The 57,671-nt window shown below is 39.1% G+C and carries 46 protein-coding genes and 1 riboswitch (1 of these 47 running past the window's edge); of the genes, 25 read left to right on the plus strand and 21 right to left on the minus strand.

Annotation, left to right across the window (positions count from 1 at the left end; genetic code table 11):
• Positions 1 to 245 precede the first annotated feature (245 nt).
• Entirely contained in the window at positions 246 to 1,085 is an 840-nt protein-coding gene (locus ACE1B6_RS20350; protein ID WP_413259092.1) for a GGDEF domain-containing protein, read from the plus strand.
• Positions 1,086 to 1,299: 214 nt separating this feature from the next.
• On the opposite strand, the gene ACE1B6_RS20355 is transcribed toward ACE1B6_RS20350, so the two are convergent.
• The 5 genes from ACE1B6_RS20355 to ACE1B6_RS20375 form a co-directional block, all read right to left on the minus strand.
• Complete coding sequence (locus ACE1B6_RS20355; RefSeq protein ID WP_413259093.1) at positions 1,300 to 2,394, minus strand: sensor histidine kinase; 1,095 nt, start codon at positions 2,392 to 2,394, stop codon at positions 1,300 to 1,302.
• 14 nt (positions 2,395 to 2,408) lie between these two features.
• Positions 2,409 to 3,113 carry a response regulator gene (locus tag ACE1B6_RS20360; protein ID WP_413259094.1) on the minus strand — a complete coding sequence of 235 codons (705 nt, stop codon included), beginning with the start codon at positions 3,111 to 3,113 and terminating at the stop codon, positions 2,409 to 2,411.
• Positions 3,114 to 3,199: 86 nt separating this feature from the next.
• Positions 3,200 to 3,757 (minus strand): peroxiredoxin, encoded by a 558-nt coding sequence (locus ACE1B6_RS20365; protein ID WP_413259239.1) that lies wholly within the window; start codon positions 3,755 to 3,757, stop codon positions 3,200 to 3,202.
• 151 nt (positions 3,758 to 3,908) lie between these two features.
• Positions 3,909 to 5,207, minus strand: coding sequence for a recombinase family protein (locus ACE1B6_RS20370; RefSeq protein ID WP_413259095.1), 1,299 nt, complete (start codon positions 5,205 to 5,207; stop codon positions 3,909 to 3,911).
• A gap of 84 nt (positions 5,208 to 5,291) precedes the next feature.
• The gene (locus tag ACE1B6_RS20375) at positions 5,292 to 5,654 is read right to left on the minus strand and encodes a VOC family protein (protein WP_413259096.1); all 363 of its coding nucleotides are present in this window, start codon (positions 5,652 to 5,654) and stop codon (positions 5,292 to 5,294) included.
• Positions 5,655 to 5,763: 109 nt separating this feature from the next.
• On the opposite strand from ACE1B6_RS20375, the gene ACE1B6_RS20380 reads away from it, so the two are divergent.
• The 7 genes from ACE1B6_RS20380 (at position 5,764) to cphA (ending at position 14,982) form a co-directional block, all read left to right on the plus strand.
• On the plus strand, positions 5,764 to 5,886 hold the full coding sequence (locus tag ACE1B6_RS20380; RefSeq protein WP_413259097.1) for a hypothetical protein: 123 nt from the start codon (positions 5,764 to 5,766) through the stop codon (positions 5,884 to 5,886).
• Between the two features lie 146 nt (positions 5,887 to 6,032).
• Positions 6,033 to 6,650, plus strand: a complete 618-nt coding sequence (locus ACE1B6_RS20385; RefSeq protein ID WP_413259098.1) for a hypothetical protein — start codon at positions 6,033 to 6,035, stop codon at positions 6,648 to 6,650.
• Positions 6,651 to 6,743: 93 nt separating this feature from the next.
• Positions 6,744 to 9,374, plus strand: coding sequence for an OmpA family protein (locus tag ACE1B6_RS20390; protein WP_413259099.1), 2,631 nt, complete (start codon positions 6,744 to 6,746; stop codon positions 9,372 to 9,374).
• A 2-nt stretch (positions 9,375 to 9,376) separates the two neighbouring features.
• Complete coding sequence (locus ACE1B6_RS20395; RefSeq protein WP_413259100.1) at positions 9,377 to 9,910, plus strand: Rab family GTPase; 534 nt, start codon at positions 9,377 to 9,379, stop codon at positions 9,908 to 9,910.
• Positions 9,911 to 10,010: 100 nt separating this feature from the next.
• Entirely contained in the window at positions 10,011 to 11,996 is a 1,986-nt protein-coding gene (locus tag ACE1B6_RS20400; protein ID WP_413259101.1) for an adenylate/guanylate cyclase domain-containing protein, read from the plus strand.
• Complete coding sequence (locus tag ACE1B6_RS20405) at positions 11,983 to 12,180, plus strand: hypothetical protein (protein ID WP_413259102.1); 198 nt, start codon at positions 11,983 to 11,985, stop codon at positions 12,178 to 12,180. The genes ACE1B6_RS20400 and ACE1B6_RS20405 overlap by 14 nt, the downstream gene beginning before the upstream one ends.
• Before the next feature lie 177 nt (positions 12,181 to 12,357).
• Positions 12,358 to 14,982, plus strand: coding sequence for a cyanophycin synthetase (gene cphA / locus ACE1B6_RS20410; protein ID WP_413259103.1), 2,625 nt, complete (start codon positions 12,358 to 12,360; stop codon positions 14,980 to 14,982).
• Between the two features lie 52 nt (positions 14,983 to 15,034).
• Here the strand turns inward: cphA and ACE1B6_RS20415 are convergent, their stop codons facing one another.
• Together ACE1B6_RS20415 and ACE1B6_RS20420 are read right to left on the minus strand one after the other, a co-directional pair.
• Positions 15,035 to 16,864 (minus strand): mechanosensitive ion channel family protein, encoded by a 1,830-nt coding sequence (locus ACE1B6_RS20415; RefSeq protein WP_413259104.1) that lies wholly within the window; start codon positions 16,862 to 16,864, stop codon positions 15,035 to 15,037.
• Between the two features lie 91 nt (positions 16,865 to 16,955).
• Positions 16,956 to 17,837, minus strand: a complete 882-nt coding sequence (locus tag ACE1B6_RS20420; protein ID WP_413259105.1) for a YihY/virulence factor BrkB family protein — start codon at positions 17,835 to 17,837, stop codon at positions 16,956 to 16,958.
• A 589-nt stretch (positions 17,838 to 18,426) separates the two neighbouring features.
• Between ACE1B6_RS20420 and ACE1B6_RS20425 the strand changes: the two genes are divergently transcribed.
• Complete coding sequence (locus ACE1B6_RS20425; protein WP_413259106.1) at positions 18,427 to 19,413, plus strand: peptidoglycan-binding domain-containing protein; 987 nt, start codon at positions 18,427 to 18,429, stop codon at positions 19,411 to 19,413.
• Between the two features lie 102 nt (positions 19,414 to 19,515).
• The gene (locus ACE1B6_RS20430; RefSeq protein WP_413259107.1) at positions 19,516 to 20,595 is read left to right on the plus strand and encodes a peptidoglycan-binding domain-containing protein; all 1,080 of its coding nucleotides are present in this window, start codon (positions 19,516 to 19,518) and stop codon (positions 20,593 to 20,595) included.
• Positions 20,596 to 20,668: 73 nt separating this feature from the next.
• On the opposite strand, the gene ACE1B6_RS20435 is transcribed toward ACE1B6_RS20430, so the two are convergent.
• Both ACE1B6_RS20435 and ACE1B6_RS20440 read right to left on the minus strand, forming a co-directional pair.
• Complete coding sequence (locus tag ACE1B6_RS20435) at positions 20,669 to 22,081, minus strand: LCP family protein (protein ID WP_413259108.1); 1,413 nt, start codon at positions 22,079 to 22,081, stop codon at positions 20,669 to 20,671.
• 213 nt (positions 22,082 to 22,294) lie between these two features.
• Positions 22,295 to 23,773 (minus strand): CIA30 family protein, encoded by a 1,479-nt coding sequence (locus tag ACE1B6_RS20440; RefSeq protein ID WP_413259109.1) that lies wholly within the window; start codon positions 23,771 to 23,773, stop codon positions 22,295 to 22,297.
• A 231-nt stretch (positions 23,774 to 24,004) separates the two neighbouring features.
• Between ACE1B6_RS20440 and ACE1B6_RS20445 the strand changes: the two genes are divergently transcribed.
• Complete coding sequence (locus ACE1B6_RS20445) at positions 24,005 to 24,916, plus strand: hypothetical protein (protein WP_413259110.1); 912 nt, start codon at positions 24,005 to 24,007, stop codon at positions 24,914 to 24,916.
• A gap of 149 nt (positions 24,917 to 25,065) precedes the next feature.
• On the opposite strand, the gene ACE1B6_RS20450 is transcribed toward ACE1B6_RS20445, so the two are convergent.
• Entirely contained in the window at positions 25,066 to 26,445 is a 1,380-nt protein-coding gene (locus ACE1B6_RS20450; RefSeq protein WP_413259111.1) for a glycoside hydrolase family 3 N-terminal domain-containing protein, read from the minus strand.
• Between the two features lie 172 nt (positions 26,446 to 26,617).
• Between ACE1B6_RS20450 and ACE1B6_RS20455 the strand changes: the two genes are divergently transcribed.
• Positions 26,618 to 29,272 carry an MBL fold metallo-hydrolase gene (locus ACE1B6_RS20455; RefSeq protein WP_413259112.1) on the plus strand — a complete coding sequence of 885 codons (2,655 nt, stop codon included), beginning with the start codon at positions 26,618 to 26,620 and terminating at the stop codon, positions 29,270 to 29,272.
• 60 nt (positions 29,273 to 29,332) lie between these two features.
• On the opposite strand, the gene ACE1B6_RS20460 is transcribed toward ACE1B6_RS20455, so the two are convergent.
• The 3 genes from ACE1B6_RS20460 to ACE1B6_RS20470 are packed head-to-tail and all read right to left on the minus strand — an operon-like array spanning position 29,333 to position 30,513.
• Entirely contained in the window at positions 29,333 to 29,584 is a 252-nt protein-coding gene (locus ACE1B6_RS20460; RefSeq protein WP_413259113.1) for a hypothetical protein, read from the minus strand.
• On the minus strand, positions 29,571 to 29,882 hold the full coding sequence (locus ACE1B6_RS20465; RefSeq protein ID WP_413259114.1) for a type II toxin-antitoxin system RelE family toxin: 312 nt from the start codon (positions 29,880 to 29,882) through the stop codon (positions 29,571 to 29,573). The genes ACE1B6_RS20460 and ACE1B6_RS20465 overlap by 14 nt, the downstream gene beginning before the upstream one ends.
• A gap of 55 nt (positions 29,883 to 29,937) precedes the next feature.
• Positions 29,938 to 30,513 (minus strand): DUF924 family protein, encoded by a 576-nt coding sequence (locus tag ACE1B6_RS20470; RefSeq protein ID WP_413259115.1) that lies wholly within the window; start codon positions 30,511 to 30,513, stop codon positions 29,938 to 29,940.
• Positions 30,514 to 30,573: 60 nt separating this feature from the next.
• Between ACE1B6_RS20470 and ACE1B6_RS20475 the strand changes: the two genes are divergently transcribed.
• From ACE1B6_RS20475 to ACE1B6_RS20490, 4 genes are all read left to right on the plus strand, one after another.
• Positions 30,574 to 31,683, plus strand: coding sequence for an S-(hydroxymethyl)glutathione dehydrogenase/class III alcohol dehydrogenase (locus ACE1B6_RS20475; RefSeq protein ID WP_413259116.1), 1,110 nt, complete (start codon positions 30,574 to 30,576; stop codon positions 31,681 to 31,683).
• Between the two features lie 66 nt (positions 31,684 to 31,749).
• Positions 31,750 to 32,460 (plus strand): MBL fold metallo-hydrolase, encoded by a 711-nt coding sequence (locus ACE1B6_RS20480; protein ID WP_413259117.1) that lies wholly within the window; start codon positions 31,750 to 31,752, stop codon positions 32,458 to 32,460.
• A 112-nt stretch (positions 32,461 to 32,572) separates the two neighbouring features.
• A complete protein-coding gene (locus ACE1B6_RS20485; protein WP_413259118.1) occupies positions 32,573 to 33,382 on the plus strand; it encodes an AAC(3) family N-acetyltransferase in 810 nt (269 codons plus the stop codon).
• A gap of 260 nt (positions 33,383 to 33,642) precedes the next feature.
• Positions 33,643 to 35,142 carry a phenylacetate--CoA ligase family protein gene (locus ACE1B6_RS20490; RefSeq protein WP_413259119.1) on the plus strand — a complete coding sequence of 500 codons (1,500 nt, stop codon included), beginning with the start codon at positions 33,643 to 33,645 and terminating at the stop codon, positions 35,140 to 35,142.
• Positions 35,143 to 35,231: 89 nt separating this feature from the next.
• Here the strand turns inward: ACE1B6_RS20490 and ACE1B6_RS20495 are convergent, their stop codons facing one another.
• The 4 genes from ACE1B6_RS20495 to ACE1B6_RS20510 form a co-directional block, all read right to left on the minus strand.
• Complete coding sequence (locus tag ACE1B6_RS20495; RefSeq protein ID WP_413259120.1) at positions 35,232 to 38,126, minus strand: CAAX protease; 2,895 nt, start codon at positions 38,124 to 38,126, stop codon at positions 35,232 to 35,234.
• The gene (locus ACE1B6_RS20500; protein ID WP_413259121.1) at positions 38,123 to 38,785 is read right to left on the minus strand and encodes a hypothetical protein; all 663 of its coding nucleotides are present in this window, start codon (positions 38,783 to 38,785) and stop codon (positions 38,123 to 38,125) included. Before ACE1B6_RS20500 ends, ACE1B6_RS20495 begins: the two co-directional genes overlap by 4 nt.
• A gap of 182 nt (positions 38,786 to 38,967) precedes the next feature.
• Positions 38,968 to 39,414, minus strand: coding sequence for a hypothetical protein (locus ACE1B6_RS20505; protein WP_413259122.1), 447 nt, complete (start codon positions 39,412 to 39,414; stop codon positions 38,968 to 38,970).
• A 30-nt stretch (positions 39,415 to 39,444) separates the two neighbouring features.
• Complete coding sequence (locus tag ACE1B6_RS20510) at positions 39,445 to 41,382, minus strand: alginate export family protein (protein WP_413259123.1); 1,938 nt, start codon at positions 41,380 to 41,382, stop codon at positions 39,445 to 39,447.
• 483 nt (positions 41,383 to 41,865) lie between these two features.
• On the opposite strand from ACE1B6_RS20510, the gene gap reads away from it, so the two are divergent.
• The 5 genes from gap (at position 41,866) to ACE1B6_RS20535 (ending at position 48,293) form a co-directional block, all read left to right on the plus strand.
• Positions 41,866 to 42,900, plus strand: a complete 1,035-nt coding sequence (gap, locus tag ACE1B6_RS20515; protein ID WP_413259124.1) for a type I glyceraldehyde-3-phosphate dehydrogenase — start codon at positions 41,866 to 41,868, stop codon at positions 42,898 to 42,900.
• Between the two features lie 117 nt (positions 42,901 to 43,017).
• On the plus strand, positions 43,018 to 44,031 hold the full coding sequence (locus tag ACE1B6_RS20520) for a 2-hydroxyacid dehydrogenase (protein WP_413259125.1): 1,014 nt from the start codon (positions 43,018 to 43,020) through the stop codon (positions 44,029 to 44,031).
• 217 nt (positions 44,032 to 44,248) lie between these two features.
• Entirely contained in the window at positions 44,249 to 46,492 is a 2,244-nt protein-coding gene (locus tag ACE1B6_RS20525; RefSeq protein WP_413259126.1) for a dynamin family protein, read from the plus strand.
• A gap of 32 nt (positions 46,493 to 46,524) precedes the next feature.
• Complete coding sequence (locus ACE1B6_RS20530; RefSeq protein WP_413259127.1) at positions 46,525 to 47,565, plus strand: hypothetical protein; 1,041 nt, start codon at positions 46,525 to 46,527, stop codon at positions 47,563 to 47,565.
• Positions 47,566 to 47,576: 11 nt separating this feature from the next.
• Positions 47,577 to 48,293 (plus strand): hypothetical protein, encoded by a 717-nt coding sequence (locus tag ACE1B6_RS20535; protein WP_413259128.1) that lies wholly within the window; start codon positions 47,577 to 47,579, stop codon positions 48,291 to 48,293.
• A 72-nt stretch (positions 48,294 to 48,365) separates the two neighbouring features.
• On the opposite strand, the gene ACE1B6_RS20540 is transcribed toward ACE1B6_RS20535, so the two are convergent.
• On the minus strand, positions 48,366 to 52,133 hold the full coding sequence (locus ACE1B6_RS20540) for a PAS domain S-box protein (RefSeq protein ID WP_413259129.1): 3,768 nt from the start codon (positions 52,131 to 52,133) through the stop codon (positions 48,366 to 48,368).
• 614 nt (positions 52,134 to 52,747) lie between these two features.
• On the opposite strand from ACE1B6_RS20540, the gene ACE1B6_RS20545 reads away from it, so the two are divergent.
• Positions 52,748 to 53,182 carry a hypothetical protein gene (locus ACE1B6_RS20545; RefSeq protein ID WP_413259130.1) on the plus strand — a complete coding sequence of 145 codons (435 nt, stop codon included), beginning with the start codon at positions 52,748 to 52,750 and terminating at the stop codon, positions 53,180 to 53,182.
• Between the two features lie 126 nt (positions 53,183 to 53,308).
• Here ACE1B6_RS20545 and ACE1B6_RS20550 read toward each other — a convergent pair whose 3' ends face one another.
• Positions 53,309 to 53,668: a hypothetical protein gene (locus tag ACE1B6_RS20550; protein WP_413259131.1), complete on the minus strand. Its 360-nt coding sequence runs from the start codon at positions 53,666 to 53,668 to the stop codon at positions 53,309 to 53,311.
• Positions 53,669 to 53,813: 145 nt separating this feature from the next.
• Positions 53,814 to 53,969: riboswitch (cobalamin riboswitch) on the plus strand.
• Positions 53,970 to 54,005: 36 nt separating this feature from the next.
• On the opposite strand from ACE1B6_RS20550, the gene ACE1B6_RS20555 reads away from it, so the two are divergent.
• Both ACE1B6_RS20555 and sipA read left to right on the plus strand, forming a co-directional pair.
• Positions 54,006 to 55,013: a sirohydrochlorin chelatase gene (locus ACE1B6_RS20555; RefSeq protein ID WP_413259132.1), complete on the plus strand. Its 1,008-nt coding sequence runs from the start codon at positions 54,006 to 54,008 to the stop codon at positions 55,011 to 55,013.
• Positions 55,014 to 55,100: 87 nt separating this feature from the next.
• Positions 55,101 to 55,319, plus strand: coding sequence for a regulatory protein SipA (sipA, locus tag ACE1B6_RS20560; protein ID WP_413259133.1), 219 nt, complete (start codon positions 55,101 to 55,103; stop codon positions 55,317 to 55,319).
• A gap of 34 nt (positions 55,320 to 55,353) precedes the next feature.
• Here the strand turns inward: sipA and ACE1B6_RS20565 are convergent, their stop codons facing one another.
• Positions 55,354 to 56,127, minus strand: a complete 774-nt coding sequence (locus tag ACE1B6_RS20565; protein WP_413259134.1) for a HEAT repeat domain-containing protein — start codon at positions 56,125 to 56,127, stop codon at positions 55,354 to 55,356.
• A gap of 284 nt (positions 56,128 to 56,411) precedes the next feature.
• On the opposite strand from ACE1B6_RS20565, the gene ACE1B6_RS20570 reads away from it, so the two are divergent.
• Positions 56,412 to 57,422 (plus strand): IS1/IS1595 family N-terminal zinc-binding domain-containing protein, encoded by a 1,011-nt coding sequence (locus ACE1B6_RS20570; RefSeq protein WP_413259135.1) that lies wholly within the window; start codon positions 56,412 to 56,414, stop codon positions 57,420 to 57,422.
• Between the two features lie 116 nt (positions 57,423 to 57,538).
• Here ACE1B6_RS20570 and ACE1B6_RS20575 read toward each other — a convergent pair whose 3' ends face one another.
• A protein-coding gene (locus ACE1B6_RS20575) for a GNAT family N-acetyltransferase (protein WP_413259136.1) crosses the window boundary here: on the minus strand, positions 57,539 to 57,671 show its 3' end. Its footprint extends 338 nt past the window's final position; 133 of the gene's 471 nt are visible here — the last part of the coding sequence; the start codon falls outside the window, past its right edge — the gene reads right to left on this strand; it ends in the stop codon at positions 57,539 to 57,541.

The raw sequence follows: 57,671 nt of genomic DNA on the forward strand, positions 1-57,671 counted from the left end.
CACAGCAACAACAGTAAGCTGTTACGCATTTAAAAGTCATATTGTAGGGTGCGTCAGATTTAGATATTTTCTTTTCTACATAGGCTTTACCGTCTGACGCACCCTACTCGTTAATAAGTGATTTAAATGCGTAACAGCTTAAAGTTAACGTAAATTTGTTTCCTGGGATAGGTGTTTTGCCTATCCCTTTTGTATGATTAAGGAGGAAGTCATTCTCAACTAATAACAATTTTAGGAAATTTGTGGTGTACATATTCAGATATCTAGAAAATAGCTCTAAATCTTTTCTAATAGGATTAGGTATTGTACTGGTAATTTTAATCGGAGTTATTGACTACCTACTCTCACCTGATATTTCGTCAATATTTTTTCTGATTCCGGTAGCGTTAGTTAGTTGGTTCGTTGGTGAGAAAGCTGGCATAGTAATATCTGTTATTTGCGCTACACTTTGGTTCGGTATTTATCAGATAAAAGGTGAAATTCCATTAGCAAATTATGTTCCTTATTGGAATGCTTTCATTAGACTAGCATTTTATTTGACAGTAACCTATTTGCTCGCTGAGTTACGTAATGCCCGGAAAAGGGAAAGTAAATTAGCCAGAACTGATGATATTACTGGTGTAGCTAACAGAAAACTATTTATTGAGTTAGCTGGTATGGAGTTAAAGAAGTCGCGGCGCTATGGTCATCCTTTTACTGTGACTTATATCGATTTAGATAATTTTAAGAATATTAATGATTATGGAGGCTATAAAGTTGGCGATCATATTTTGCAAACAGTAGCGCAAACTATCAAGGCTACGGTGCGAGAAACGGATATTGTAGCTAGGATTGGTGGGGATGAATTTATTATTTTATTGCCGGGATTAGCTTATGAGCCTGCTCAAATCGTGATTAATAGAGTCCGCGATATTCTTTTAGAAACTATGGATAAAAATCTTTGGCCTGTAACTTTTAGTATCGGCGCTATAACTTATATTAATTGTCCCGAAACTGTGGATGAAATGATCGAAAAATCTGATTATTTGATGTATTGCATTAAGAATAAAGGTAAAAATCTTATTGAACATATTACGGAAATGTAAAATATTTATTTATCAAAATTTAGGCATAAATTTTAAGGGTTAGGAAATAGGAAAGCAATGGCTAACATCCCAAATAAACTGATGAGAGCGATGGAAACTATTGCTAAAATTGTTACTAGCATAGTGGCGATATAAATAAGCAATGTATTATCAGCTTTTGCATTTTTAAATTATCAAGTGGATGTGACAAAAGGATGATTTTTTTGTGTCAAAGCTATGACGCTAAAGGTAAAAAGAAGCGAAATATGCTACCTTGACCAACTTGGCTTTCGACTTCAATTCGACCGCGTTGTAGTTCTACTAAACGGCGCGAGATGGCTAATCCGATTCCAGTTCCTCCAGAATATCTGGATCTGGAGCGATCGGCACGCCAAAAACGCTCAAATACATGAGGTAAATCTTCTGGGGAAATTCCTTGTCCGGTGTCAATTACGGCAATCCAAAATTTACTCGGTTCTGTCCAAACTCTCAAGGTAATTGTTCCTTGAGTGGTGTAGCGAACGGCGTTTCCTAAGAGGTTAACTAAAATTTGTTCGACGCGATCGATATCTGCTAAAACTAATGGTAATTGTGCCGGACATTGTAAGCGTAAAATTGGGCCATCTTCTAATAATTGGTCAGCAAATTTTTGCACTAATAACTCAAGTAAAGGGCGCAAATTCACAGGTTTTAAATTAATTGGTAAGTATCCGGCTTCAGCTTTGGAAAGTTCCTGTAAATCATTGACTAATCTTTCTAGTCGCTTGGTTTCTCTTGCTAATTGCTGATAAATTTCTGGTGATGGTTCAATTGTACCGTCTGCGAGTTCTTCTAAATAACCGCGAACTACTGTTAATGGAGTGCGTAATTCATGTGTTAAATCGCTGACTAATTCTCGACGGCGAACTTCTACACCTTCGAGGCTGGAAGCCATTTGATTAAAGCTAGTTCCTAGTTGATTAAGTTCAGGAATTTCTAAGGAAGGTACTCGTTCATTTAAGCGTCCTCTGGCGAATTTTTGGGTAACTTCTTCCATTTGATTTAATGGTTGAACTATGCGCCGAGATACCCAATAACTTAATGCGCCAGCAGCAGTAGCGCCAGCTAAAACTGACCAAAAGGTGCTGCGACTCCAAGCAATTTCAAATCCTTGAATTAGTTGGGTTCGGGCGTAACGTAATTCGTAGCCATCGCCTTCTAGTTGTTGTAAATGCAGGATAAATATTCTGGGCGAGGAGATTTTGCCAATAATTACTAAGCTGATTACTCCTACCATCATTACTAGGAGATGGGAGAGGAATAAACGCGATCGCAAACCAACTTTACTCATAAAATTAATTACATCTAACCAGGGTCTTCAAATTTGTAACCAATGCCAATTACAGTTTTAATAAAGGTGGGATTTGCTGGGTCTGGTTCAATTTTTTTTCGCAGTCTGGCGACGTGAGTATCTACCACTCGTTCATCTCCAAAAAAGTCATCTCCCCAAAGTTTATCTATCAGTTGGGTACGGTTCCAGGCGCGATTTGGTTGACTAATAAAAGTGCTTAACAAGTTAAATTCTAACGTGGTTAAGTCTAAAGTTTCTAGTCGATCGGGATGAAGTTGTCTTTGGGCAGTACGTTGGTCTACATCAACGGTAAAATGAGGTGTTTTATAGATTAAACTGTTACCTCCTTGTCGTAAACTGCGCCGCAATAATGCCCGAACTCTAGCAACTAATTCTCTGGGGCTAAATGGTTTTACTAAGTAATCATCTGCGCCTGTGGATAAGCCGATTACGCGATCGATTTCTTCTCCTTTAGCAGTTAACATTAAAATATAAGGGTCTTTTGGTCCTGGTTTTTGACGAATCCGAGCGCAAACTTCTAAACCATCTAAACCGGGAAGCATTAAGTCTAAAATAATTAAATCTGGTTGCTGCTGTTGAAAAGTTTGTAATGCACTTAATCCATCACGACTTTGCTGACAAGAAAACCCTTCTTTTTCCAAAGTTAATTGAATTAATTTAGCAATTTCTGGCTCATCTTCGACAATCAGAATTTCCATTGACAAATTTACCTAAAAAACCTTTTAGCAAACATAATAACAAGTAAGGTGGATCTTGCCCACCCTACTTTTCCCAAAAGAAGATTTTAAGAGGAAATTTCCTGCAATTCGCTCAGACGTGCTAAAACTTCTTGACTATGAATTGACGGATTGACTCCGGTGAAAATTTCCCGAATTACTCCGTCAGGGTCAATAATAAAGGTGTGTCTCATGGATAGTGCCCCTAACCAAGAACCATAACCTTTACTAACTTTGCCATTGGTATCAGCAAGTAAGGGAAATTTTAATCCTTCTGAATCACAAAATTCAGCATGGGTATTTACAGAATCGGCACTAACACCAATGATTTGGGTATTTATTTGTTGATATTTTGGCAAGTCTTGTTGAAATCTCCGAGCTTCTAAAGTACAACCAGAGGTAAAGTCTTTGGGGTAAAAATAAAGTACTACCCATTTACCACGATAATCGCTAAGTGATACTTCGCCATCACCTGTGTTTGTGGGTAGTGTAAATGTTGGTGCGGGTTGATCTAAGGCGGGAAGTTTCCCTCCTAAAGCATCTGCACCTGGAATAAAGTTAAACCAAGGAAGTAAGGCTAAAGAAACAATCAGTAAGATGCCAAAAAGGTGACGCAGGAGTTTCATGGGTAAAACAAAGGATGCAACTTTACATAATTTTACAATGTTCTCATTTAAATTTGCTGACATATTGTAGGGTGGTTTAGAGGCTAAAATCCTGATTCTGTCGATCGCTAACTTCTTTTGATGCACCCTACGAAATATAAGTTTGCTGCCGTTAAATAAAAAAGATAAATTTAATTTGTAATTGCCAGTCTTTATCTTGTCGCCATAGTTGAATTTCGCGGATAAATTCGCGGAAATAAAATCGTCTTTCTGATTCAGATAAGTCTTGCCAAAATTGAGGAATAGAGACTGCTTGGGCGGTTTCGCGCAAATTTACGGGGGGTAATTCTGCTAGTTTTGATTGTAGTTGAGCAATTTCGGTGCGGAGTTTGTAGGCGCGAATTTGGCAGGTTTCTTGGTCTAAAATTCCTGATTGAATTAAGTTAGGTAATTGATTGAGAATTTGTTGTTTTTGGTCGATCGCATTTGCCAAATTTTTTTTCAGTTCTTCCATGTCTGGTAATTGCATTTGAGCAACTGCTTTGGGCAAATCTTGGCAAATAATTTCAATAGCTTTATCGAGTATTTCTTGGTAGGAAATAGCTCGACATTTAGGCGATTTAGGACAGTTAATTGGGCGTAAATAAAGATATTCTTTGTCTTTTCTGGGTGTGGTAACTTTGGCGGTTTTCATTGGCGATCGACATTCGCTACAAACTACTAATCCAGCTAAGGAACGGGGGGCGCTGGCGCTGCGGGGAGAGATTCGTTGATTGCGGCGTAAAAGGCGATCGATCTGTGCGGCTTCTTCTCTAGAAATAATCGCCGCATGAGTATCAGAAATAATTTGCTTATTTTGATAAGCTAAATCTCCGCGATAAACGGGATTAATTAACCAACGTTTTCCGGTAGAGACTGAGATTTTTTTGCCATATTTCTTGGCTAAATAACGAACTGCACCTCGCAAAGATCCAAATAATAAAAATTGTTCAAAGAAGTAACGAACTACGGGGGCTGCACTTTTATCTATGATATATTTGTCTTTGCCTCGACGATAACCATAAGGAGCTTTTCCTGGGGGAGGTAAGGCTTTTAAACGATTACGGGCGTGCCCTTGTTTTAAGCGGCGACTACGTTGGGTATTTTGAATTTCTTGTAATAATTTGAGTAGGTCAATTTGGCTAGTTTGGGGAATTTCAGAAGTTGGTTCTCCGACGATTAATTTAATGCCAAGGGATTCGATTTCTGTAAGGCGATTGCATACTTCTTGTACAGAATCTCCTAATTCTGCTAAACTGCGAATTAGGAGATTTTCTGGCGGTTCAGTTTGGCTTTCTGTTAACAGTTGTTGTAGTTGTTGCCGTCCTCCCAAGTCTTGGTAAACTCGCTCTATCTCCGGGGCGAAAATAGATGTTTCGGGTGTAATTTCCCACAATGGATCGCTGTAAATATAAGCAATCTTTTTGACCATTAGCTTATCAGTTACTACTGGATTAAATGAGAAGTTTGCTTGGTGAAAATTTGGGAAAAGTAATTTTTATAGAGTTTGATTTAATTAAAGTTGACTCAATTCAATAATGTTACCATCAGGATCTTTGGTAAACAAGGCTGAGCGACCGGAAGCACTTACTTGAAAAGGACAATTGTGGGAGTTTAATTGCTGTTTTGCCGCATCTAAATCGCTGACGGAAAAAGCTAAATGGCGATTGCGTCCCCACTTTTGGGAGTTGACTGTATCGGGTATGATTCGATCGGCAACAATTAGGTGAATTTGGAAGTTACCAATTTCATACCATGCACCTGGGAATTTTAGCGATCGCTCTATTTTCGACAATCCCAAGATTTTGCCATAGAAATCTTCCGATCGTTCTAAGTTGGAAACAAGAATAGCTGCGTGAAGGCTTTGGATAATCTGCATAGTTTACAGAGTGATACTAAGTAGCCAAAAATAAATTATTACTCAATACAAAATAAGGAACAATACTAATTTACCATCATTTAGGCAAGCTCGGTATGGATAAAAAAAGGTGTTGAAGAATACAGGGATTCAAAATAAGCAGGTATTACTAACAAGTGCAGGAACAGCTGTTGGTGTGGCGATCGAACGGGAAATTATTAAAAATATATTAAGAAAATTAGAGGCAGGTTAAAATAGAACTTGAGATAAAGATAATTAGATACAATATGCGGATGAGATGAATTTGTTCTGGAATCAGTGCTAAACGATCAAAATAACGCCTGAACTGATAAAATTCTACTGGATGCTAATTATTAACGTTTTTAGAAAGGTGTAAGTATGTCAGAAATTAGCAAGGAGGAAATGCGGGAAAGGCTGGGAAACATTGACCAGATCCGCGATATTATTTTTGGGCCTCAATTGCGAGAGTATGATAATCGCTTTGAGAAAATAGAATCTGATATTTCTCTTTTACAGCAGGAAATGCGCGATCGCATAGATCAGGTAAAGACAGTAGTATCTACAGAACTACGTTCAGCCTTTGATTCTTTAGAGAAAAAGCTCAGATCTATTAGCTTAAGTTACCAAGAGGAGATTAGCGATTTACGACAACAAGTCGATCGAGTGAATAAAAAGTTCACTAATTCTGTAGAAGCACTGGATCAAAATATTGACAACCAAACTAATTCACTGCGAAAAGAACTAACAGAAAGTAGAACTAAACTACAAGAAGATGTCAGAACATTAAGAGTTCAAGTTTTTGAAGAACTAGAACGGCGTTTGTCATCAATGAGAGATACTAAAGTTGCTAAAGATGATGTAGCAGAAATTTTGTTTGAAATGGGAATGAGACTCAAAGGCAATGAATTTGTTCCCCAATTAAAACAAGCTGTAACCATTGATGATGATGTTTATACGGCTGTACCAATTATAGAAGAGACCAAAAAATGGGAATAATCTAGAACTAACGAGTTGAAAGCTTAATTAGTTAAGTTTTCAACTCTCTACTTCGCTGACGTAGTTAAAAACTAGAATCAGGGGTTGTCGCTTATGAGCTTATTTCAAGAAAATCCAGCTGGAATGAATCAGCTGGAATATTTTGTTCCTGAGCCTAATCACCTCAATCAAGAAACAGAAACTGACGTAGAAAAGCTAGTCAACTTGTTGGTTGATTTAAACATTATGCGCTCAGATAAATATGATAATGAGTTAACTACTGAGCATAGCAATACAACAACCTTACCATCAGAAATTAGCGAAGAGAAGATAGAAATAGATAAATCAAATGTAGAGAATCACAGAGAAGAGAAGATAGAAATAGATAAATTAGATGTAGAGAATCGCAGCGAAGAAAAGATAGAAGTAGATAAATTAGATGTAGAAAAGCAGGAAGATTTATCAACTGCTCTTCTAGCAGCAATTGAAGAACAAACTCAACAAATAATTTCTCTTCCAGTAGCGATCGATAAGTTAGAAGCAGCTAAACCTTCAGCATCATTACTGGAATATTATGATGATAATGTCGAAGAATTATATGATGCTTATAAACGTTTACAAGTTCTTTTATTAGAACCAGAATTAGGCGATCTAGATAATTTAATTAAAAACCTTGAACAAAAACTTGCTAATATTGAACAGCAAATTTATGAGCCGCAACAGTTAATCAATTTACTTTTACCAATTATTTCTGAATTATTGAGTCGTAAAATTAATGATTCACAACAATCAAAAGAATCAATAATTAATACTATAACTCCCATAGTTCATGATTTAATTAAAGCCAAAACTCAGGAAGATGAAAATAGTATAGCTAGTGCTATTTCCTCAGCTATTTCTCCGGCAATTTTTCTGGAAGCACGTCAAGATCCAGAGGAATTAGCAACAGCAATTGCGCCGATAATTGCTCAAGCGATTAAGAAGCAAATTAAGCTAGAACCGGAAGCGATGATTGAGGCTCTTACGCCAATTATTGACCGGGTAATTAAGAATAAAAGAGAAGAGGATAAAGAGGCTTTAATTCAGGCGATCGCGCCGCTACTTCCGCCAGCAATTTCTCAGCAAATTCGCAGCCATCCCCAGGAAATTGCTCAAGCGATCGCGCCGGAATTAGCAGCAGCAATTAAAGAACAAAATAAATTAGATGAAAATGCGATTTCCAAAGCATTAGCATCAGAAATGGGAAAAGCAATTAAAGAACAAATAGCGATCGAACGAGATGCAATGGTAGATGCTCTCTACCCGGTGATTGGGAGTACTATTAGCAAATATATGGCGGATGCGATTCGATCGATCAATGAAAAAATTGAAAATACTTTAAGTTTAGAAGGAATAAATCGCAAAATTCGCGCTAGAATGCAGGGGGTTTCGGAAGCAGAATTAATTTTAAAAGAAGCGATTCCTTTCAGCATTCGCGCCGTATTTTTAATTCAAAAAAGCTCAGGTTTGTTAATTGCAGAAACTCAACCGGAAGACAAAGAAAAACTAGAATCAGATATGGTAGCAGGGATGCTCACAGCTATTCGTAGTTTTGTGAATGATTGCATTGCTCGATCGGGAGAAGTTTCCGAAATTGATGCGATCGATTATGGCAATTCTAAAATTATTTTAGAAGTAGCAGGATATTGTTATTTAGCCGTAGTAACCCAAGGAAAAACTCCCCAGTGGTACATTCGGAGAATCCAAAGAACCCTCTACAAGATTGTCCATGTTGCTGGTAATGAAATAGAAAATTTTGCGGGAGATCCTGATACTATTCCTCGAAAAGTTCACGAATTTTTAGCCAAATTAATTAAGATTGACGGCTCAGATGCAAAACCTCACAGTTTTCGACCTCCCGGACTGTTAATTTTGGCTTCCTTACTGTTAGGTGTAATTATTTTACCTTGGGGATTCTTTCAATATCGTTATAGTCTAGAAAGCCGCCTAGAAAAAGAGACAATGCAAGCTTTAGCATCGGTTCCCGAATTAGCTGTTTATCGTTTAGAAGCGCGTGCGAATAATGGTAAATTGCAGCTTTCTGGAAAATTACCAAATCAGTATCTTCGCAGCAAAGCTGAAGAAATAGTGAAAAAAATTGCCCCCGATCGGTTGTTAGAAAATAAAATTATTGCAGTGGAAATACCGCCTAGTCCTGCGGAAATAGCTTCTGAAGTAAAACGGGTAACATCTACATTGAATAAAATTAATGGAATTACTGTTTATTCCCTGTACTCAAATGGTAAATTGACTGTTAAGGGAAGGGTATCACAAGTTGAAGATGCGGAAAAAATTACTCAAGCATTCAAGCAAATTCCGGGGGTAAAAACTGTTACTAATACAGTGCAAGTGCAACCGGAAGCGATCGCCGCTAGGATTTATTTTGACTCAGGATCGGCAGAGTTGAAAGCAACAGATCGAGAGAAAATTTTGCAGATCAAAACACTTTTAAATAGTTATCCTGGCTTGTCTTTGCGAATTATGGGTTATAGCGATCGCGTTGGTTCTTTGGAAACCAATCTTAAGTTAGCACAATCGCGAGCAGAAACAGTTAGAAATGCTTTAATTACTCAAGGAATCGATTCAAAAAGATTGCAAGCTCTGGCAGCACCTACACCTCCTTTAGGTGTAGATTCTCAAAAACCATTGTGGTTAGCTAGATGCGTTGAATTTCAACCTGTGGTGTCGCAGAAAAATAATAAGTAATTATGTCTACAATCTCGAAAAAAATTTGTTTGGTGGGTGATTTTGGGGTAGGAAAAACCAGCCTGATTCGGCGTTTCGTAGAACGTCAATTTAGCGATCAATATTTGTCTACTGTGGGAGTAAAAATTTCCCGAAAAACCATTGAATTAGCCGCCAAATCAGAGGAGAAAGCTCAAAATTTACAATTGATGATTTGGGATTTGGAAGGACATACTAAGTTTAAAGCGATCGCACCCTCTTATTTACAAGGAGCTAGCGGTGCAATTATAGTTGCAGATGTTACCCGTCAAGAAACAATCGATCATTTAAAGGAACATTTAAACCTGTTTCTCTCAATTAATTCCAAAGGATTTATTATTATTGCTTTTAATAAATCTGACTTATTTGATGATGAAAAAATGGATAAAATACTTACTACCTATGACTTTAAGGAGCAGGTGCAAGTTTTATCTACTTATGCCACTTCCGCAAAAACAGGTAAAGAAGTCGATCTGATTTTTGAACAACTAGCTCACAAAATAGTTTTCCCCGAATAAATTATATTTTCTTTAACCGATAACTAAAATGAGAAATATCTGCGGTAGCTTTATGATGGTGCGACTATTGAGAAATTTCCCATCTACCTAATAAGCAACTATGAAACAATCAAAAATTGAGCAAATCTTTAACCAAAAACTAATTTTGACATCGATCGATTACTTAGTAATCGACAAAAATTTTAAAGTGGTTGAAATATCAGCGGGAGTAGAAAACTTTACCGAACTTTCGCCAGAAGTAATATTACATAAAGATGTTAGTGAAGTTTTCCCCGAATTAGTGGGAGTAGAGGGTATTCTCAGGGAAGTTTTGCAAGGCGATCGCCAGTATTTTGATTATAAAGGTATTGCGCGTTTTACTGCATCTAATTCTACTTTATACATGAATCTTTATGTTATTAAAGACGACGAAATTACAAATAATCAATTACTCGTAATCTTAGAAGATGTCACAGAAAAAATGCTCCTAGAGCAAACTTTAATTCAAAGAAATAACGAATTAGAACTGTTGTTGAGTAGGCTATCTGCCTCTAACCAATACATCGATAAAATTATCAGTTCAATGGCAGATGCTTTGTTAGTTACTAACCAAGCTGGAAAGATTAGAACTATAAATAAAGCAGCGGAAAAATTATTTGAATATAGTGAAGCTGATTTAATTAACCAACATATATCACTGATTATTAGTAATTGTGAAAACCAATTAAAGATATTTTACGAGGAGGTGTTATCTATTGGGGAATCCTTACCAGACATAGAATTAACTTGTCACACAAAAACAGGAAAACAAATTAGCGTTTCCTTCTCCTGCGCTATTATTCCTACAGAAATTCCAGGCATTCAAGATTACTTATATATTGGTAGAGATGTCACCGAAAAACAAATAATTGAGCGAGAGAGAAAGCGAATAGAAAAGCGGTTGTTTGCCCAGTATTTTATCAGTCGTGTACTTTCAAATTCAGATACTCTTAAGGAAGCACTACCAAAAATTATTCTGGCAGTATGTGAAACTTTAAATTGGGATATAGGTGAATTTTGGATACGGAGAATAAATCAGGAAAATCTCCAATTACAATGCTTAGAAATATGGTTTAAACCACAGATCGAAGTCACCGAATTTGTGGAAGTAACTAAGCAAACGATTTTTAATTTAGGTGAAGGTTTACCGGGGAAAGTTTGGGAAGCAGGTACTCCTGTATGGAGTAATGATTTAGCTAATGATGCTAGCGTAAAGCGATCGCAAATTGCACTCAAAGCTGGAATATCCACCGCATTTGTATTTCCGATTCAGCATGAAAATGAAATTTTAGGAGTCATGTCTTTCTTTAGCTGTCAGCACCAAGGATACGACGAACATTTCTTACAAACAATGCTAACTATTGGCAATCAAATTGGACAATTTATGCAGCGGGAAAAAGCAGAATTGGCGTTGCGTTATGAACAGGAACAAACCGAACGCTTATTGCTGAACATTTTACCGCAAAAAATTGCCCAAAAATTGAAAAGTCAACCTAGCACTATTGCTGATTATTTTAATGAAGTTACCGTAATGTTTGCAGATATCGTTGGGTTTACACAGCTTTCTTCCCGCATCTCACCAACTCAATTAGTAGAAATGTTAAACGAAATTTTTTCTGGGTTCGATCGACTAGCCGAAAAGCATAATTTGGAAAAAATTAAAACTATTGGCGACGCTTATATGGTAGTAGCAGGATTGCCCAAAGCACGAAAAGATCACGCGATCGCGATCGCTGAAATGGCACTGGATATGCAAACGACAATTACTCAATACAATGAAAAAAACCACGAACTTTTAAGTATGCGAATTGGCATTAGTAGCGGAGATGTAGTTGCTGGTGTAATTGGCACAAAAAAATTTATTTATGATTTGTGGGGTGATACAGTTAATACTGCTAGTCGCATGGAATCTCAAGGTTTGCCAGGGAAAATTCAAGTTACAGAAGCAACTTATCAATATTTGCGCGATCGCTACTTATTTGAACAACGCGGATTTATCGAAGTCAAAGGCAAAGGAGAAATGCTTACCTACTTCTTAACTGGGAGAATTGAAAATGTCGGAAACTAATCCCCAACTAACCTCAGATGAACTTCAAGAATGGCAAATGAAAATTACTATTGCCAACCTACATAATATTCTTTGTCATTGTCGCCACTGTGACAAAGAATGGGTAGCATCTACTTATGAAATATGTAGTTGTGGAAGTAACGAAGTGGAACACATTCTTTGTTGGCAGTTCCCTGATGACTAACCCTGGCAAATCTCAAATCAACTAATAACTTAATCTAATCAAATGAAAAATTACCCGTTTAAAAGTAAAATCAAAAAAGTACTTCTAAATCACCCGATCGGGTGATCCTATTGTAGGACGACAAAAACCAGAAAATTTAGGAAGCTTAGGTAATAATCAAGCGAGTTTGAGCAAAGTATGAGAATTATTAAACTGCAAACACTTAGAGGGCCAAATTACTGGAGTATTCATCGCCACAAATTAATTGAAATGTGGCTGGATCTCGAAGAAATGGATGAAATTTATTCCAACGAGATTCCTGAATTTTATGAAGGTTTAGTCGAAGTTTTACCAAGTTTAGAAAATCATTTTTGCTCGCCTGGACATCGCGGAGGTTTTCTCAAACGAGTCAAACAAGGAACATTAATGGGGCACGTTATTGAGCACGTTGCCTTAGAATTACAAACTTTAGCCGGAATGCGAGTTACATTTGGTCGCGCCCGGAGTACTAGCAAACCAGGAATTTATCGCGTAATATTTGAATATCGCCAAGAAGTAGCTGGTCGTTATGCAGCAAAAGCAGCATTAAGATTAGTAGAAACTATTATCGATCGCGGTTACTATCCCGAAAAAGAACTAAAATTAGACTTGGCAGATTTAAGAAAATTAAAAGCAGAAACATCTCTTGGTTTAACCACAGAAGCAATTTTGAAAGAAGCCGAAGCCCGAAAAATTCCTTGGACAGAATTACCAGCGAGAGGTATTGTTCAATTAGGTTATGGCATTCATCAAAGGCGGATTGTTGCTGCCCAAACTAGCAATACTAGCTTGCTAGGAACTGAACTTGCTTGTGATAAAGAAAGCACTATTAAAATTTTACGGGAAGCTAATTTGCCTGTTCCTAAAGGCAAAGTAATTTACCGCTTTCGCCACTTAGAAAATGCCATCAATGAAATAGATTTTCCGATCGTGATTAAACCTTTAGATGGCAATCATGGCAGAGGAATCACCCTAAACATTAACTCTTGGCGCGATGCAGAAGACGCTTACGACTTGGCAAAGAGTGAATCAAAATCCGGCGGAGTGTTGGTAGAAAGATATTATAGAGGACGTGATTTTCGGGTATTAGTAATTAACGGCAAAGTTGTGGCTGTAGCCGAAAGAGTACCCGCCCATGTAATTGGAAATGGCAAATCAACAATTGCTGAATTAATAGCACAGGTTAACCAAGATCCGCGTCGGGGTGAAGGGCATGAAAATATCCTGACTCGGATTACAATTGACGAACATAGCGAACAACTTTTAGACCAACAAAGATTAAGTTTAAATAGCATTTTAGAACCGGGAGAAATCTGCTATTTAAAAGCAACTGCGAACTTGAGTACTGGAGGAACTGCGATCGATCGCACCGCAGAAATTCATCCCCAAAATATTTGGATTGCCCAAAGAGCCGCCAGAATTATCGGTTTAGATATTGCCGGAATTGATATTGCTTCCCCAGACATTTCTCGCCCCTTAACCGAAGTAGATGGCGTAATTGTAGAAGTTAACGCTGCACCCGGATTAAGAATGCACTTGCAACCAAGCGAAGGGACACCACGCAACGTTGCTGCACCGATTTTGGATATGTTATATCCGCCCGATCGCCCCGATCAAATTCCCATTATTGCCGTCACTGGAACTAACGGTAAAACTACCACAACTCGCTTAATTGCTCACATTTTCCACCAAAGCAAAAAAACCGTAGGTTACACAACTACAGACGGCACTTATATCGGTGATTTCTTAGCAGAACCAGGAGATAATACTGGCCCCCAAAGCGCCCAATTAATCTTACAAGATCCTTCGGTAGAAGTGGCAGTTTTAGAAACAGCTAGAGGCGGAATTCTCCGGTCTGGATTAGCATTTTCTCAATGCGATGTTGGCGTAATTTTAAATGTTTCTGAAGACCATTTAGGATTGCACAATATCAACACTTTAGAAGACATGGCTCATGTTAAAAGTGTGATTGCTGAAGTAACTAGTCCCAATGGTTTCGTAGTATTAAATGCTGACGATCCATTAGTAGCAGCAATGGGGAAAAATGACCGAGTAAAAGCTAAAGCAGTTTACTTTTCAATGGATCGTTGGAATCCGATAATTTGGGAACATATCCAAAATGGTGGAGTCGCCGCAGTTTATGATAATGGTTACATAAGTTTCCTTTCCGGGGAAAATGTAATTCAAGTCGAACAAGCGGTAAATATTCCGTTAACTTTGGGCGGAAAAGCACCTTTCATGATCGCTAATGCGTTAGCTGCTGCGGTTGCAGCTTACGTGCAAGGCGTAAGCGTGGAAGATATTAGTACCGCTTTAAGAACTTTCCGCGCTTCAGTGGAACAAACTCCCGGAAGAATGAACTTAATTAATTGGGGAAATTTCCAAGTTTTATTAGATTATGCTCATAATCCGGCTGGGTATCAAGCTTTAGGTCAATTTGTGGGAAATTGGTTAACAGGAGAACGCATCGGTGTAATTGGTGCTCCAGGCGATCGCCGTGACCAAGATTTGCAAAAATTAGGAGTATTAGCTGCCCAAATTTTCGACCGAGTTATTATTAAAGAAGATGAGGATAATCGGGGTCGTAAACGTGGAGAAGTTGCGGCTTTAATTGCGGAAGGAATTACCCAAACAAATGCTGATTTTCCCTACGAAATTATTTTGGATGAACAGACAGCGATCGAAACTTCTTTGCTCAAAGCTAGCGAAAATAGTTTAGTGGTAATTTTGCCCGATAAAGTCGATCGCGCCTTAAATTTACTCAAACAACCCGCCATGTTATAGCAAGAATTGTAGAGACGTTTCATGAAACGTCTCTACAGTTTATTTTGCCACTTTAAACTGGCTTGCCATTTTCTCGATCGCTAAATTGAGACATCAAAATTTGCCGATCTTTCATGGAGATTTCTTGTTGAGGTTTACCGATTTTAATGCCTTTGTCTGCTAAAGCAATTTGGATGCGACGATTAAATTCTCGACTCACTTTCCATTGTTCCAAAGGTTTAGTTTTAAACCAAATTCGCACCAGCAATCCAGCGTGAGAAACTGAATCAATCCCTAAAACTTCTGGAGGTTCCACAAGCAAATTTTGCCATTCAGATTCGGCAAATAACTGTTGAGCAACATCCCGAATTACTTGCAGAGCAAAATTAACATCGCTGTCATAAGCAATGGTAATCGCCACATTAGCCCGCGACCAAGTTCGCGTTAAATTACTAACCCGATTAATTTGGCTATTGGGAATAGTAATAAATTCCCCGTCAGCATTGCGAATTTGAGTAATTCTCAGGTTGAGATTTTCCACAAAACCAGCTACATTATCAACCGCGATAATATCCCCGATCGCATACTGATCTTCTAACAAAATCAAACAGCCATTTACCAAATCCCTAATCAAGTTTTGCGAAGCGAGAGAAACCGCAAAAGCGATTACCGCCCCCAAAGCTAATACTGAAGTAATCGGCACATTAAACCGATCCAAAATTATCAGTATTGCCGTCAAGTAAAGCAGGAAAACTTTTAACCCTTTGAGTGCTTTAGTAATCGTAGTCACTCGCAAATATTTGCGGGTTGCCACATCTGCTGCCGTCAAATTACTACTTTGCCACGCTTCAGCAAAGCGATCGATCATAATATTCGTGAGCCGATTTAAGAAACCTGTAACAAACCAAACTATCAATAGTAAAATCGGAAAAGCCACAATGCCAACAGCAATTGTTTCCGTTTCAGGGAATTGATAAAAAATAAACATCAATCCCACTAACCAAATACCAATCTGCGCCCAAAATAACAACCAGATTAAAAATGAATTAATGTCCAGTTGTTTTTGGAGATTAAACTTATGATGTAGCGTACCGAGAAAAACTGATTGATGAAAATTAGTCGATCGCGATTTTAAATCCGCCTTCGCTAAAGATTCGTGATTTTCTTGGCTTTCCTCTAATTTGAGGAATTTGCGATGCTTTCTGAGCAATCTTTGTAACACCCAAAAAATCAAGCTAGCAGTTAGCATCAATACCGCAATTTGCAAAGCAACACGCAGTTGTTCGGGAAATTTTTCCGGTAAGCGTCTCACCAAAGCTTTATACAATTCTTGTTGCAGAATTTTTTCCCATCGTTGCGCCAATTCAGGTATTTTTAATCCCTGATATTCCGCATCTGTTGGTGTTACTGTCAGCAGAATTTGCGGTTGAGAACGATATTTATCTGTAGCGTAGATAGTGGTTAAACCATTTTGAATTGCGGTGAAGACTCGCAAGGTTTTTGGATCGAAAGCAGTATCGTATTTTCTCCCAGATTGCGATCGCCATTTAGGATCGTAAGCAATAACTCTCCTCAGATTGGCTTCAATTTGTTGTACTCTCACTTCCACAGGAATATTACCTTGCGGATCGTTCCGATCGATCACCGTAGGAGAAGCAACAGTCAAGATTGTTTCATTCTCAAAATTGACAGGCGCTACCTCAATTAATCCTAAACGCCTGACATCGCTGGGCGGTTGACGTGGATCGACGGTACTCGCCTCTGGAAAAGAAAATTGTGCCCAGGTAATCGGTGTCCATCCGATGACTAAAAAAGCACTGAACAATATTGCCACCACAATTCCGGCAACTTTACGTAATTGCTTGTTAATCAAAGGTGTAATTAAGTTTTTGCGTAACTTCATTTGAACCTCGAATTACCTCAAGTAACAGCTTATCAGCTTAAAATAAATTCGGCGATTCGACAAATCACTCATTACCAGAAACTCAGATAAGCTAAATTTTCAACACTTTATTTCGTTGCATTGCTTCGCCCACAGTAATATTTAGCTCATTTCCAATCAACAACACCAAACAACTGAGATAAATCCATAATTGCAACACTATAAAACCGCCTACAGTACCATAAACACGATTAAAATTGCCATAACTAGAGACGTAAATTTTAAATCCTTGAGACAGAACTGCCCATGCTACTGTAGCAAGAATTGCTCCTGGTAAAATCGGAGTTCCCGAAACCCAACGACTAGGGCCAAAACGGTAAATAAAGGCGATCGCTAACGCCGCAATTCCTAAAGCCACAGGCAAACTTAAGCGTTGCCAAAATCTTAAAACATCAAACTGCGCCCAGTAATCTTGGCTAGCAGCAAGATTCACCAAAAAATCAGTAACAAATACTAACCCTAAAGCACTAATCAGTAAAAACATAGTTGCTATGGTTAGCAATATAGAAAGTATTCTCGCTTTCCAGAAAGGTCGAATTTCTTCTGGAGAAAGTCGCCGCATCTTATCCAAAGCATACATTCCCGAACTCATTCCCGCTGAAGCTGACCAAATCCAAAACAGAAAGCTAAGGGAAAATAATGATTGACTTTCGGCTCTAAGTACTTCCTGAATAAAGCCACCAATGAGAAATGATACTTCATCTGGTACGACTTTTGTCACTCTAGTTAATAGAGTTTCAAAAGTGTTTTGTAACGGTTCAAATAATGCAATAGCTGATAAAAATGCCATAATTGCCGGAAACAAAGACAGCATAATATGATAGGTCATTTCCGCAGCTAAACCTGGTAATCTCTGGATGAAAGTCCGTTTTAATACTTCTCGGACGATCGCAAAGTTGAGGTACTTAAAAAACCGGAAAAATCGACGTAACATAGTTTTTATAAAAAACAGGTCGTATTTTTCTTAGTTTAAACTGAACTGGAACGATAATCAAAGCTTGAATCGTTGTATTGGCTACATTTGCCAAGTTCGCAAATCTGGCATATCATTATTTAGTTCTCGATTAATTTTCATCCTTAAGGTGAGGAACAATCCACCAGCAACTAACCAAAAAAATAGATGAAATTCCATTTTCTCCAGCAAATTTCTCAAAAACTATCGCTTTTAGCAACTGCAAAATTGGGCAGTTATTCCCTCTAGATTCCTCTGTTTCTCAGCGGCTGTAGCTACAATTGGAAGCAAAGTGAACCATAGAGCATATCCCTGCTAAAATTTTTACTAAAATCAAAGTTGATTCCCCTGATAATTACAGACTGTAGGGTATCAGCCCACACCCCTAAACTCCACAAAAATTGTAAATTCTTTCCAGCAGGTTTATTTGCAAAGTCATGATTTAGCCAAATTAAATCGTTAAAATTTGTAACGAGATCTTGCCACTTTTCTGTATACTCAAATAAGTACAGAAACGAAATATATCGACTGAGCGTGAAAACGTTGTTTATCGTTCAAATGGAAAAAATTTATGTTGAGAGTTGAACCCCAAAACCGCCCCCTCCTCAAACAAGGAATTAAAGGAGATTGGGTTGTATTTCTGCAAGATGAATTGAACGGATGTGGCTATGGGCCATTAAATTTAGATGGAGATTTTGGCTCGCAAACTTTAGCAGAAGTTAACAAGTTTCAAAAAAATCTCGGTCTGGTGGTAGATGGCATAGTTGGTAGAATTACTTGGACTAACCTGGATAAACATAAAAAAATAATTGGCTGGATGCCAGAATGGCCCAGTTCCCTAACTTTAAGAGGAATGGGTGGTGCTGATAGCTTGCAAAGAGTCCAAGCTTTCATGATTCCAGAAGCTTGGAAATATATGGGTACTTTTCCGCGTTTTTGGGGCAGATATTTCCAAGGTAATTTGAATTTTGGCGAATACCTGCGAGCAATAGAAAATAAACCTCTCCGCAATGCAGGAATTAGAGTTTTACCCATTTCTCGCCAAACTAATAGAGTAGATGAAAGTCAACAAGTAGGAGAACAATTAGGGGCGCTTCATGCTAGAGATGTTTTAAACACCTTTGGCGAAAATTATTTAGCCTCCCAACAAGTAGACGGTTTTTATTTTTTCCTAGATGTGGAACCAACAGATCCTTTATCTGTTGGTTTTTATATAGGATGGTCAACTGCGGTAATTAAAAGTAGTACTAAGGTAAGATTATTACCTGCTGTTTACTTAAATGCAGCAGATAGTATTACTACTAAAAACCTTAGTGCAGCCATGAAATCTGGCGCACAATGTCATGGTTTATGGGTGGCTAACTATGGTAATAATCAGGCGCTAATTTACCCTTGGAATAAAGCCAAAGCTAAAGTTGCAACTCCAGTTCCCTGTAAAGTACTCATGCGTCAATATGCCGGAGACATTAAAAATGGGTTATATGATTTCAATCAAATGAATCCATTTTTAGATAATCAAGAATTAGTCTTGAAGAGATTGATTTTACCTCCTGCATAACTATCGAGCTATCCTCCCAAATTTTTCTCGCCGGAAAATTGCGAATATCCTCTCGGTTTATGGTAATTTGGGAGGAAATCCAACAAATAGTCAGGTTGATTTATGGCTTTTAATATTAATGCTCTAAATTTACAAACAATTAGAAAAGGATCGACAGGATCTTATGTTAGTGCTTGGCAACAATTTTTACAGTCGAAAAGCTTTTCTATTGGTGCAGCTGACGGAGTATTTGGTAATGTCACAGATATAGCTACTCGCAATTATCAAGCCAGCAATAATTTAACTGTAGATGGAGTGGTAGGGCCAGGAACTTACGCTCGGGCTTTAGAACAGGGATATCTGTTTTTTGTCCCTAATCGCACTGCTAATATGATGTTGACTTATCTCAACTTTGGCGGAGCAGAAATTAGAGATTTGCAGCGCAGTTTAAATATTATCGGCCCTTTGGTTCCGCCATTAGCAGTTGATGGTGATTTTGGGGCGAGAAGTGTTGAAGGATTAGCAGAAACTTATAAAAAAATAGATATCAACTTTCGTCCCAGATTAGAACAAACTCTTTCAACAGCAACTAAACAAAAATTAGGCGCAGATTTACCAGCAGCTTTAGATATTATTACTGAATATGCCAGAAGATTAAGGCAGCAATTAAGTGGTGCTCATTGGGTGAGATTTTTTCCCGGTAGCATTTCCATAGCTGATTTAGCTTCACCATTTCGCCAAAGAGTGCAAGCATTTGAGCAAGCACTAAGAGCCGCAGGAGCAAAAATGGTAATTGCGGCTACTTACCGACCTCCACAAAGAGCTTATTTAATGCACTATGCTGCCCGTATTTCTCGTGGAGAAATTGCTCCTCAAAATGTACCTTCTTATGCTGGTGTTTATATTGATTGGGTACATTATACAAATGCGGGTTCTGTGCAAGCAGCAAGAGATATGGTAAATGCTTATGGGATTGGTAATAATCCTGTAGCTTTAGTTTCTCGCCACACTCAAGGTTATGCAATTGACTGGGAAATTACTTGGTCAGGAACATTAAATGTGAGAAATGCTCAAGGCAGAATAGTTAGTATTGGCACTCCTCGAACTAGTTATCAAAATAGTATTCTTTGGCAAGTTGGGGCGACTTATGGTGTAATTCACTTAAGATACGATCCACCACATTGGTCGATCGATGGAGGTTGATTTAAGCTAGTTCGTTGTAGTGACTTTAGTCTTACTTTTTGATAAGGGAACGACTGAAGTCGCTACTACGAACTTAGAAATTGCTGGTAGTTTCTGGTGTCCAATCTTCTCCAAGACGCAGGGTTAAATCGGATTCAATATCACCTATAGAAGCAGATTCAATTTTGCCTATTCCTAAAGTGGACTGGAATTTTTCTGCTGCTTTAATATCACCTTTTTGCACAATAATTTGGGTGTTTCTTTCGGTTTCGGGCCAATCACGAACTAAATAAATATTGCGGAAACCTAATTTTCTTAAATATCGAGCAGCGCGACTACTCATGTTTGGTTGACCAGAAGCATTTTGAATAGCGATGCGGATAGAAGTTTCCGAATTATTATCAGTTTCCTTAGCAATTTCCTTAACTTCTACACCAAAAAAGTCTTGCATAACCCGATCGCGTTTTCCCTCATCCACTACCCAATAACTCCTGCCATCAAATTCTCCTGTTTCGCTAAATCGACCAGGCAACATTACCATTTTAATATCAGTTTTTTCTAAGTTCATGCCAAAATTTGCCAAAGCTAACATTTCTTCCCAATTAATATTAGTATCAACATAGTTTTGCATGACAGAAATAATTTGAGGTAAGCGAGGCAAAATACCAGGATTTATTAAACGTTGTCTTAAGGCTTTTAGTAATAACTGTTGTCTTTGGACTCTGCCAATGTCACCATTTTCATCTTGACGAAATCTCGCAAATTGTTCTGCTTGTTCTCCATTTAAAGTTTGCAAACCTGGTTCTAAATTAATTTCTAACCCTTGAGTTACATCTTTATAGTGCATTTTTTTGGGGACAAAAACTTCCACCCCACCGACTAAATCAACTAATTGGCGGAAAGCTTCTGTGGTGACTCGGACATAGCGATCGATCTTAACTCCATCCAAAGTGTCGCTCACAACTTCCGCGGCTAAAGCTGCACCACCATCAACATTGGCTTGGTTAACTTTTTCAATGCTTAAAAATGGATTATTAACATGAGTATCGCGGGGAATAGACAGCATTTTCACCGAGTTATCACTGGGATCTAAACGCACTAATAATAATGTATCGCTGCGACCATTTAAACCAGCAGGTGAGTCTGTCGGTGCATCAGGAACTCGATCGACTCCCATCACTAAAATATTAACTGGTTGCGTCATTTTGTGAACAGCAAACTTTTGGACAATTTGGGTTAGCGATCGCGTTTCCTGTTCTCCAGCGACGAAAGGTAAAGGCGTAAAAATCCCTAAACCAATTCCTAAACTAGCAGCAACAGCAGTTGTTACCCCAAACGTTAAACCCCAGAAAAAACTACGATCTTTCCCAGTTGACTGAATTCGTTTTACTGCACTATTTTTTAAAGTTTGCCATCGCTGAACCGGAGTAGTCTTCTCCGTTTTTGATGACAAGTTAACCGACTGAGACTCGGAACCATTTTCGATCGGTTCTGCTGTATCGAACATTTGTAACACTCCTACCACACCAAAAGCAATTTTGACTTGCTTATATCAAGTTAGTTTAATGAACTAACTGGAAATAGAAAACGGCTAATCGCCTTTTTTGTCAAGTCACAGCATTATACAGGGATTTTACCTGTTGTAGAAGAGTATAATCTGAAACCAAAAGTAAGTTGTTGCGCTTCAGCGCCAGTTTGCCGCTGAAGCGCAACAACTTACCTAATTCGGTTGTACGCTGCTAAACAGAGTTTGCCAATTTACTCTATTGGCGGAGGTTTCTGTTTCTTTGACTTCAAAGGTGAGGTTACAAGCTTTCGGTTCTTCTAATGTCTGTACGCAAAGTTCGGCGATATCTTCCCGGCTTACCTTACCGCGAATATTGTCGCCTTGTTCAAAAACTAAACTTTTCCCTCCTGCTTCTTCAGTTAATGCAGTAGGTCTGATAATTGTGTAAGCAATTCCACTTTCTCGGACGCTATCTTCTCCCCGCAATTTCCAAGTTAAGATTCCCCCTAACGCATCATTCATTCTCACTGCTGGAGGTTCTTCTTCTAAGTTAATTCCCGGACGACCTGGACGAGTAACACCAGCAGAACTGACTAAGATAAACTGAGGTAAACTCGCGCCATTATAAGCTTTAATCGTTTCAATTTGTAAGGCAAAACCGCCTGGGGTAAAGTTGGGATTAAGTGCGCCATCATATTCAAATTTACTCAGCATTAATTGGCAAGAACGAATGTTACTAGCATCGATCTTTTCGGAATCAGGTACAGTTTTGGCGCGAAAAACGGGAACTAAATCGACAAAAGGAATGCGAATATCTAGCCAGGTATTGGGAATTGTATCGAAGGAATAGCTATAACCAATTCCATCCCATTTGGTATCAGTTCGTAGGAAAAATTTATAACGGTTGCCATCACCTTTGACGCGCAACTCGACACCTTCGTAAGCAGATAAATCTAAAGCTGTGTCAAAATTGCGAGTGCGAATGGAAGCAAAACCTCCCGAATTAGCAGTGGAAACATTCCCAGCAAATAAAGCAGTATTATCTACTAATTGGATATTGCTGGCGCTAACTCCACCCATAACTACATCATCGATCGCACCCCAAACATTTTTAATTTCCTCCCCAGCATTACCAAAATCAAAAATCATTTTCTCATCAGCTTTTCCTAAATATTTTGCTGCTGCTTGCACCAAGTTTTTCACACCTTGGTATTCCACAAGTTCGGGAGAATCTACCACTTCCGGCAGATAAAATTTCACGCCTTGATAATACTTTTCCCGGTTAGGAGTGTCGCCTTCTACAGGTTGCACTCGCGCACCTGTACAACAAATTACAGCAGTAATATTGCGAAAAACTTGCTCAGTTAAAGTTTCCGGTTTGGTAATATCACCTGCTACTAATTCTAGGTTATTACCGAACATTTCTTGTGCTTTTTCCAGATTTCGCACCAAAGCGCGGACTTGATAACCTCGATCGACAAGTCGTTTGACAACTCGCTTTCCCACACCGCCAGTTGCACCAACTACTAGCACTACTCCCACTCTTTTTCCTCCCTCAAATTCAGTTGATTTTTCAGTGAAATTCCCAGTAAATATCCTTTGAATACAGTTGACAAAGGGTATTACCTCAAAGTAAGTGAGAGTTTGGAAAAATCTGCCAAATTCCCAAGGTGCGCGATTATTTTCCGCCATAATCTATCCTTGCTACTTAGTGCGATCGTCCACTTGTATTTTAAAGGTGATAGTTGGTAATTGGTAGTTAAAGCTTAGCCCCTAAATATTTTCGTTCCCAAATATTACAAGCGTCAATTTTTAGCTCGGATAAATTCATGAGCTTGCAAACTACCCTCAAGGGTACTTTGCTTGACCAGCTTTCGCTAGTAGCTTAGAAGAGTAAACCAAGATATTGCAAAAAGAGAAAATATGTCTGAAGAAAATCTTCAAAATCCTGAGATAGAAAGCCCTTGGAAAAGTTGGTTGCTTACTGCTCTCACAGGTCTGATTGGTACCGCATTGGGAGCGATTCTTCAAGGATATTCAACCCTTCAATTGGAGAGGCAGAAGTTTGAATTTACCTTGATTCAGAAAACGTTAGAAGCTCCCACTCAAGATCAGGCAGCCAAGCAGTTAATATTTTTAGTAAACTCTGGTGTAATTATTAGTTTAGACAGTGAAAAATTAAAAAAAATAGCCCAAACTGATCCGACGCAACTTCCGGTTTTAGTTCCAGATACAGATACATCACGCGAAACATTTTTCAATAACTATGCTAAAGAACTTGGCTATCTTTCTCCACAGGGTAAAGCAGCATTGACCCAAATTTTCAATTTCCTGGGAAAAGATAAAGATATCAGAAACATTCGCCATATTGCTTATATTTTAGCAACTATCAAATATAAAACAAATAATACTTATATCCCAGGTATTGAGAGTGAAGAGCTTGGTAAACAATATGAAAATAGAGAGGATTTAGGTAATGATAAACCTGGTGATGGTTCCCGTTACAGAGGGCGTGGCTATATCCATATAACAGGCAAAGAGAATTACACAAAAATGAGCAAAGTGTTAAATTTCCAGGGTACAGATAATGATTTAGTTCAACATCCAGATAAAGCTGCTGACCCACAAATTGCATATCGGATACTTATGTATAATCTGAATACAGGATATTTTACTGGTAGGAAGCTCAGTGAATTCATTACAGATAATAACGTTGATTACCTCAATGCACGTCAGGTAATAGATCGAAAATTTGACAGGGCAACAGAAATTGCTAATAATGCCCAAAAATTTGAAATGATTCTCCGTGAAAGTCTTCCCAAGAAAACAAATTAAATCTAGGCTAATCTCAAGGATATCTTACACCAATTACATCAAATATCATCAAAAATTTACCAAATTGTCGGAGTCATGCCACAATTACTCTTTTAGTATACTGGTAATGAAAGAATACAATTTTTGTTCCCTTAAGCCTTAAGTATTTGTTATTTTATCACTGAGGAGAGGCGATCGATCCTCTCCCCACTCTTCCCCAATACCTCAGCATCTAATTTCCCTTCTTTTGCCGCTGTCATTAAAGCATACATCGCATCATAATATAAATTTTTATCATAAGAAAGCAAAATCAAATCCACTCCGGCATTAATCGATTTGACCGTAGCATTTGCCACCCCATCCTTACTGCCATAAACCGCTTGCATTCCAAAATCATCGGTAATTAAAACCCCATTATGTTGCCAATTTTGGCGAATAATTTCTGTTACTACCTTATGAGAAAAAGAAGCGGCATTTTCTGGATCTACTGCCATTAATTTAGCGTGTCCAATCATCGTAAATGCTTGGGTATTTTTCATCACTTCCCGAAAAGGAACCCAATCATCATTCATTAACTCTTCTACAGAAGCATTTAACTCTGCTTCGGCAATATGGGTATCTGTGTTAACTCTTCCTAAACCGGGAAAATGTTTAATTGTACATTTAACATTGTATTGTTCTAAAGTTTGGCAATACCATAAGGCGACCTTGGCGACGACTTCTTTATTTTCGGAAATTGCACGGCGAGTAATCTTAGAATATTTATCATTAACAATTTTGACTCCTTTATTTAAATCTACTACTGGTGCAAAGTTCAAATTTACGCCAATTTCGGCTAACTCTTGGGCTTGTTTAGCTGCGTATTCAATGACTTTCTGTTTTTGTTGGTCGATGCTTTTGTCATCATCAATTATTCTGCCTAAAGAAGGTAATTTAGTTAATGGTGGTGATAATTTTGATACTATTCCACCTTCTTGATCTGCCGCAATTAAAAGAGGAGGTAAACCTTGATTTTTGCGGATTTCTTGCAGCGTTTGAATTTCTTGTTTTATCTCCGCTTTGGTTTTGCCATGTACATTTCTGTTAGTAATGAAAACTCCTGCTATTCCTTGTTTTTCCACTAATAATTGTAATTCATCAAAGTCTCTGTAACCAATGACGAAATGTTTACCTAAATTGGCTACTTTCAGGGGTGTTGTAAGTGCAGGAGGTGCGGGAGGTGCGGGAGGTGCGGTAGGTGCAGGGGTTTCAGCGGTTAACTTGTTTAATACAGTTTGTTTTGTTAACAGAAATTTGACTTGGGAAGCTGTACTAATGGAAAGACTAAACCAAGCTAAGGTTAAAATTACTATACTAAGTCGTCTTCTTTTACCGCGAAAGATTTTGTGAAAAGCCCAAATTTCTGTAAGAATCAGAAAGCTACTAATAATAATAATTAGCCAAAATAAAAAGTTTCCCCAATTTGACCAAGCTGGTGTTCTAAAATGAAAAGCTAGGAAGAAAATTGTAAAAGCTAAAAAGAGTCTCAGTAGTCTACTAGAATTACTCATAAAAAAAGCACACCCCAACCAATCCTTTCACCTAACTTTTTCGATCGAATGCGGTTAAGCACCAACTTTGAATAAAATAATTCAGACTGGGGAGAGATGACAAGCTATTTTAGTAATAATTAGTTAAAGTCGTTGCAGTGACAATCTAGCAGTATCTTATATTAAGAACAAGATGAGCGATCGCCCAGCGATACCGATAGCTGATATGATTGATGCCATAATTTCTGCGGGAACTTCTGAGACGGAGACTTTTAACTGCACTTGGAGTGGAGAAATTTGTCCGATCGAAGGGGTAATGTACCTGGAATGTTCGGACAATACACGCTTTCGCGTCGCGCAGAAAGTCACAGAATGGACGGAAGGAAAGCGCAGTTGGCAAATTATCCCTAGCACTGATTCTACAGGCGAAGTGTCACAGGTAACGCTGGTGAGTTCGGAAAGTTTAGCGAGTGACACAGAAGCGCCGGATATCTGTGAGTTAGTGGGAAGGGTGGTACAACTTGGGAAACGTAACTCTTTGGTTCAGTTTAAGATAAAGCGATCGGATCAAAAAACTCTCAAGCTGACTCTGGTTAATTCCCGCAATCTTAATCTCAAACTAAGTCAATTGCTGAAAGTGCAAGCGCAAAGAGTGGGAAAAACTTTGCAAATTTTGAGTGCGGTATCTGTTGAGGAAACTTCGGTAAGTAGTGAAGAAACTCAAGTTACATCTGTCTCAATTTTACCAACAGGAGAAACTTCTAAAAAGCTACCAACCTCCGAAACTCCACCACCAAATGATGCTGCTTTAACTGCACTTTTGGAAGAAACACAACAGTCAGGTTGGCAACTTGCGCCAGCAGTTAAACGGCGAGATGGTTGGGAGTGGGAAGCAGTTTTGCCAAGAACAGGAAAACGCGCCAGAGTGTTGATTAAAGGCAAAAAAATTAAAGTTTATGAGTATGCACCAGAGGTTAAAGAAGTAGTTGAATTAGGAAATACTCAGGAAATAACAATTGATGAGCAAGAGAATTTAAATAGTAGATTAATTGTCCGTCCTTTGGGTGCAGCAAAGGGAATTGGTGCTTCTTGTTTTCAGGTATTTATTGGCCCTTATGAAATTGTAATGGATTGTGGCACTCGTCCGAAAGGTTACGATCCTTTACCAGCGTTAGATCGTTTACAAAACCCGAATTTACTGTTAATTACTCACGCGCATCAAGATCATTTGGGTGCAGTTCCGGTGTTTCATGCAAGGTTTCCAGCTGTGAGGATGATTTGTACTCCGGGAACAAGAGAAATCGCTCATGTAATGTTACAAGATTGTTTGAAAGTTCAGCAAATGAACGAAGATTCGCCGGAACTTTTTGATGAGACGGATTTAGAAAGGACTTTGTTTAGGTTAGAAACTCAACCAATTGGAGTGGATTTTGAACCTTTACCGGGATTAAAGGTAAGATTTATTAATGCTGGTCATATTGTTGGTGCTGCTTGTATTTTTATGCAGTATGGCGATCGATCTTTAGTCTACACAGGAGATTACAATACTACTTCCAGTCGGACAACGGAAGGTTTAAAATTAGCAGATTTGCCGAAAGCAGATATGTTAATTACTGAGTCAACTTATGGCGCAGATAATCATCCTAACCGGAAAGCGCAAGAGAGTGCTTTGTTGGAAGCGATCGCAGAAGTTGTAAAAAATGGTGGTAATGTTTTAGTTCCAGCTTTCGCATTAGGAAGAGCACAAGAAATTATATTAGCAATTCGCACTTCTGCGGTATTTCATAAACTGCAAATTCCCATTTTTGTAGATGGGTTAGTTAGAGCAGTTACCGACGTTTTTCGAGATAATTTAACTTTACTTCCCCAAGCAGTTAAAAACTTCGCCCAACAAAAACAAGAACCTTTCTTCGATCCTAGTTCTCCTTCTCCCGTTATCCCGATTACTTCGCCGAAACAAAGACCTTTAGCAATGGCAAAACCCAGTGTAATTATTGCTAGTTCCGGGATGTTAACGGGAGGGCCTTCAATTTATTATGCTAGTACTTTGTTAGAAAGGGAAAATGCCGCAATCTTCATTTCTGGTTATACTGACGAAGAAAGTCCCGGTCGTTTATTGCAGAATTTAAACACAGGAGATACGGTAACATTAGAAGGCAAAGAGTTAAATGTCAGAGCGCAGGTTCGCAAGTTTAATTTAAGTGCTCATGCTGACAAAGTAGGTTTAACACAAGTAATTCATCGGGTAAATCCCCAGCATTTAATCTTAATTCACGGTTCCCATGAAGCATTACATGAACTCTCGCGTGCGGGAGATTTAAAAGAGAAATATTATATTCATATTCCCTCAGTTGGAGAGGAAATTGTTTATGGAGAAGCGCCGGAACATTTAAGTGCGAGAAGGATAGCACAATTTGATTTACCGAATGAGTTTGAAGTAAATGTAGAAGCAGAAGTCGAAGGTGCTTGGATTAGAATACCAGAAGAAATTATTGAAACAGATCCGCGTTGGCAAATGTTAGCGGAAACTGGGGTTTTAAAAGCGAAATGGGAAGGTTTTCATTTAAAACTTAGTCCGCTAACGCAGAGAGATATTGTGCTGGAGGAAGCGATCGCATCAGGAGAAGATTGTTGTGCAGTTTGTAACTTTTTCCGCGCCGGAAAATGCCAATCCGAAGAAAGTCCCTTGTTTAGTTTTTCCGTAGATCCTACTAGTAAATGTTTAGAATTTATCAGAAAGGGTGTAGTAGGAGAAACCAACGAAAAACCCGAAGATGAAGAGGAAAATTACGCAGAAGAAGACGAAGAAATGGATGATTTTTACTTGCTACCCGAAGATGAAAATTGAAAACTGTAGAGACGTTATATATAACGTCTCTACAGTTAGGTGTAAAACTAACCGATTAAACTAAAGGAATTCGCGCTTTATATCATCAAGAGATAATTTTTTTCCTGCTTTAAACTCCTCTCTTGACTTCTGAATAATTTCCATAAAATCTGGATTCAAACTAAGCGGCAGAGACTCTGGATCGACATTATTCAAAGAAGTAACTACAGCGATCGCTTTACCATGAAGAGTTAGAATAACCATCTCATTACTAAACTCTTCCACGTATGTAGATAATGGTTGTGATGCAGTAGAAATTTCAAGCGTTTTCATTTAGTTTAACCTCTTGACCTGCAATAAATAAATTATTACCTTCTTTTTTTGCAATTGCTAGTATACGTACTGTATCCTGTTCTTCAGATACAACTTCATAAAAAATACGTAAAGCACCTATTCGCAATTCCCAAGGTGCAAGAGGATTTGGGCGCATTGGTTTACGATTTCGAGTTTCTATTAAAGGTTCATACATAAGTTGTTCCTCAATAGATTGAATCACAATAACTCTTTCCCTAGCAGATAAGTAACTAAGATGCTCTCGAATCGATTCAGCAAATTCGATTAGATATGCCATTGAGTATTACTTAGCTTACTACAAAATTTCGGTCAAGTGTAACGCATTTTCACTTTTAAAAAGAAGATCCTGGTTGTTTTAAAAACTCTGCTTCTTCCGGCGTTGTCTCTCTTCCTAAAATTTGATTGCGATGGGGAAACCTACCGAAACGATCGATGACTTTTAAATGTTTAATAGCATAATCAATACAACTAAGACTATCAGGATCGTCGCGCAGTTGTTCAAATAATGCCAAAGATTGATGCTGATGTGCTAAATTTTCGCTATGTTCAAAAGGTAGGTAAAAAAACCAGCGTTTTACCGGGATAAATTGCCGATCGAACTCTCGTTCAACAGCATATTGTGCGAAAGCGAGTGCTTGGGGATCGGTAGCAAAAGATTTTGGGCGATCGCGAAACATATTCCGGGGAAATTGATCGCACAAAATAATTAATGCTAAACAACTTTCTGGGTTCTCTTGCCAATGATTTAGTTTACCAGATGCCGCTAATTCGTAATCAGATAAAAAGCGAGTTTTCACCTGTCGATCGAATTCAGAATTTTTGCTAAACCAAACATCGCGAGGTTTGCCATAATTAGGTTCGGCGGGCGAACCAAACCAAAAGTTTAAAATTTCCTGAAAGTTTGCCATAATTAATAGAGATTGTTAGACAGTTGATAGTATTTAAAAATCAGAGAAACTGAAGAAAAGATGAAAGTAAAAGCAGCAGTTGCCCATAGTGCCAAACAACCTTTAAGCATTGAAATGGTTGATTTAGAAGGGCCAAAAGAAGGGGAAGTTTTGGTAGAAATTAAAGCAACTGGAGTATGTCATACTGATGCTTATACTCTTTCCGGTGCAGATCCAGAAGGGCTTTTTCCTACTATTTTAGGGCATGAAGGTGCAGGAATTGTGGTGGAAGTAGGATCGGGGGTGAAGAGTTTACAAAAGGGCGATCGAGTAATTCCTCTTTACGTCCCCGAATGTCGTCATTGCAAATTTTGCCTTTCCGGTAAAACAAATCTCTGCCAAGCTATCAGAGAAACCCAAGGAAAAGGCGTAATGCCAGATGGGACAAGTCGCTTTTCTTTAGATGGTAAAATGCTACATCATTATATGGGAACTTCGACTTTTGCTAATTATACAGTAGTTCCCGAAATTGCTTTAGCAAAAATTAGGGAAGATGCACCTTTAGAAAAAGTTTGTTTATTAGGATGTGGCATTACAACTGGAATTGGTGCAGTAATTAATACCGCAAAAGTGCAAGTTGGCGATAATGTTGTAGTTTTCGGTTTAGGTGGAGTTGGTTTAAGTGTAATTCAAGGTGCTAAATTAGCTGGTGCTAACATGATTATTGGGGTGGATATTAACCCGAATAAAAAGGCATTAGGCAAAAAATTAGGAATGACTAATTTTGTCAACCCCAAAGAAATAGAAGGCGATTTAGTTCCTTATTTGGTAAACTTAACTAATGGCGGTGCTGACTTTAGTTTTGAATGTATTGGCAATGTAAATATTATGCGTCAAGCATTAGAATGTTGTCACAAAGGTTGGGGAACTTGTGTAATTGTTGGCGTTGCTGGCGCTGGCGAAGAAATTTCTACTCGTCCGTTTCAATTAGTTACTGGACGCACTTGGAAAGGTACAGCTTTTGGGGGAACAAAAGGACGGAGAGATTTGCCAAAAATTGTTGATTGGTATATGGAAGGTAAAATAAATATTGATGATTTAATTACCGAGTTTATGCCTATTGAAGATATTAACAAAGCGTTTGAATTAATGCACGAAGGTAAATCAATTCGGAGTGTGGTTATTTTTTAAAGGGACTGGGGACTAGGGACTGGGGACTGGGTACTTGGAAAGCTCCTTACAAATGACAAATGACTAATGACTAATAACAACATGACTGAAACAGGAATTTTTGTACATCAATTTGAGCTTGGGCCTTGGGATAATTTTATCTACTTAATTGGCGATCGCGCAACTCGTACCTGTGCGGTAGTCGATCCCGCTTGGGATGCACCAACCATATTAGCAGAAGCAGAAAAATTAGATGTAAAAATCACTCACATTCTCTGCACTCATAGTCACTTCGATCATGTTAATCGAGTCAATGAAATATTAGAAGCAACTGACGCGCCAGTACACATGATGGGAGAAGAAATCGATTTTTCTGGATTTAAAAGTGAAAACTTAGTGCGTCATTCTCCCGGCGACAGTTTAACCATTGGTCAACATTTAGAAATTACCATGATGCACACACCCGGACATACTCCCGGATGCACAAGTTACCGTATTCCTGATGCTTTAGTCACCGGAGATACGCTGTTTGTCAATGGTTGTGGACGCTGTGATTTCATTGGCGGAGATCCTGAAACAATGTTTTACACATTGCAAGATTTAATCAAAAAATTACCCCCAAAAACCACCATGTACCCAGGACATAATTACGGCGACAAACCAACAGCAACCTTAGATACGCAACTACAAACAAATCCTTACTTACTCTTACCAAAAGTAGAAGATTTTATCAGTCACAGAATGCAAGGAAAAACCCCAAATACACCCCTTCCTCCCGAACCAAAATGGCATCCCTAAATCTCTTTCTTCTTCCTCTTTCCTTCGTTTCCTTCGTGCCTAATTCGCTATCGCGAATCGCTGCGCTAACGTGGTTCAATAAAAACATCCCTCGCACAAGTCAAAGGATATTATGAGTGAATCAGAAGCGATCGCAAAAACCCCATCCCCCCGAACCCTAGAAACCTTAAAAAACGACTTCCGTCAACTTGGATTACAACCAGAAATGACAATAATAGTACACAGTTCCCTTAGTTCATTAGGTTGGGTTTGCGGAGGTTCAGTAACAGTTATTCAAGCTTTAATGGATATCATTACGCCAAATGGTACAATAGTAATGCCTGCCCATTCTGGCGATTATACCGATCCTGCTACTTGGGAAAACCCACCTGTTCCGAGTGATTGGTGGTCAATAATTCGGGAAAATATGCCAGCGTTCGATCCGCAAATAACACCGACAAGGGCGATCGGTAAAATTGCCGAAAACTTTCGCATTTTCCCTCAAGTTTTGCGAAGTTATCATCCAGTAGTTTCCTTTGCAGCGTGGGGAAAACACGCCGAAAATATTATTAAAAATCACTCATTAGATTACTCCCTTGGTGAATCTTCTCCCTTAGCTCGCCTTTATGATTTATATGGTTGGGTATTATTATTAGGAGTAAGCTACGATAGTTGTACTTGTCTACATTTAGCTGAATATAGAGTACCACAACCACAAGAAGTTCAGCGTGGAACTGTTATTGTAGAAAACAATCAACCAGTTTGGAAAAATTACCAAGATGTGGAATTTAATGATGACTCTTTTAATCAAATAGGTGCTGCTTTTGAACAGACTCAAGCTGTTAAAATTGCGCCAGTTGGATCGGCAGAAGCGAGATTTTTTCCAGTTAAGTTAGCGGTGGATTTTGCAGTAGATTGGTTGAATAATAAATTAAGTTGCTAGTTATGAGCTTAAGCGTTTTCGATCCCCCTAAATCCCCCTTACCAAGGGGGACTTTGAAATCAGTTCCCCCCTTACCAAGGGGGACTTTGAAATCAGTTCCCCCCTTACTAAGAGGGACTTTGAATTCAGTTCCCCCCTTACTAAGAGGGACTTTGAATTCAGTTCCCCCCTTGGTAAAAGAGACTTTGAATCCAGTTCCCCCCTTGGTAAGGGGGGTTAGGGGGGATCAACAATATGTGCAACTAAAGTAGAGGGTAAAAATGCAAGAATCACAACGTCAAAGATCGTTGCAAGGGTTAGAACAGTTTCTCACCACTCCCTTAGCAAGTTTACTGCAAAAAGATAATGTGAAAAAGGCGGAATCTGCAACTTTAGCTTTGTTTCATTCTGTCGCTGCTACGGTTCCCGCTTATCAAGCTTTTTTAAAAGTACAAAATATTAACCCGGAAACTATTAAAAGTTTAGCTGATTTCTCCCAATTGCCGCAAGTTACTAAAGAGAATTATCTCAAGGTTTACTCCTTAGCCCAATTATGTAAAGATGGAAAAATAGAAAGCTGTGATATAATCGCTGCTTCTTCTGGTTCTACTGGTAAACCGACTTTTTGGCCTCGGTTTTTCAGCGATGAATTGGCAATTACTATTCGGTTTGAGCAAATATTTCATGATAGCTTTTTCGCTGATAGTCGGCGGACTTTAGCGGTTATTTGTTTTACTTTGGGAACTTGGGTAGGGGGTTTATTTACAACTAATTGTTGTCGCTATCTTGCTAGTAAAGGTTATCCGATTACTGTTATTGCACCGGGAAATAATAAGGAAGAGATTTTTCGAGTTGTGCAAGAGTTGGGTGGTGCTTTTGAACAGGTGGTTTTGTTGGGATATCCACCTTTTATTAAAGATGTGGTTGATACGGGAATTGCGCGAGGTGTTGAATGGCAGAAGTTTAGTATTAAAATGGTTTTTGCGGGGGAAGTTTTTAGTGAGGAATGGCGAAGTTTAGTTGGGGAAAGAGTAGGTTCAACTAATTTTTGTTATGACTCTGCTGCACTTTATGGAACTGCTGATGCGGGAGTTTTGGGAAATGAAACTCCTTTGAGTATTTGCATTCGTCGTTGGTTGGCAAATCATCCTGAAGCGGCAAAAAGTTTGTTTGGCGAATCGCGTTTACCGACTTTGGTACAGTACGATCCTTTGAGTCGGTTTTTTGAAGTGGAAAATGGGCAATTGTTGTTTTCTGGGGATAATGGAGTTCCTTTAATTAGATACAATATTTTGGATACTGGTGGGATAATTCCATACAACGAAATGTTGAGGTTTTTGGGAGAATATGGTTTCGATCCTTTGACTGCTTTGGGGGAAGAAAGAGGGATTCGGGAGTTACCTTTTGTTTATGTTTTTGGTCGATCGAACTTCACAGTTTCCTACTTCGGTGCTAATATTTACCCGGAAAATGTCACGGTAGGATTGGAACAACCTGTAATTAAAGAATGGGTGACAGGGAAGTTTGTTTTGCAGGTGAAAGAAGATGCCGATCGCAACAAGTCCCTCTCAATTGTGGTAGAGTTAGCACCAGGAATTACAGCTGATGAAGAGATGAAAGTAGCGATCGCAAACTCCATTCTTTCCCAACTGCAACGACTCAACAGCGAGTTTGCTAACTATGTTCCTCAAGCATATCAAATGCCCCAAATTACACTCACTCCAACGGGAGATCCTGAATATTTCCCGATCGGCGTTAAGCATCGCTACACCCGAAAATGAGAGAAACAGAAGGTAGGGTGCGTCAGAAGCTCAAGTCCTGATTTTGTCTATCAAATCTAGGGTCTGACGCACCCTACAACTCTACAACTCTAAAAAGTTAGGGGTGCAAGGGGGGCAATATCGGGATCGTTTCCACCTAACTGATTAGTGCGTAACATCAATGCAGTTGCACCTTGTTGGAGAAAACACTCTGTAATGCTATCACTGGCAACACGAGGCAACACTGTCCGCCAACTAATTAAACCTCTGAGTAAGGTTTTTAATGGATCGTCTTCCAGAGTACTACCTAAAACGGCGGATTCTTCTGACCAATCGGCACGCGCACTGCCAAAGGGCATTAAGTGCCATTTTAGATCCTTTCCGAGTTTTTCTAATTGCTTAAGTCTTTGCGCTCGATCGGGATGTTGTTTCATCCATGCTTTAATATCAGAGGCGATATCGGGATGATTTCGGATCGATCGCGCCATTTGCACTAATGCCGCATACAAGCTTTGATTAGAATCTTGAGAGCAGTTATTCGCAGGGCCTACATAAGTTCCCCCAGTACCATCGCCAATTCGATAACGTGCTGCCATTACTTCCAACTGACGAACTAACACATCTAAGGGCGATCGCTCTTTTCCCTCCGCTACTTCATAATTCCCAGTAAACGGATCGAATTCAATCAGTGTATCGGAAATTGGGCGCACTCCGATCCAACCAAATTGACGATCGCCCATATACCTTGACCAGTGCATACTTCCAGAGGTTAACCCATCTGGATTTTGCGTGTAAATTTGATGATAGATAATGTCCCAGCGTAACTCATCAGTGAGAGGTTCGCGGATGACTGTAGCAACGCCAAAAGCAAAGTGTCCAAAGTAAACAGGGCCTTGAGCAGCGGGTTCAATTTTTTTGCCACCAATCCCACCATAAACATGAACTAGTAAGGCGCGAGATCCTTCTTGCCAAGAATTTTTAACTTGCTTCAAAGACTTAGACGAGTAACTTAAAAGAGTCGAGCTAATCTTGCCTTTTTGCTGATTTAATTTTCCCCATGATTCCTTTTTCAAAAAGGTTTCTACCGCTGTTTTTCCCACAACTTCTTGAGTGGCATTCAGTTGAAATAAAGCACGGGGAGCGATCGCTTGCACCACAAAAGATCCATTCTTGCCAGGTGCGCCGTAGATATACCAACCTGTTTCATTGACCGGAGATTGTTCAATCCCTTTATTTGTAAAAGGATAAGTATCATTATCATCTTTAACTACTTGTGGCAACCAAACAACTTCCTCTACTCCATCAAACTGCTGACTAGCTTTGTTGAAATGAACGACGCGAAAATGTTCTGGAGTCGCAGAGTTCTCAACCGATCCTAAGAATTTTACCAAACCGTAGAAACGTCCAGTAATTTGAATGGGCTCACGGGAAATCACCAGATAAATCGGACTTCCCCCTTCCAACTCCTGCACCACTACCGGATCGGGTAATGCCACAATTAGATCGTCTTCCGGGTGAGCACCTGCCAAAGATTCTAGCGGATCGACCAGTTGCCAGTGGTTGAGGCGAGTTGGATACACACCACCCTCTTGACTCTTTTGTTCAGCAGTGGGGCTGAAATGCACATCTTTAGTGACTTGGCGTAAGTAAGCTTGAACTTTCGGATCTTCACTCCAACGCAAAGTGACAACTTTACCGATCGAGTGGGCATATTGTTGGGGTGCATGATGGATCTCAAAAGGCACACTTTGAGATTGACGTTGCTCAGGAGTCGGTAAAATTAAGCGACCGATCCAGTTAGCAACGGGACGATAGCGATCGCTAGCAACTGTAGCCGGAACAGGGTAAAATTCGGGACGGTTGAAGGCTGCTTCCCGATAGCGATCGAGATTACTCAAAACGCGAGGTTTATGGACTTCTGCCAGTGCAGCTGTTCCTTGAAGAATGTCAGCGACCGAATCTACAGTTTGTTGTAGAGCACTGCGACCATCAGCAAGCAATAAATCTGCATCCATTACACCACCAGGAACTTGATGTCCAACTGCACCAAGATTAATTAAAGTCACTTTCCCCATCCGTTTAGTGCGATTCCAGTAAGAAAGAAATAACAGTTTCCAGCGTTTGGGAAAGAAGATTGGCCCCGCCCGTTCGACAACATCTTTATTACCAACTAAATGATAAAAGTGTTCTAGTTTCAGAGAGTTGTTATTGCCACTAAACACACCTGCGATCGAGATAATATCGATCGGTGCTTGCAAAGCATCCTTTAAATAAGGTGCCGCTCCCATCGAAATCTGTCCACCACCGCTAAAACCAATCAAAGTAATCGGTAAACCGCTGCCGGGAACATAGCCATGATTGAGTAAGCTATTGTAAATCACTTGAGCCGTTCCCCGATTGTAGATCGGCCCATAACGACTGTCAGCAGACACCGAAACCATAAACATATTTCGCAGATTGATCGCAAAAGCCAGCAAACCGCCATTTCCGCTCGATTGTACGCGATCGGCCCAGTTCCAAAACCAAGCAAAAGGACGATTCTCAGTCAAGGCGCGGTTCATCGGTGAGTAGGGCATCAAACCCCGGATGATTTGAATATCATCAGGCAATACCTGAGCTAAATCATCCAGAAACCTTTCTACATCAGGGAGATAGTCAAAATTTGCCTGCCCAATGCCATCAAGATAAATTACATAGCGAGAAACTGTTGTTTCTGTGGGTGCTTGTTCTTGAAGTTTACCCAAGTTTTCTTTTGTGGTGGCGATCGGATCGCCATACCACCCCGCCCACCAACCTAACGCTTCTAGAGGAGTGAGCAAAATCGCCAACAGTAGCGCCACTAGTCCGATTCCGACTAGATTAAAGATTAAACGAACAGTTACGCTCATGGCAGCAAAAGCAGTTTGAATCAGCAGGGGTAGGAAGGGTAACAAAATTATCAATGCCCCGGTAACTAAAGCCAGCTGCCAGAATTTTTTCGATCGCCCAGATGCTTGGTTGGTCATGAATTTCTGTTATCCTGATTGCTTGGGTTAGTTTGTAAGCCTGTTTCTAATAAGGTTTCTAAGCTGCGTAAGTCAGTTACTAAGTTAGTTCCAGCGGTAGTATTTGCCAGCCAAGTGCCCAAGGCTGAAATTGGTTTTCCGATCGTTCGCTGCAAGATTTGTAAAACAAACCATCCCAGCAAACTACAAGCAAAAGCTTCCCACACACCAAACCCCGTGGCTGCATTGAAACCTCGCACAAATGCCAGTAAAGTCCACAGGGAAAGCAAAACTTGGATCGGTACACCGAAGTAAGGCATAGCAATTAAAAAACTCAGAATTTGGGGAGCCGTAGCCAATCCCACCATGCGATAAACTATGTTGAAATCAACAGTTTGTTCAAATAAAAATCGACTAACTAGCCAAGTACTCCAGATCCAAAAACCATAGCTAAACACAAACAAAATAGCTGATAGTAATAGGCTCAGAATAAAACGGAAAGGTTTAACCCGGTTGATGAATAGGATAATACTTTGTCCGATCGCCTGCGAAAAACCCGCTAACAACAATACATTAATTGCTATTTGGTTAGCATCGGGTAATTTTGCCATCACCTGAAATGCTTTTGGATTTAGTGCGATCGCTCCTTTAACTAATTCCCAAAAATCCGCAGATTCCATCTCACATATCCATCCATAAATACTAACGTAAGTTGCTTATATAAAGTAGGGTGCGTCAGACCGATAAAGTTAGCTATTTTAACCAAAATTCTGCTATCTGACGCACCCTACAGCTTTAAAGTCCCCCTTGTTAAGGGGGATTTAGGGGGATCTCCGATTTGTGGCATTGAAATCACTCAATTTTAAGAAGCAGGACTTTCCGCACTCTTGAGAACTTCAACAGTATCTTCTTCAGCGGCTATTCTCGCTTCGATCGCCTCAAAAACAGCTACCTCCGCTTCTTCCGCAGCAGCAGCGGCAAGTAAGATTGCAGCGATCGCATATTCTTCCGCTTCTTGAGCGTGTTTTTGCAATTTGTCTTTCGCCTTTTGCGCTTTCCAATCTGCTACTTCCGCTTCAACTTCTGCCTTTTTCGCTTCAATACGTTGCGCCAGTTTTTCCTTAGCAGTTGCCACTTCCTGCTTTTTAGTTTCTAACTTGGCTTTCGCTATTTCTAGCTTTTCTTTGATTGTAGATTCTGCTTCTTTGGAAGCTGTACTCAGTTTTTCTTTGACTTGAAATAAATGGCTTTCAATCCCATTAAGTTGGACTTTCAGATCGTCACAGAATTTTTCAATTCTTTCGCTCATGGTAATCTCCTAAAATTAAAAAAATGTCAGTTAGAAACCTAAAAACAGAGAAATTTGAAAAGTAAACCAAGGATTCGTATCATCTGTTACGGCGCGGCGGATTCCATCTGAGGGAAACGCGATCGAACCTACAGAAAGAAAGAATAAATTTTGCGAAATTGACCAACGAGTTGTTAACATTACTTCATGTCCAATACTGCGAGAATCCAGCGTTGATAAAGCGGGATTTCCCCCCAGATTGTTCAACTGATTGGCAAACAGGTAAAAGTAATCTATAGAAAATTGTAACCTATCAGTGGGCTGTACTTTAAATTCAACTCGATGAGAAAGTAAATTGCCATTAGAATAGACTTTAGCTAAGTTAATTCCTTGCAGCCAATCACCTAATCCACCACCGCGCAAAGAATCAAATCTTTCATAAGTAGAAGTTTTGGGATTATCGCCGCTGAAAGCAGCAAATCGATAACTAATACTAGGTCGCCAAGGAGTATTTTGAAAAGTATAACCTCCCCAAATATAACCTGCATGAGCAGACATAGCAAAGTTACTATTCCATTCGTGAGCATATTCGCTTTCTAGCCATAATCCTTCAATACCAAAAGGTGATGTCCAACGCACTCGCGGATTAATTACTTGTAAACCTTCTCTAGTTTGTTGTTTACCGTCAGGAAAAGCGTAAATTGTGTTTGATTGAGGAACTGTAATATATGCTAATGCTGCTTCAAGATTGCGGTTATTATTGTACTTGAAATTAACACCTAAAAAGCGGGATTCTGTATCTGCGATCGGTAACTCATTCGGATTCAAATAAAACCCTTGAATTAAGAATTGACCAATTCGCAAATCCGCTAAAACCGCATTATCATAAACTGTTCGAGCATTGAGAAAACTAGCACCCCGTTCTAAAGCATTTGCCGAACCTAACACTTGTCCAAATAGAAAATTGCGATTTAGTTGAAAGTTTTGTCTTCCAGCTGATATATTGAATGATATAGGAGAACCTTTTTCACTGAAGAGAAAACCCCCATAAAGTTTTTCCACTGCACCATAAAACCTTGTATCATCTCGAAAGATATCAGGCGCTAAAGTTGCTGATTGAGTGAAACTAAATGCACCGTAAACATAGAGAGGAATATTACCAATTTTAGTAATACCTGCCAAGCCTGGTTCAATATAAAATTCGGGCCAAGTAATTGTACCTTTTGGTTGATAGTTTCCTCGGACAAAATTTTGGCTGTTATCAAACCAAGGATTTGTATCGCTGAAAACTCCGAATCCGGCATTTAAAATGAGTTTTACTAAAGTGCGATCGCTCTCATAAAGCGTCGGAAAATCGCCAAATCTCCCAGTAACAAAAATACCTCTTGGCGCTTTAGTTTCTGGTGGTTTTGCAGTCTCTTCTGGTTGCAAATTAACTAATAAAGCGACGATAACTCCACCTGGGTTATCTGCTTGATAAACTCGGTATTCTGCCGATGCAACAAAAGCTAATTGTTGTACTTGATTAGTAGCTTTTTGAGCAAATAGTGGACTAAAGCTGCTACCAGCACGAATGGCAAAAGTTTCGGCTATTTGTTGTTGTAACTGCTGATTTTTTGCTGGATCGTTTGTGGGATTATTTAGGTGAATATAAACTCGTTCGATCGCACTTCCCTCTGCTACTCTTGGCGGAATCAGAATCCCCGCATTAGGATCGAAAGTGTTGGTTGGTAAAGATTCTGTTTGCTTTTGATTTGTGGCTTGGATGCGATCAAAAATCAAAAACTCCTCTAGCGTAATTTCCGGTTCAGCTTCAGTCGATGTTTGCCGCTCCAAAAGGTCAACCGCACGAGTAGAAATAACCTGATTATTGTCGGTTACTGTAGGTGTTACTTGTGCCAAACTTAGTGAAGCGAAACCCAAAATAGACACAGTTGAAGTTGAAATAAACCCCAAAAAATCATGATGCCAGAGCAAACAACGAACCATTAAATAAACCTCACACTTTTACTAAATCCCACCGCCTAGTTCTGTTTTTGCTTCCTGTACTCAAACTCGATTACTACTGCTTTACCAACCTCCTAATTCGAGTCAGTAATTACCAAATTGGCGATCGTTCTCGCAAAAACTCTACTCTATTCAGGAAAAAGCATAGACAATAAAAGTGCAAAACTGGTGTCCGATCTCAAATTTATGATAATTTGATTGACAAGAAATCCCAGTCCCGTAGAACAGGCATCTTGCCTGTTATTCCTAGTCCCTAATCTGAGATCGATCGCAAAACGACCCAGTAAAGCTTAAGAGATTGCCAAAAAAAAGCACCCTTCAGATGAGAAAGCATTATCGTGATAAACGTTTGAATGCTTGACATGAAGCTGAAAGTGTATTAACCATAACTTCAGCCTGATTGATCGACAAGTCTTCATAACCAAGTTGTCAGACTGATTGACACAGAACTAAAAGGAGATTTTCATGGCAGCTATTAAAGTAGGCATTAACGGATTTGGTCGCATCGGTAGATTAGTATTCCGCATCGGACTCGACAATCCAGAAATTGAAATGGCTTGCATTAACGATCTTGTACCACCAGAAGCGATCGCCTACTTATTAAAATACGACTCCACTCACGGTCGTTTCGCGGGCACAGTGGAAGCTAAAGAAGACGGCATCGTTGTCAACGGCAAGTTTATCCCCTGCGTATCAGTAAGAAATCCCGAAGAACTACCTTGGGGAAAAATGGGCATCGACTACGTAGTTGAGTCTACCGGACTATTTACCAGCTTTGATGGTGCATCCAAACACCTCACCGCAGGCGCGAAAAAAGTCTTAATTTCCGCCCCCACCAAAGATCCCGATAAAGTTCCTACCTTTGTCATGGGAGTCAACGACGACAAATACGACCCCAGCAAAGATAACATCGTTTCCAACGCCAGTTGCACCACTAACTGTTTAGCCCCCGTCGCCAAAGTAATCAACGATAACTTCGGACTTGTCGAAGGCTTAATGACTACAGTTCACTCCATGACAGCCACCCAGCCCACAGTTGACGGGCCCAGCAAAAAAGACTTCCGCGGTGGACGTGGTGCTTCCCAAAACATCATCCCCGCTTCCACAGGTGCCGCAAAAGCCGTTACTTTAGCGATTCCAGAACTGAAAGGCAAACTCACAGGGATGGCTTTCCGCGTACCTACCCCCAACGTTTCTGCTGTTGACTTAACCTTTAAAACCGAAAAAGCCACTAGCTACAAAGAAATTTGCGAAGTCATGAAGAAAGCATCGGAAAATGAACTCAAAGGAATTTTGGGTTACACCGAAGATGATGTAGTTTCCAGCGACTTTATCACAGATCCTCATTCCAGCATTTTTGACGCAGGTGCCGGAATTGAATTAAACTCGAATTTCTTTAAAGTAGTCTCTTGGTACGACAACGAATGGGGTTATTCCAGCAGAATGGTTGACCTAATCCTCGCAATGGCAGCCAAGGAAAAATCACTTCAGCCAGCTTAGAAGAGATGGGGGATGGGGAGATGGGGGGATGGGGGAAAATAATTTAACTAACTACCTCCCCAGTCCCTAATCCCCAGTCCCCAATCCCTTGTCCCCAGTCCCTAATCCCCAATCACCATGAGAGTAGCAGTTTTTAGCACTAAACCTTACGATCGCCGTTTTCTCGAAGCTGCCAATGCCAAATATGGGCATGAATTAGAGTTTTTTACAGCTGAATTTAATGCTAATACTGCTCCTTTAGCAGCAGATTTTCCGGCAGTTTGTATATTCGTCAATGACAATGCTGATGCCAAAGCATTAAAAATAATTGCCTCAAAAGGAACAAAATTATTGGCTCTCCGTTCTGCTGGTTTTAATCATGTTGATTTACAAACAGCCACAGATTTAGGTATTACGGTTTTGCGCGTTCCCGCTTATTCACCTTATGCAGTTGCCGAACACGCTGTTGGGTTAATTTTAACTTTAAATCGGAAAATTCACCGGGCTTTTAACCGCGTTCGGGAGGGAAATTTTGCTTTAGAAGGATTGATGGGTTTCGATATTCATGGTCGCACTGTTGGCGTAATTGGTACGGGGAAAATAGGACAAATTTTTGGCAATTTAATGAAGGGTTTTGGTTGCCAAATTCTGGCTTACGATTTATATCCCAATGCTGATTATGCTGCTTCTGGGGTTAAATATGTCGATTTACCAGAATTATTTGCCAATTCGGATATTATTTCTCTCCATTGCCCCTTAACTCCTGAAACTTATCATTTAATTGATGAGCAAGCGATCGCTCAAATGAAAACTGGAGTTACGATCGTTAACACCAGTCGTGGCGCTTTAGTTAATACTGAAGCTGTGATCGCTGGGTTGAAATCAGAAAAAATCGGTTACTTGGGTTTAGATGTTTACGAACAAGAAGGGGAATTGTTTTTTGAAGACCTTTCTATGGAAATTATTCAAGACGACGTTTTTCAACGTTTGCTAACTTTTCCTAATGTAATCGTTACCGGACACCAAGCATTTTTCACCGAAGACGCAGTACAAAATATCTGTGAAACAACTCTCAGTAATATCAGCGACTTCGAGCAAGGTCTTCCTTCACAAAATGAAGTCAAAGCCCCACAAAGAGCTACTTCTAAGTAATTTTATTTCTCATGTTAACTATAGCTTCAGCTATAGTATTTTAATGATCAAAAAGTAATTGTACGAATATTACGGATATAAAATATCCTGTATAAAATTCTTAAAAACTATTTCTCTTGGTACTTGAAAAAAAATTAAGTTGTTCCATTCTCGCCAAGAGCATGATAATTTATTACTCAAACTCAAACATTTATCAGTCTTATCAGTACTAGTATCAATGCTTACATTGAGAGCTACGCAAATTGCGAAAATCATCGCAAACCGAAAATCATACGCACATAAAATAGAAGCTGAGATTGAAAAGCTCAGCTTTTATGAAAATGTACTCGGTGACTTACAAGACTACAGCAATCAGCTTCTAGAACAGACTGTTGACGACAGTATTCTCTTGCCATTGGAAGAGTTAGCAAAAATTGATATTCCAGCTTTACTTACTGAAATTGAGTCAGAATTAAAGGGTTTAGAAAAGCTGAAAAAACGCTTTTCTCGTGACACGCTGAATATTGGTGTTGTCGGTAAAGCTAGAGAAGGGAAAAGTACTTTGCTTAGAAGTATATCGGGACTTTCATCAGAAGAAATACCTACTAGCGATCGCCAACACTGCACTGGAGTCAAGGTAATTATTCGGCATGGAAACTCTCTAGAATATCTTTCTAATGCAGAAACTTATGGCGAAATTTGGTTTTATACAGAAGATTCTTTTCTCAATGACATAATAGGATTATATTATGAAGAACTAGGTTTAGGTGATAGACCTTTTACATTAGATGAATTTGCCAAACCAGGTTCTCTCCCTGAGTTACCGAATCATTTAAAAAATATTTCAGAATTTGAATCTAAATACAAAAAACTGCAAGAATATCAAAAAAATCTGAAGCAGTATCGCCATTTGTTGAATGCTTACTCACCAAGATTAATTTGCAAATCAGACATTCGCGAATATGTAGCACAACATAATTCTGTGGGAGAGCCAATTTACAATTATGTAGCAGTAAAAGAAGCCAGAGTTACTTGTAGTTTTCCTCAATCTGATGTGGGACAAATTGCTTTAGTAGATATGCCTGGTTTAGGGGATACTACTGTTGGTGATGAACAGAAGTTAATCAAAGCACTGGGAGAAGATGTTGATTTCGTTCTATTTATGCGCCTACCAAATCCTACAGGTGCCTATTGGGATATTGAGAATCATATTGGGTTATACGATAAAGTTCGATCGGCTTTGGTAGAGTTACCGATAGAAAAATGGTCTTTTATGATTCTGAATCGAATAGTGGGGCAATCACCTGTAAATGATAACTTGAAAAATTGCGAATATCTTCAACATACCATCAATGATGTCAATATCAAAGTGGTGGATTGCGTGATTGCTAATTGTCAAAGTACTGAAGAAGTAAATAATAAAATTCTAGACCCAATTCTTGATTACCTAACTAATTACTTGACTCTTCTGGATCAAGAATATGCTTCGGCTCGTCGTCTTAGTATTAACCGACTGCGTAAGCAAATCCAAGATTTAATCAAAAAATCTGAAATTGTTTTTGGACAAGTGGGATTGCGTGATGTTTGGTTTCCCGTTTTCATCAGTTTATTTAATAATTTATGGAATAATCTTTCTACGAGTTTAGAGAGTTTATTGGATAGTCTTGCCGTGGAACGAGATATTCCCAATGCTGAGATTAGCGAACTAGTAAATAATATTGTGCAGAACTGTCAAAATAATCCGGGAGTTCCCTCGATCGCAGAAATAGAAAAACTCCGTGCTAGTCTTGGTGGTTATCAAGCCGCTTACAATATTTGTTTAAATAACGTGCGAACTTACATATCACAACAATTTCTTTCGATCGATAAAGGATTAAAGTTATATGTGGAAGAAGTGAAATTTAAAGTTGCCAAAGTATTAGCAGAACAGGGATATTTAGGAAAATTAATCCCAGAGGAATTTCAGGGTGCAGAGTTAATTGAGAAGATCGCAAATAACTTTAGTAAATCGGAAAATAAAATACTAGGAAGCCAAAAATTGCAAAATATCAAGCTAGGATTTGAAATTTTGGCAGATTTTAATCTTTCTTATCGAGAAGTCATGCAGCATCGAATCAGAAAACAGCTAGATAGGCTAATGCCAGATAAAGCTCCTCAACTAACGCAACCTTTCGGTGCCCAGCAAATATATAACTTTATTAAAACACTTTATGACGAAGTTTTATATGATTGTAAACAAGCTTTGAGTGAGTTAATTAATGAACCGGGTCAAGCTGCTTATGCAATTGTTGAAGAATTTGTCGATCGCATATTACGTGCTGAAGGCGTAAAAGATGAATGGCTAATTTTCTTACAATTAGAAAGAACAACAATTTGGTCATCGGAATTCCAAGCATTAACGGAAAACTCGCATCTACATCATAAATGGCTAGGTTTAGTCAAGCGTATAGAGGAAGCAGTCAAATTAGAACCAGGATTCTAACATAAAGTATGAAAAAAATAAGGAAAGTTAAAATGAGTACACCTCAAAACCAAGACTTTTTTCAATCAGCAAAGAAACTGTTGAAAAAACCTTTAGAAGGGCCGAGGAAAATTAAAATTACTGTATTTGGCCCTAGAGGAGTTGGGAAAACAAGCCTTTTAACCGCAATGTCGGAGCAGTTTGACAAAGCAACTCAGAAAACTTCATTAATGCTACGACCAGAGTTAAAAACTTCCTTAATTCTGCAAGATAAAAGAGCCGATTTGAAAGGCTGTTTTAATACGCAAAATGAACTGGAAGTAGTCGGAGGAATTAAAGGGACTACCGAACCTCAAGATTTCGAGTTTAGTTTAGCTAAAACCGGGATGGATGCCACAATTAAACTGTTTTTTATTGATTTTCCCGGAAAAGATTTAACCTCCGACATGGAATCAGTAAAAAAACTTTTAGATGAGTGCGGAATTGTGCTAGTTGCGATCGATGCACCTGCGCTAATGGAAGAAGAGGGACGTTGGCACGATCTGATTAACAAACCTAATTTAGTCACCGATTATTTCAAAACATCCTATCAAAATTTAAAAGAGCCAAGACTAGTGATTTTCGTACCGATTAAATGCGAAAAGTATATGCGGCAATGTCCGGCTGCTTTACTCGATCGCGTTCAACAAGGATATAATTCTTTGATTGAGTTTTTCGATAAGCCAAATCTTCGCTCTCAAGTAGTTGCCGTAATTACACCAATTCAAACATTAGGAAATGTAGAATTCTCTAGAATCAACGTCAAAAACTATAATGGACAAGCATACCCACACTTCTATTTTCGGAAAACGAATATTGCTAAATACAATCCAGTGGATTGCGAACAGCCACTCCGCTATTTATTAAGATTTCTCCTGAATATTCATCTAGAACAGCGATTCGTACTTTGGAAATATTTCCGCAAAGCATTAGGAGATATTTTTGAAGATAATGCTTTTCGAGAAGCAGTGGGCGAATTCGCCAAAAACTGCAAAACCACAGATGGTTTTGCAGTTTTACAAGATGAAGAAGGATGGTTAAGCGTGAATAAATAAAGGAGATCGGGATGGAAATATATGTTCAAAGTTGTGGAGTTTATCCAAATCATGATTATACATGGTTAAGGAATGACAACAAACTAATTAAACCTCCTGTACTTCACTCTGTTGATAGGTTAAGGCAAAAAAATGCTCCGGCAGTTATTTTATCAAGAACTGGAGAAGAGTTACGTTTGTTAGTTTTTGCTCTGAAATCAAAACAAAGATGTGATTTTCAAGGTCGGGAAATTTTCAATTCTTTAGTTTGGATTGCTAAAACTGCTGAGGAACCGTTTTTGCGGATGCTGGCTGCTAGTGCTTTGCGAAAAGAGGATGAGTTCTTAGAAGTAATCGATCGATCAATTATTGATTATGACAATGAACTAGGTTTCAAAGTTTTATGGACTCAAATCCAAGAACTAAGCCTCACAAGAAAAGCAGGCGAACAATTGCCAGATCAAACCAAAAAAATCGGCAAAAATTCTCCTGTATTAACCCATAAACTTGCTGAAGAGTTAGATAAACATAAGTTGCCAAATCAGGAAGGAGCGATCGTAGTTGTGACGGGAATTGTCGATAGTTTAACGCTGAAACAGGCGGGAGTTTGGCGATCGTTATCATCCCTTGTCGAGCAAGAAACTTGGGAAGAATTTAAGAAAGAAAAGGATTTATTCATCGGTAAACCATTAGAAATCCTCCGCTTAATCTACACTTATTTAATGTACTGCTTAGAAAGGATTTGCTAATGAGCTTGGGTGCATCGAAACCATTTTCATGTCTAACAATTAACAATCTCAAAAGGCAGCTTATTTCTAGTTTTATTGTAGTAAATTGTGCATCGCTTCTAGTAATTCTTGAGTAGTATAAGGTTTAGGTAAAAACTGATTAGCAATAGTATTTTCTACTTCTTGCAAATGTGTACCGGATATTAGCCCACTAGAGGCAATAGTTTTCACTTCAGGATTGATTTTTTGCAGAGCGCGAATTGTATTAGCACCATCTAATAAGGGCATCATCATATCTACTAATACTAAACTAATCTCATTTTTATGTTGAGCATAGAGAGCGATCGCTTCGACTCCATCTTTAGCAGTCAAAACTTGATAATTGTAAGCTGTTAAAGAACTTTTAGTAATTTCCCGAATTGATGCTTCATCATCCACCACTAAAATTAATTCCCCATTTCCTATTGGTAATTCCCATTCTTCTTCATATAAATCTGTAGCTGCTTCCACAGCGGGAAGATATACCTTAAATTCACTACCTTTGCCTATTTTACTGGAAACAGTAATAAAACCTTTGTGACTTTTAATGATTCCAATCACTGTAGAAAGTCCTAAACCTGTACCTTTACCCACTTCTTTAGTAGTAAAGAAAGGTTCAAAAATGCGATCGAGAATTTCGGAAGCAATGCCAACTCCAGTATCGCTAACCGTAACTACTACATAAGATCCTGGTTGAGCATCCATTTGCAACTCAGCATCATTTTCTGTAATTACTAAATTCTCAGCACTAATAGTTAAACTGCCACCTTTAGGCATAGCATCACGGGCATTAACGCACAAATTCATTAACACTTGATGTAAGTGAGTAGCATCACCGCAAACTGCCCACAAATCCTTTGATACATCAGTGTAAATCTCAATCGATCGGGGAAAAATCTCTTCAACAATTTTCTTAATCTCCTTAATTAAATGGCGAATTTGTAAAACTCCATGTTCGCCATCTAACCCCCGTGCGAAAGATAAAACTTGTTTAATTAATTCACTACCTCTCCTGGTACTATCTTCCAAAATATCCAACCATTGTTGACCCTGTGGACTGTTAATTTGTAATTTTAAAAGCTGTACTGCCATGAGAATAGGAGCTAAAATATTATTCAGATCGTGGGCAATTCCTCCAGCTAAAGTGCCGATGCTTTCCATGCGTTGCGATCGCAAAAATTGCCGTTCCATCAATTGTTTCTGCGTAATATCTGTATTCACCATTAAAATCGCTTTCGGTGCTTCAGCGGCATCGCGCACTAAACTCCAACGACTCTCGACAACAATTTCTCTACCATCTTTTGTTACCTGTTGTAACTCTCCTTGCCATTCACCTTTATTAATTACATTTTCGTAAATATCTAATCCTATTGAAGGCGTTTCCCAATACAGCAAATTATTAGCACACTTGCCTAAAACCTCTTCTTTTTTCCAACCGTAAAGTCTCTCTGCTCCTTGATTCCAAAACAAGATATGATGATTCAAGTCACGAACTAAAATGGCATCAGTCGTGACATTAAGTAAAGCAGCTTGTTCCCGGATTTTTTGTTCAGCTAATTTACGCTCAATTAATTCCTGTTGTACTTGTTGATAAAGTTGTGATTGTTGAATAGCAATTTCTACTTGAGTCGCCAATTGTTTCAACAATTCAATTTCCCAACTTTGCCATTTACGAGGCTCTGAACATTGATGAGCAACCAACAATCCCCATAATTTATTTTCCTGTAAAATTGGCACAACTAAATTAGCTCTAACTTGAAATTCATTAAGTAAATCAATATGACAAGGCGATAAACCTGCATCAAAAACATCTTCTATTGCTTGAATTCCGCCCTGTTCATAAGATTCTCTGCGAGCCGTATTTTGGAAGAAAGAATCAGAAATTTTTGCTCCTAAAATTGCTTCCCAACTGGGAGCAACGGATTCTACGACAACAACTCCACTCCAGTCTGGTTCAAAGCGGAAAATCAAAACCCGATCGCTCTCCAAAAGACGCTGAACTTCCGTCACAGTAGTATTAAGAATTTCATTTAAATCTAAAGACTGGCGAATCCTTTGAGCAATTTCTGCTACTAATCTTTCCCTTTGAGCTTGTTGGCGCAAAGCTTCTTCTGCTTGTTTGCGATCGGTAATATCATTGCGAACGGCAATATATTGATAAGAATTTCCTTGAGCATTCAAAAATGGGACAATTGTCGTATCTACCCAGTAAATTCGACCATTTTTAGCACGGTTTCTAATTTCACCTTTCCAAACTTTGCCTTGAGAAATTGTCTGCCACATTTCCTGAAAAAAGGCTTTAGAATGATATTTGGAATTGAGAATTCGGTGATTTTGCCCTAATAATTCTTCGTCGCTATAACCAGAGATTTGGCGAAATTTATTATTAACGTATTGGATTGTTCCTTGATTATCAGTAATAGCAACTATCGCAGATTCATCTAAAGCAAATTTAAAATCTGTTAACTCTTTATGAGACTTTTGTAAAGTTTCTTCTGACCGTTTCCGTTCAGTAATATCCTGAGTTACTTTGGAAAAACCGCAAATTTCCCCGGTTTCATTGCGGAGTGCAGTAATTACCGAATTTGCCCAAAAATAAGAGCCATCTTTACGAACTCGCCAACCTTCATCTTCCACTCTGCCAACTGTTGCTGCTATTTGTAAATTCTGTTGGGGTTTTCCCTCTGCCTTGTCTTCCGGTGGATAAAAACAGGAAAAATGTTTTCCGATAATTTCCTCTGCTTGGTAGCCTTTAATAGTAGCTGCGCCTGTATTCCAACTAGCAATATAACCGTTAATATCTAACACAAAAATGGCATAATCTTTCACACCATCGATTAACAAACGAAAGCGTTCTTCAGTTTCGAGCAAAGATTTTTCGGCTTTTAAGCGATCGGTAATATCTTGACCGATTCCGATCGTTCTTCCATCAGAAAGCTGCACATTTGCCCAAGTAGTATTCAGCACTCTTCCATCTTTAACACGAGTTTTAAAATCTTGCCATTGGCGATTTTCTGCTTTTTGAATAAACTCCCAAACTTGTTGCCGATACTCTGGATCGGGATAAAATTTCGCTAAAATATCCGGCGATTCTTGTAATTCTTCTAAAGTCCAACCCAACACATTTACCCACTCACGGTTAATCATTTGTAGCTTTCCTTCTCGATCGAAGAAGCCCAACATCACAGGAATATGATCGAAAATAGTTTGCAAGACTTCTTTTTGTTGTTGTGTAACTGCATTTAAAGCTTGATTTACAGATATGTTAGAAGTAATTAATTCTAGAAGCCGTTTTTGGGCAATTAACAAACTCTCGGCGCGTTCATATCCCACTAAATTTTGTCGTAATTCTAGCTGACTCATCGCTTGACGACTTAATATTTCAAGTGCGGTAATTTGTTGGTTTGTCAATTGTCGAGGAATTCGATCGATGACACACAAAGTTCCTAAAGCCAACCCATCAGATGTAATTAAAGGCACACCTGCATAAAATCTAATAAAAGGTTCTCCAGTAACTAAGACATTATTAGCAAATCTTGGATCTTTCCTAGCATCCTCAACAATCAGCGGTTCTTTTTGCAAAATCGCATGATGACAAAATGCGATATCACGCTCAGTTTCACTAGCTGTCAGCCCTATTTTAGACTTGAACCATTGCCTTTCTGCATCGATTAAACTAATTAAAGCGATCGGTGTGTCACAAATCTGAGCCGCTAAATAAGTTAGATCATCAAATACTGCTTCTGCTGGAGTATCTAATATTTGATACTGATACAGTGTGGCTAAACGCTTACTTTCATAATCGGAAAATACAGTTTTCATAGGTGTAGAGTTTTTAGTGCGATCGCAATCAGTTAAACAATTAGAGTCCTCTATTCTTGGAATACCCTATTACCAGCCTAGCTTGACTAGCTACGTAATAATTAGTTACTAAATTATTAAAATAAAATAATTTCTTTGCAAAAGAAAAAATTTAACTAATTTTTACATACAACTTATTTTCTAAAATTTTCGTTTCTCTTTATATTTGTAGCAATTTTCAAGGCAAATGGGATATCCTCTAATCATATTTTTTCTAGCTATAGATGAGCTTCCTTAAGTAATTTAAAGAGGCAATCTCAGCCTTTTGTATATTTTGTATATATTTTCAGAATTTTAGTTTCTGCAAGTAGTCTATAATTCATTGTCGCGATCGCACTACACCTCTTAAGGAATATTTAAAATTAACACTCCTGACAGATTCACTGTCATCTTAGTTGCACTAACTTATAGTTAAGCTAATCAAGTTTTATAACCTGATGTCTGACAGTAATTTTTGCTCTCCAACAGTAGCAGATAGATAGGTTTTAAATAAATTTATTTGCTGCATTTCCAGAGTTAAATTATTGACTGAATCTGCTTATTCCCGATCGCAAAACTGAGTTACCTTGTTGATTATGAACTATGAATACAGTCATCCCCGGAAACACAATGCACAGTTAGATTCCTTGGAAGAGGAAATGCTACTCGGACTACAAATATGTGGAGAACTTTTAGTTCAATCTAAAGATGTTATGTTAGGTGCGCTAGCCTATCAAGGATGGTTAGAACATGGGCGTTGTTTAGTAATTGTCAATCTACCCCAAATAACCGAAGTTTCCGGTGCAATTGAATTACCAATGGGCTTGATGCTTTACAATGACCCAGGAGTTAAAATGGTTGGGGCAGAACATTTGATCAAACAATATAATCCGCAAACTGAGGGATTATTAGTTGTTTCTCATACAAATTACAATTGCTGTATGGCTTGCGCTTGCATCTTTGCCCCTAGCTTCCCTCCACATATTTGTTATGAAGAAATCATGAGTAGACCTTCAGAATTTGACCTGTAATTTAATGTTGTCTGCTGAGCGATCGCATGAAATTTGATCCAAAATTTTGCTCTAAAGAAGTAAAGCATTCAGGACAGAATTTATGGCGAAAAACCTAAAATTTTTACCCGAATGCTTCACTGCTAATTAGTGATTTATTAAAAAAGCCGGAACTTCTACAAAGTGAAAATAAACCAGTCCAGCCACTACCAAAGTATAAACCGTCGAACCACCAAGTCCAATCAAAAGATCTCGCCGCAAATTCCTTTGTTCCCCGGCTAAAAACATATCCATTGCCCCAAACTGCATCATCAAAATTCCTACTACATTAGAAAGCCAATAACCCACAATTGTGCCCGGTAAAAACCAGTCAGCATCGATCCAACCAACTAAATAGCCAAATAACAGAGAAATGGGCAAATTGAAAAATAAATCATTCCACCAAGATAGAGGAGAAAGCATATAACCAATCCCCACTAGTAATCCTCCGCGCAGTTTTCTCAACATATCGTTTCCTTGACAATTGGGGTATTTTCTGTACAAAAACTTGGGAATAAATCAACTATTCACTGTTAATTTATTGTAATATTTAACTTTCCGAATATTGTATCGATCGCAAAAATCCTCTCCCCCCCCATTTCCCTAAACCATTGAATCCGCTAAGATAACAAAGCACACTAAACCAAGCAAAGTAGGGAAACTCCGGTGCAAATCCGGGGCTGTGCCGCAGCTGTAAGCGAAAATAGATTAGTTATTGTCAACTGTCTACATCGCTAGCCAGAACGCCTACTTGTTAACCTCCACTTTAATTTCCTGCGTCGCACAGGATAAGGATAATTAATTAATGTCTACTTTAACATCCTCTACTCTAACCATTCTCACAAATTTAGAATTGCCTGCATTACCCCAAAAAAGACCATTATTAATGATTGGTCATGGCACTAAAGATGAAGAGGGAAGACAGACTTTTTTAGATTTTGCCGCAGCTTATCAAGAGTTAGATCGATCGCGTCCCGTAGTCCCTTGTTTCTTAGAACTAACTGGCCCGACAATTGAAGAAGGAATCGCTCGCTGCATCGAACAAGGCTACACCGAACTCTCAGTTTTACCAATTTTATTATTTGCCGCCCGCCACAACAAATTTGATATTACCAACGAATTAGACCGGGCCAAATTGAAATATCCCCAACTAAAATTTCACTACGGTCGGCACTTTGGAATTACACCAAATATTTTAGAATTGTGGCGATCGCGTTTAGCCGAATTAGACAGCGAAACCCATCCCCGTTCCGAAACAGTATTATTATTTGTTGGACGTGGTTCTAGCGACCCAGACGCTAACGGCGACGTTTACAAACTAGCCCGAATTCTTTGGGAAGGCAGCGGTTACTCCACAGTCGAAACCTGCTTTATCGGCATCACCCACCCCCGTTTAGAAGAAGGTTTCCGTCGCGCCAGACTTTATCAGCCAAAGCGAATCATTGTATTACCTTACTTCCTCTTTACCGGACTTTTAGTTAAAAAGATTTACGACATTACCGCCCAACAACAAGCCCAATTTCCCGAAATAGAAATGACCTGTTTACCAGAAATGGGCATTCATCCCCTACTATTTCAAATCATCCGAGAACGGGAAATAGAAACCCAATTAGGCGAAGTCCAAATGAACTGTGAAATTTGCAAATTCCGCCTAGCTGCTATCAGTAAAAACGGCAATGGACACAGCCACAGTCACGGACACGATCATCATCATCATCATGGACACAGCCACAGTCACGACCATTCACACCCCGCTGTAGATCCTTACGCAGACCCAGAAAAATATCACCAAAAAATCTGGCAAGCACCTTAACTACTATCCAAATTCCCGACTTCTTCAAGAAGTCGGGAATCTAGCTAGATATCATATTCAGTAAAATCCAAACTCCTAATATGCAAAATGAGTAAAGAATTTCCCATCGGCGCAAAAGTCCGAGTCATAGCATTACCAGCTTACGTAAAAACTGCCGAACCAATGCCAATGCTACGTCCCCCAGATGTGATAAAACTGGGTGAAGAAGGAATAGTGATCGATCGCCGTCCCGGAGGATACTGGGGAGTACGCTTTGCCAGAGGCAACTTTTTACTAGACAGTCAGTACATCGAAACTGCTAACTAGGGACTGAGGACTGGTTTTTTAATGTCTGACTCCCTTACAATAAATTTTCTGGTGAAATCACTCCTTCTTGAGCCATTTTTTCAATCAATTGGAGTCCGCGGGGGTCGCCAACTCGTAACAGAGAAGCTTTTGCATCTTCTCTAACACCCAGATCTCGGTCTTCTTCCATCACTTGAATCAGAGCATCGATCGCCCCAGCATAAACTACATTTGAAGGTAGTTCCCGACAAAGTTGCCCCAAAGACCAAGCGCAGTTACTCCGCACCGCTGCCACTGGATCTTGAATTAAAGCTTCAATTAATGGGGGAATAGAAGCGACCACAGCTTCATAACCTAACTCAGCCATTTGCGCCAAAGAACTAGCCGCCCATAAACGGACGGCTGAAATATCGGTTCGTAAAGCTTCAGTCAGAGGGGCTACAGAACGACGATCGCGACAGTTCCCCAACGCCCAAACAATGCCTTTCCGAACATAACCATTCCAATCGCGGTTTAATTGGGTAATTAAAGGTTCGACAGCATCAGCACTGGTATTTCGCCCCAAAGCATAAGCAGCACTCACCCGTACCAAAGGACAAGCATCAGTTAGCAAGCTAATTAAATGAGGAATAGCCCGTCGATCTTTTAACTCACAAAAAGCTCTGGCTGCGATCATTCTTTGGGAGGTTTCAGCTGCATTCAACAGCATTAACATTGCCTCTGGATCGGGTTTAGCAACCTCTTCTTCATCAAAAGACTCTAGCCGATCTAAGGGACTTTGCAGATCGGTTTCCGAATCAAGTAGGGTTAGGTCGTCTTTATCATACATAACTGTAAATTAGTAAATTACCTTATCAGACCTGATGCCATCAGTCTGTTAGTCAGGTTAGCGATCGATAAATTTATTTTTTGCGGATTGTAGAGACACAGAAGGAAGGAATCTTTCATTTTTCCCTACTCTTGGAGATCATCACTAAGCAACCTAATTAATCCTACGACTACACTCAAACCTGAAATCATAACGTTTTTTTTCAAGTTTTGATCCTTATTTTAGTATATTGGACTACATTAAGACTAAATTAAATAGCAACTCTTCAAAATTAGGAGCAGAATGTGACAGATCACCTAGAACAATATCGACGGTTAGCCCGTGCAATTAGATTCGTTCCCCCATTGCCAAAATCCCAGTTAACAGAAACCAAGGAAAATCACTCTAGCTTGACTTCCTCAGTATCGCATTTTCCAGTGACAAAGATATCATCGCCCGCTCAAGAAGAAGAAAATTTTGGCCCACCGCCCGATCCATCTGAACACATAGCAGCTTTAGTCAAGAAAGCAGTTTCTCAGCATACTGTTTTACCAGTTGCTTATCAGATTCAGGAGAATATAGGCGATCGGATCGGTCGTTTAAGCAACAACAGAGAAACTCAACCACAAAAACCTTTAATTATTCTGCCAAAAATTCCCGCCCCCGATCCCAACTGGACTCCCAGTACTCCAGTTACGCAGCCAGAAACCGTTGCAGCAGAAGTAACAGCAAATCATATACCAGAAACTTCAACTAATGGAAAATTGCCAGTTGAGCAAGTAGAATCAGCAGAAGAAAAATTACAGGAAAATTTAATTCCTCCCGAATTAGAAATACCACCTGCCGAGGAATTAATAGTAAAACCTTTGAACAAAGAAGATTCTGCTATAGAAACTCAATCCGAATTAGTCGAAGTTGGTACATTAGCGACAAAAATTACAACTGTAGAAACGCCAGAAACCGAACCATCTTCTGAAATAATTGTGGAATCAGAAACAGTTACCGCAGCACCTATTCAAGAACCAGATATTCAGCAAACCGGAGAAGATTTAAAGGTGCAAGAAGCAGTAACAGAACAACTAAAAAATGTTGTTGATTCCCTTACAGAAGTATCCGAAAAACTCTCAACTCCTGAACCAACAACCAGTAAAAAACCATCAGCTAGAGGATGGATAATCACAGAAATTATTTGTCCTAAATGTGGTTCTAACAAAGTTAAAGACAAAGGACAAGTTAAAGGTCAACAAAAATACGCTTGCAAAAACTGTGGTAAACGTTGGCGGGTTGATTTAGAACCAAATGGGGAAAATGATTAAGTTGGAACTGGGGGCTGGGGACTAGGAGTAACAGGCAAGATGCCTGTCCTACGGGAAGAGACAAGGGGACTCTTTAACTCAAAACCAAAATGCACTCCTGCACCCCTGCACCCCTGCTAAATATGCTTAACCATCCACAAAGATTGGGTTTGAAAACCTAGCTGGCAATATAGATTAACTGCTGGTTGATTGGATTGAAAAACCTGGAGACTAATTTGGCGATCGCCCCGGTTTTTTGCCCAATCTTCG

It is taken from the genome of Floridaenema fluviatile BLCC-F154, assembly GCF_041929135.1.
Classification (GTDB): domain Bacteria; phylum Cyanobacteriota; class Cyanobacteriia; order Cyanobacteriales; family Aerosakkonemataceae; genus Floridanema; species Floridanema fluviatile.

Bases quoted from the DNA above. Each gene is read 5' to 3' on its own strand.
- ACE1B6_RS20370 (WP_413259095.1), bottom strand. From the start codon at position 5,207: ATGGTCAAAAAGATTGCTTATATTTACAGCGATCCATTGTGGGAAATT.
- ACE1B6_RS20355 (WP_413259093.1), bottom strand. From the start codon at position 2,394: ATGAGTAAAGTTGGTTTGCGATCGCGTTTATTCCTCTCCCATCTCCTA.
- ACE1B6_RS20460 (WP_413259113.1), bottom strand. From the start codon at position 29,584: ATGAAAACGCTTGAAATTTCTACTGCATCACAACCATTATCTACATAC.
- ACE1B6_RS20400 (WP_413259101.1), top strand. From the start codon at position 10,011: ATGAAACAATCAAAAATTGAGCAAATCTTTAACCAAAAACTAATTTTG.
- gap (WP_413259124.1), top strand. From the start codon at position 41,866: ATGGCAGCTATTAAAGTAGGCATTAACGGATTTGGTCGCATCGGTAGA.
- ACE1B6_RS20395 (WP_413259100.1), top strand. From the start codon at position 9,377: ATGTCTACAATCTCGAAAAAAATTTGTTTGGTGGGTGATTTTGGGGTA.
- ACE1B6_RS20490 (WP_413259119.1), top strand. From the start codon at position 33,643: ATGCAAGAATCACAACGTCAAAGATCGTTGCAAGGGTTAGAACAGTTT.
- cphA (WP_413259103.1), top strand. From the start codon at position 12,358: ATGAGAATTATTAAACTGCAAACACTTAGAGGGCCAAATTACTGGAGT.
- ACE1B6_RS20420 (WP_413259105.1), bottom strand. From the start codon at position 17,837: ATGTTACGTCGATTTTTCCGGTTTTTTAAGTACCTCAACTTTGCGATC.
- ACE1B6_RS20365 (WP_413259239.1), bottom strand. From the start codon at position 3,757: ATGAAACTCCTGCGTCACCTTTTTGGCATCTTACTGATTGTTTCTTTA.
- sipA (WP_413259133.1), top strand. From the start codon at position 55,101: ATGAGTAAAGAATTTCCCATCGGCGCAAAAGTCCGAGTCATAGCATTA.
- ACE1B6_RS20495 (WP_413259120.1), bottom strand. From the start codon at position 38,126: ATGACCAACCAAGCATCTGGGCGATCGAAAAAATTCTGGCAGCTGGCT.
- ACE1B6_RS20500 (WP_413259121.1), bottom strand. From the start codon at position 38,785: ATGGAATCTGCGGATTTTTGGGAATTAGTTAAAGGAGCGATCGCACTA.
- ACE1B6_RS20550 (WP_413259131.1), bottom strand. From the start codon at position 53,668: ATGTTGAGAAAACTGCGCGGAGGATTACTAGTGGGGATTGGTTATATG.
- ACE1B6_RS20475 (WP_413259116.1), top strand. From the start codon at position 30,574: ATGAAAGTAAAAGCAGCAGTTGCCCATAGTGCCAAACAACCTTTAAGC.
- ACE1B6_RS20385 (WP_413259098.1), top strand. From the start codon at position 6,033: ATGTCAGAAATTAGCAAGGAGGAAATGCGGGAAAGGCTGGGAAACATT.
- ACE1B6_RS20375 (WP_413259096.1), bottom strand. From the start codon at position 5,654: ATGCAGATTATCCAAAGCCTTCACGCAGCTATTCTTGTTTCCAACTTA.
- ACE1B6_RS20425 (WP_413259106.1), top strand. From the start codon at position 18,427: ATGTTGAGAGTTGAACCCCAAAACCGCCCCCTCCTCAAACAAGGAATT.
- ACE1B6_RS20390 (WP_413259099.1), top strand. From the start codon at position 6,744: ATGAGCTTATTTCAAGAAAATCCAGCTGGAATGAATCAGCTGGAATAT.
- ACE1B6_RS20465 (WP_413259114.1), bottom strand. From the start codon at position 29,882: ATGGCATATCTAATCGAATTTGCTGAATCGATTCGAGAGCATCTTAGT.
- ACE1B6_RS20415 (WP_413259104.1), bottom strand. From the start codon at position 16,864: ATGAAGTTACGCAAAAACTTAATTACACCTTTGATTAACAAGCAATTA.
- ACE1B6_RS20430 (WP_413259107.1), top strand. From the start codon at position 19,516: ATGGCTTTTAATATTAATGCTCTAAATTTACAAACAATTAGAAAAGGA.
- ACE1B6_RS20450 (WP_413259111.1), bottom strand. From the start codon at position 26,445: ATGAGTAATTCTAGTAGACTACTGAGACTCTTTTTAGCTTTTACAATT.
- ACE1B6_RS20535 (WP_413259128.1), top strand. From the start codon at position 47,577: ATGGAAATATATGTTCAAAGTTGTGGAGTTTATCCAAATCATGATTAT.
- ACE1B6_RS20555 (WP_413259132.1), top strand. From the start codon at position 54,006: ATGTCTACTTTAACATCCTCTACTCTAACCATTCTCACAAATTTAGAA.
- ACE1B6_RS20435 (WP_413259108.1), bottom strand. From the start codon at position 22,081: ATGTTCGATACAGCAGAACCGATCGAAAATGGTTCCGAGTCTCAGTCG.
- ACE1B6_RS20405 (WP_413259102.1), top strand. From the start codon at position 11,983: ATGTCGGAAACTAATCCCCAACTAACCTCAGATGAACTTCAAGAATGG.
- ACE1B6_RS20530 (WP_413259127.1), top strand. From the start codon at position 46,525: ATGAGTACACCTCAAAACCAAGACTTTTTTCAATCAGCAAAGAAACTG.
- ACE1B6_RS20360 (WP_413259094.1), bottom strand. From the start codon at position 3,113: ATGGAAATTCTGATTGTCGAAGATGAGCCAGAAATTGCTAAATTAATT.
- ACE1B6_RS20540 (WP_413259129.1), bottom strand. From the start codon at position 52,133: ATGAAAACTGTATTTTCCGATTATGAAAGTAAGCGTTTAGCCACACTG.
- ACE1B6_RS20505 (WP_413259122.1), bottom strand. From the start codon at position 39,414: ATGAGCGAAAGAATTGAAAAATTCTGTGACGATCTGAAAGTCCAACTT.
- ACE1B6_RS20455 (WP_413259112.1), top strand. From the start codon at position 26,618: ATGAGCGATCGCCCAGCGATACCGATAGCTGATATGATTGATGCCATA.
- ACE1B6_RS20520 (WP_413259125.1), top strand. From the start codon at position 43,018: ATGAGAGTAGCAGTTTTTAGCACTAAACCTTACGATCGCCGTTTTCTC.
- ACE1B6_RS20440 (WP_413259109.1), bottom strand. From the start codon at position 23,773: ATGGCGGAAAATAATCGCGCACCTTGGGAATTTGGCAGATTTTTCCAA.
- ACE1B6_RS20525 (WP_413259126.1), top strand. From the start codon at position 44,249: ATGCTTACATTGAGAGCTACGCAAATTGCGAAAATCATCGCAAACCGA.
- ACE1B6_RS20445 (WP_413259110.1), top strand. From the start codon at position 24,005: ATGTCTGAAGAAAATCTTCAAAATCCTGAGATAGAAAGCCCTTGGAAA.
- ACE1B6_RS20565 (WP_413259134.1), bottom strand. From the start codon at position 56,127: ATGTATGATAAAGACGACCTAACCCTACTTGATTCGGAAACCGATCTG.
- ACE1B6_RS20545 (WP_413259130.1), top strand. From the start codon at position 52,748: ATGAACTATGAATACAGTCATCCCCGGAAACACAATGCACAGTTAGAT.
- ACE1B6_RS20485 (WP_413259118.1), top strand. From the start codon at position 32,573: ATGAGTGAATCAGAAGCGATCGCAAAAACCCCATCCCCCCGAACCCTA.
- ACE1B6_RS20480 (WP_413259117.1), top strand. From the start codon at position 31,750: ATGACTAATAACAACATGACTGAAACAGGAATTTTTGTACATCAATTT.
- ACE1B6_RS20510 (WP_413259123.1), bottom strand. From the start codon at position 41,382: ATGGTTCGTTGTTTGCTCTGGCATCATGATTTTTTGGGGTTTATTTCA.
- ACE1B6_RS20470 (WP_413259115.1), bottom strand. From the start codon at position 30,513: ATGGCAAACTTTCAGGAAATTTTAAACTTTTGGTTTGGTTCGCCCGCC.